General features: G+C 67.2%; 46 protein-coding genes. 28 read left to right on the forward strand and 18 right to left on the reverse strand.

Annotated features, from left to right (window positions below):
• Positions 1 to 205 (reverse strand): hypothetical protein (locus tag WB461_RS10865; RefSeq protein ID WP_423852749.1); only part of this gene is annotated, 205 nt, incomplete at its 3' end.
• A 95-nt stretch (positions 206 to 300) separates the two neighbouring features.
• On the opposite strand from WB461_RS10865, the gene fdxA reads away from it, so the two are divergent.
• A complete protein-coding gene (fdxA, locus tag WB461_RS10870; protein ID WP_423852793.1) occupies positions 301 to 624 on the forward strand; it encodes a ferredoxin in 324 nt (107 codons plus the stop codon).
• Positions 621 to 1730, forward strand: coding sequence for a succinyldiaminopimelate transaminase (gene dapC / locus WB461_RS10875; protein WP_423852750.1), 1110 nt, complete (start codon positions 621 to 623; stop codon positions 1728 to 1730). The genes fdxA and dapC overlap by 4 nt, the downstream gene beginning before the upstream one ends.
• 28 nt (positions 1731 to 1758) lie before the next feature.
• Here the strand turns inward: dapC and WB461_RS10880 are convergent, their stop codons facing one another.
• Genes WB461_RS10880 through WB461_RS10890 form a run of 3 tightly spaced genes read right to left on the reverse strand, consistent with a single transcriptional unit; the run spans position 1759 to position 4674 of the window.
• Entirely contained in the window at positions 1759 to 2583 is an 825-nt protein-coding gene (locus WB461_RS10880; RefSeq protein WP_423852751.1) for a hypothetical protein, read from the reverse strand.
• Between the two features lie 2 nt (positions 2584 to 2585).
• Entirely contained in the window at positions 2586 to 3530 is a 945-nt protein-coding gene (gene dapD / locus WB461_RS10885) for a 2,3,4,5-tetrahydropyridine-2,6-dicarboxylate N-succinyltransferase (RefSeq protein ID WP_423852752.1), read from the reverse strand.
• A gap of 25 nt (positions 3531 to 3555) precedes the next feature.
• Positions 3556 to 4674, reverse strand: coding sequence for an LCP family protein (locus tag WB461_RS10890; RefSeq protein WP_423852753.1), 1119 nt, complete (start codon positions 4672 to 4674; stop codon positions 3556 to 3558).
• Between the two features lie 156 nt (positions 4675 to 4830).
• Between WB461_RS10890 and WB461_RS10895 the strand changes: the two genes are divergently transcribed.
• Together WB461_RS10895 and WB461_RS10900 are read left to right on the forward strand one after the other, a co-directional pair.
• A complete protein-coding gene (locus WB461_RS10895) occupies positions 4831 to 6264 on the forward strand; it encodes an LCP family protein (protein ID WP_423852754.1) in 1434 nt (477 codons plus the stop codon).
• A gap of 107 nt (positions 6265 to 6371) precedes the next feature.
• Entirely contained in the window at positions 6372 to 7778 is a 1407-nt protein-coding gene (locus WB461_RS10900; protein ID WP_423852755.1) for an LCP family protein, read from the forward strand.
• A gap of 18 nt (positions 7779 to 7796) precedes the next feature.
• Here the strand turns inward: WB461_RS10900 and WB461_RS10905 are convergent, their stop codons facing one another.
• The 4 genes from WB461_RS10905 to WB461_RS10920 form a co-directional block, all read right to left on the reverse strand.
• Complete coding sequence (locus WB461_RS10905; protein ID WP_423852756.1) at positions 7797 to 8582, reverse strand: ABC transporter ATP-binding protein; 786 nt, start codon at positions 8580 to 8582, stop codon at positions 7797 to 7799.
• The gene (locus tag WB461_RS10910) at positions 8572 to 9435 is read right to left on the reverse strand and encodes an ABC transporter permease (RefSeq protein ID WP_423852757.1); all 864 of its coding nucleotides are present in this window, start codon (positions 9433 to 9435) and stop codon (positions 8572 to 8574) included. Before WB461_RS10910 ends, WB461_RS10905 begins: the two co-directional genes overlap by 11 nt.
• Before the next feature lie 83 nt (positions 9436 to 9518).
• Positions 9519 to 10184: a TIGR03089 family protein gene (locus WB461_RS10915; protein WP_423852758.1), complete on the reverse strand. Its 666-nt coding sequence runs from the start codon at positions 10182 to 10184 to the stop codon at positions 9519 to 9521.
• Entirely contained in the window at positions 10181 to 10954 is a 774-nt protein-coding gene (locus WB461_RS10920; protein WP_423852759.1) for a 2-phospho-L-lactate transferase CofD family protein, read from the reverse strand. Before WB461_RS10920 ends, WB461_RS10915 begins: the two co-directional genes overlap by 4 nt.
• A 117-nt stretch (positions 10955 to 11071) precedes the next feature.
• On the opposite strand from WB461_RS10920, the gene WB461_RS10925 reads away from it, so the two are divergent.
• The 3 genes from WB461_RS10925 to WB461_RS10935 are packed head-to-tail and all read left to right on the forward strand — an operon-like array spanning position 11072 to position 15494.
• Positions 11072 to 11326 (forward strand): WhiB family transcriptional regulator, encoded by a 255-nt coding sequence (locus tag WB461_RS10925; protein WP_118396070.1) that lies wholly within the window; start codon positions 11072 to 11074, stop codon positions 11324 to 11326.
• 35 nt (positions 11327 to 11361) lie between these two features.
• Positions 11362 to 14157: a glycosyltransferase family 2 protein gene (locus WB461_RS10930; RefSeq protein WP_423852760.1), complete on the forward strand. Its 2796-nt coding sequence runs from the start codon at positions 11362 to 11364 to the stop codon at positions 14155 to 14157.
• Positions 14154 to 15494: a DUF5719 family protein gene (locus WB461_RS10935; RefSeq protein ID WP_423852761.1), complete on the forward strand. Its 1341-nt coding sequence runs from the start codon at positions 14154 to 14156 to the stop codon at positions 15492 to 15494. The genes WB461_RS10930 and WB461_RS10935 overlap by 4 nt, the downstream gene beginning before the upstream one ends.
• Positions 15495 to 15499: 5 nt before the next feature.
• Here the strand turns inward: WB461_RS10935 and WB461_RS10940 are convergent, their stop codons facing one another.
• Positions 15500 to 15946, reverse strand: coding sequence for a metallopeptidase family protein (locus tag WB461_RS10940; RefSeq protein WP_423852762.1), 447 nt, complete (start codon positions 15944 to 15946; stop codon positions 15500 to 15502).
• Positions 15947 to 15994: 48 nt separating this feature from the next.
• Between WB461_RS10940 and WB461_RS10945 the strand changes: the two genes are divergently transcribed.
• The 4 genes from WB461_RS10945 to WB461_RS10960 all read left to right on the forward strand — a co-directional run bounded on the left by WB461_RS10945 (position 15995) and on the right by WB461_RS10960 (position 18929).
• Positions 15995 to 16324, forward strand: coding sequence for a DUF3499 domain-containing protein (locus tag WB461_RS10945; protein ID WP_423852763.1), 330 nt, complete (start codon positions 15995 to 15997; stop codon positions 16322 to 16324).
• Positions 16321 to 17682: a phosphomannomutase/phosphoglucomutase gene (locus WB461_RS10950; RefSeq protein WP_423852764.1), complete on the forward strand. Its 1362-nt coding sequence runs from the start codon at positions 16321 to 16323 to the stop codon at positions 17680 to 17682. Before WB461_RS10945 ends, WB461_RS10950 begins: the two co-directional genes overlap by 4 nt.
• A 79-nt stretch (positions 17683 to 17761) precedes the next feature.
• Entirely contained in the window at positions 17762 to 17932 is a 171-nt protein-coding gene (locus WB461_RS10955) for a Trm112 family protein (RefSeq protein WP_423852765.1), read from the forward strand.
• A 16-nt stretch (positions 17933 to 17948) separates the two neighbouring features.
• The gene (locus WB461_RS10960) at positions 17949 to 18929 is read left to right on the forward strand and encodes a cation diffusion facilitator family transporter (RefSeq protein WP_423852766.1); all 981 of its coding nucleotides are present in this window, start codon (positions 17949 to 17951) and stop codon (positions 18927 to 18929) included.
• A 60-nt stretch (positions 18930 to 18989) separates the two neighbouring features.
• Here WB461_RS10960 and WB461_RS10965 read toward each other — a convergent pair whose 3' ends face one another.
• A complete protein-coding gene (locus WB461_RS10965; protein WP_423852767.1) occupies positions 18990 to 19283 on the reverse strand; it encodes a hypothetical protein in 294 nt (97 codons plus the stop codon).
• Positions 19284 to 19390: 107 nt separating this feature from the next.
• Between WB461_RS10965 and ahcY the strand changes: the two genes are divergently transcribed.
• From ahcY to secA, 9 genes are all read left to right on the forward strand, one after another.
• Complete coding sequence (ahcY, locus tag WB461_RS10970) at positions 19391 to 20818, forward strand: adenosylhomocysteinase (RefSeq protein WP_423852768.1); 1428 nt, start codon at positions 19391 to 19393, stop codon at positions 20816 to 20818.
• 103 nt (positions 20819 to 20921) lie between these two features.
• Positions 20922 to 21620: an MtrAB system response regulator MtrA gene (gene mtrA / locus WB461_RS10975; protein ID WP_423852769.1), complete on the forward strand. Its 699-nt coding sequence runs from the start codon at positions 20922 to 20924 to the stop codon at positions 21618 to 21620.
• Between the two features lie 34 nt (positions 21621 to 21654).
• Positions 21655 to 23175 carry an MtrAB system histidine kinase MtrB gene (mtrB, locus tag WB461_RS10980; RefSeq protein ID WP_423852770.1) on the forward strand — a complete coding sequence of 507 codons (1521 nt, stop codon included), beginning with the start codon at positions 21655 to 21657 and terminating at the stop codon, positions 23173 to 23175.
• On the forward strand, positions 23172 to 24932 hold the full coding sequence (locus tag WB461_RS10985) for an LpqB family beta-propeller domain-containing protein (protein WP_423852771.1): 1761 nt from the start codon (positions 23172 to 23174) through the stop codon (positions 24930 to 24932). Before mtrB ends, WB461_RS10985 begins: the two co-directional genes overlap by 4 nt.
• 58 nt (positions 24933 to 24990) lie before the next feature.
• Positions 24991 to 25689 carry a ComF family protein gene (locus WB461_RS10990; protein WP_423852772.1) on the forward strand — a complete coding sequence of 233 codons (699 nt, stop codon included), beginning with the start codon at positions 24991 to 24993 and terminating at the stop codon, positions 25687 to 25689.
• 104 nt (positions 25690 to 25793) lie between these two features.
• Positions 25794 to 26420 (forward strand): ribosome hibernation-promoting factor, HPF/YfiA family, encoded by a 627-nt coding sequence (gene hpf, locus WB461_RS10995; RefSeq protein WP_423852773.1) that lies wholly within the window; start codon positions 25794 to 25796, stop codon positions 26418 to 26420.
• Positions 26421 to 26462: 42 nt separating this feature from the next.
• A complete protein-coding gene (locus WB461_RS11000) occupies positions 26463 to 27125 on the forward strand; it encodes a response regulator (protein ID WP_423852774.1) in 663 nt (220 codons plus the stop codon).
• Between the two features lie 18 nt (positions 27126 to 27143).
• Positions 27144 to 28373, forward strand: coding sequence for a winged helix-turn-helix domain-containing protein (locus WB461_RS11005; RefSeq protein WP_423852775.1), 1230 nt, complete (start codon positions 27144 to 27146; stop codon positions 28371 to 28373).
• Between the two features lie 51 nt (positions 28374 to 28424).
• Positions 28425 to 31151 carry a preprotein translocase subunit SecA gene (secA, locus tag WB461_RS11010; RefSeq protein WP_423852776.1) on the forward strand — a complete coding sequence of 909 codons (2727 nt, stop codon included), beginning with the start codon at positions 28425 to 28427 and terminating at the stop codon, positions 31149 to 31151.
• A 15-nt stretch (positions 31152 to 31166) separates the two neighbouring features.
• Here the strand turns inward: secA and WB461_RS11015 are convergent, their stop codons facing one another.
• Complete coding sequence (locus tag WB461_RS11015) at positions 31167 to 31652, reverse strand: Rv3235 family protein (RefSeq protein ID WP_423852777.1); 486 nt, start codon at positions 31650 to 31652, stop codon at positions 31167 to 31169.
• A complete protein-coding gene (locus WB461_RS11020) occupies positions 31649 to 32236 on the reverse strand; it encodes a hypothetical protein (RefSeq protein ID WP_423852778.1) in 588 nt (195 codons plus the stop codon). Before WB461_RS11020 ends, WB461_RS11015 begins: the two co-directional genes overlap by 4 nt.
• Before the next feature lie 146 nt (positions 32237 to 32382).
• On the opposite strand from WB461_RS11020, the gene WB461_RS11025 reads away from it, so the two are divergent.
• Complete coding sequence (locus WB461_RS11025; RefSeq protein ID WP_423852779.1) at positions 32383 to 32886, forward strand: hypothetical protein; 504 nt, start codon at positions 32383 to 32385, stop codon at positions 32884 to 32886.
• Here the strand turns inward: WB461_RS11025 and WB461_RS11030 are convergent.
• Positions 32870 to 33109, reverse strand: a complete 240-nt coding sequence (locus tag WB461_RS11030) for a helix-turn-helix domain-containing protein (RefSeq protein ID WP_423852780.1) — start codon at positions 33107 to 33109, stop codon at positions 32870 to 32872. The two genes, WB461_RS11025 and WB461_RS11030, sit on opposite strands and share 17 nt — an antisense overlap.
• 107 nt (positions 33110 to 33216) lie before the next feature.
• Here WB461_RS11030 and WB461_RS11035 point away from each other — a divergent pair, with 107 nt between their 5' ends.
• The 4 genes from WB461_RS11035 to WB461_RS11050 are packed head-to-tail and all read left to right on the forward strand — an operon-like array spanning position 33217 to position 36770.
• Positions 33217 to 33879: a hypothetical protein gene (locus WB461_RS11035; protein ID WP_423852781.1), complete on the forward strand. Its 663-nt coding sequence runs from the start codon at positions 33217 to 33219 to the stop codon at positions 33877 to 33879.
• Complete coding sequence (locus tag WB461_RS11040) at positions 33879 to 35015, forward strand: AAA family ATPase (protein WP_423852782.1); 1137 nt, start codon at positions 33879 to 33881, stop codon at positions 35013 to 35015. The genes WB461_RS11035 and WB461_RS11040 overlap by 1 nt, the downstream gene beginning before the upstream one ends.
• A 40-nt stretch (positions 35016 to 35055) precedes the next feature.
• Positions 35056 to 36462 carry a WS/DGAT/MGAT family O-acyltransferase gene (locus WB461_RS11045; protein WP_423852783.1) on the forward strand — a complete coding sequence of 469 codons (1407 nt, stop codon included), beginning with the start codon at positions 35056 to 35058 and terminating at the stop codon, positions 36460 to 36462.
• The gene (locus WB461_RS11050) at positions 36459 to 36770 is read left to right on the forward strand and encodes a hypothetical protein (RefSeq protein ID WP_423852784.1); all 312 of its coding nucleotides are present in this window, start codon (positions 36459 to 36461) and stop codon (positions 36768 to 36770) included. Before WB461_RS11045 ends, WB461_RS11050 begins: the two co-directional genes overlap by 4 nt.
• Positions 36771 to 36783: 13 nt before the next feature.
• Here the strand turns inward: WB461_RS11050 and WB461_RS11055 are convergent, their stop codons facing one another.
• The 5 genes from WB461_RS11055 to WB461_RS11075 form a co-directional block, all read right to left on the reverse strand.
• Positions 36784 to 37269 (reverse strand): DUF2505 domain-containing protein, encoded by a 486-nt coding sequence (locus WB461_RS11055; RefSeq protein WP_423852785.1) that lies wholly within the window; start codon positions 37267 to 37269, stop codon positions 36784 to 36786.
• 43 nt (positions 37270 to 37312) lie between these two features.
• The gene (locus WB461_RS11060) at positions 37313 to 38068 is read right to left on the reverse strand and encodes a PspA/IM30 family protein (protein WP_423852786.1); all 756 of its coding nucleotides are present in this window, start codon (positions 38066 to 38068) and stop codon (positions 37313 to 37315) included.
• Positions 38069 to 38267: 199 nt separating this feature from the next.
• Positions 38268 to 38810: a hypothetical protein gene (locus WB461_RS11065; protein WP_423852787.1), complete on the reverse strand. Its 543-nt coding sequence runs from the start codon at positions 38808 to 38810 to the stop codon at positions 38268 to 38270.
• A 133-nt stretch (positions 38811 to 38943) separates the two neighbouring features.
• Positions 38944 to 39462 carry a DinB family protein gene (locus tag WB461_RS11070; RefSeq protein ID WP_423852788.1) on the reverse strand — a complete coding sequence of 173 codons (519 nt, stop codon included), beginning with the start codon at positions 39460 to 39462 and terminating at the stop codon, positions 38944 to 38946.
• A gap of 50 nt (positions 39463 to 39512) precedes the next feature.
• Positions 39513 to 39809, reverse strand: coding sequence for a hypothetical protein (locus WB461_RS11075; RefSeq protein ID WP_423852789.1), 297 nt, complete (start codon positions 39807 to 39809; stop codon positions 39513 to 39515).
• Between the two features lie 103 nt (positions 39810 to 39912).
• On the opposite strand from WB461_RS11075, the gene WB461_RS11080 reads away from it, so the two are divergent.
• The 3 genes from WB461_RS11080 (at position 39913) to WB461_RS11090 (ending at position 43270) form a co-directional block, all read left to right on the forward strand.
• Positions 39913 to 40962, forward strand: coding sequence for a helix-turn-helix transcriptional regulator (locus tag WB461_RS11080; RefSeq protein WP_423852790.1), 1050 nt, complete (start codon positions 39913 to 39915; stop codon positions 40960 to 40962).
• Positions 40963 to 41186: 224 nt separating this feature from the next.
• On the forward strand, positions 41187 to 42425 hold the full coding sequence (locus WB461_RS11085) for a CpaF family protein (protein WP_423852791.1): 1239 nt from the start codon (positions 41187 to 41189) through the stop codon (positions 42423 to 42425).
• The gene (locus tag WB461_RS11090) at positions 42413 to 43270 is read left to right on the forward strand and encodes a type II secretion system F family protein (RefSeq protein ID WP_423852792.1); all 858 of its coding nucleotides are present in this window, start codon (positions 42413 to 42415) and stop codon (positions 43268 to 43270) included. The genes WB461_RS11085 and WB461_RS11090 overlap by 13 nt, the downstream gene beginning before the upstream one ends.
• The last annotated feature ends 107 nt before the right edge of the window (positions 43271 to 43377 follow it).

A 43377-nucleotide genomic window follows, 5' to 3' on the forward strand; every position in this document is an offset into this window, starting at 1 on the left:
CAGGCACGGGCTTCCAGGTGACGATGGTCGTGATGGCGACCTCCCGGAAACGACCGTCCCGAAGCTCGACGGTGACGGACTGATCGTCGACCGCGACCACTCGCCCGATGACGTCGCTGAGCTCGGGTCCGCCGGAGGGACCGACACCACCCGTCTCATGCCGGACGACGATGCGCCGACCCACCGCTGAGCCGTCTAGAGTCATGGGTGAAGACTTCCATGCCGTTGGGGTGGACCTTCTGTGCGGTGGCCGTGAGCCGTTCGGGATACTGGAACCAGCTCGTCGAAGGAGAAATGCTCGTGACGTACGTGATCGCCCAGCCGTGTGTGGACCTCAAGGACCGCGCTTGTGTGGACGAGTGTCCCGTGGACTGCATCTACGAGGGCAACCGGATGCTCTACATCCAACCTGACGAGTGCGTCGACTGTGGTGCGTGCGAGCCGGTGTGCCCGGTCGAGGCGATCTTCTACGAGGACGACACCCCGCCGGAGTGGAAGGACTACTACGCCGCCAACGTCGACTTCTTCGACGACATCGGCTCGCCCGGTGGTGCAGCCAAGCTCGGCGTCATTGACAAGGACCACCCACTGATCGCCGCACTGCCTCCGCAGATCCACGAATGACCCAGCGCGGCCTTGGCCGGGTCTCGGCAAGATTCCCGGACTTCCCGTGGGACACGCTTGCGGGAGCCAAGGCGCGGGCCGCCGAGCATCCCGGCGGAATCGTCGACCTGTCGATCGGCACGCCGGTCGACCCGACCCCCGACGTGGCTCGTCAGGCCTTGGTTGACGCGGCTGACGCGCCCGGCTATCCCACGGTTCTCGGACCCGCGCCATTGCGCCAGGCGGCCGCCGACTGGTTGGAGCGCCGATTCGGAGTGCTCAGCCTCGGCGCGGAACAGGTGCTGCCGACGATCGGCTCCAAGGAGCTGATCGCGAATCTGCCGACCCAGCTGGGGCTGGGTCCGAATGCTCTGGTCGTCGTGCCGGAGCTCGCATATCCCACGTATGAGGTGGGTGCCCGCTACGCCGGCTGCGAGGTCATCGCGACCGATTCGACGCTGTCGCTGGGCCCGCGTGTCCCAGCTCTCGTCTACGTCAACTCCCCGGGCAATCCCAGCGGTCGCATCCTCGGCCCCGATCACCTGCGCAAGGTCGTGGACTGGGCGCGGGAGCGCGGCACGCTGGTCGTGTCCGACGAGTGCTATCTGGAGTTCGCATGGGAGGGGTCGCCGGTGTCAGTGCTGCATCCCGACGTCTGCGGGGGCTCCTTCGAGGGCCTGCTGGCGGTCCACTCGCTGTCCAAGCGGTCCAATCTCGCGGGCTATCGGGATGCGTTCGTGGCCGGCGACCAGACGATCGTCGACGAGCTGCTCGCGGTGCGCAAGCACCTGGGGTTCATGGTCCCGACGCCCGTGCAGGCTGCGATGGCGGCGGCACTTGCGGACGACACGCATGTGGACCGGCAGCGCAAGACCTACGCTGCTCGGCGTGCCGACCTGCGTCGCGCTTTCGAGGCGGCGGGGTTCACGATCGAGCACTCCGAGGGCGCGCTGTATCTCTGGATGACTCGTGGCGAGCCGTGTCGCGACACGATCGACTGGCTCGCTGAGCGCGGCATCCTGGCGGCGCCGGGCGACTTCTACGGCCTGGCGGGTGGCCAGCACGTCCGGGTTGCTTTCACCGCGACCGACGAGCGCGTCGCCGCTGCGGTCGACCGCCTGTCCTGACGTCCAGCTCGGACCACCCTGGCGACGCTCAGTTGGTCGAGACCCGCACGGTGTCGGAGTCGACCCCCGAGCGTGGCGTCCAGCCCTGATCGGATCCGGCGGCATCCCACTGGCGGTTGCCGAAGGTCACCGTGCTGATGCCGAGGGTGGAGGCGTTCCCGACCAGGTAGTGCGCGATCGCCCAGCCCCGCGCCTTCACGTCGGCGGGTGTGCCGCTCAACGGGTATGAGGCCTCGTCACGGTTGGTCGTGACCGCGATCTCGCCGAAGGCCTTCGTGACGTCCCGGGTGACCGCCGTGAGGCTGCCGCCACCGGTCGGATTGATCTGGCAGGTGAACTTCGCCGGGCTGTAGCCGCGCAGCGTCGACGCCAGCGCCCGGGCGTAGTCCTCGTGCTGTGCGTACGCCCCGGGAAACGCCGATCGCTGCACCTTCTGCGCCGCCTTGGTGATCTCCATCGAGCCGTATCCCTTGACCTTGACGAGCGCGTCGTAGAACGCCCCGATCGAGTAGTGGGGATCGTTGACCTGGGCGCTGGTGCCCCACCCTTGTGACGGGCGCTGCTGGAACAGTCCGAGCGAGTCGCGGTCGCCGTAGTCGATGTTGTGGATCTTGGACTCCTGGAACGCTGTCGCGATCGCGATCGTGGTGGCTCGCGGTGGCAGCCCCCGCCGCTGTGCGATGGCGGCCATCAAGGCACTCCACTGCCCCTGCTCGAGATCGATCTGCGCCCGGACCGTGCCGACCTCGGCGACGCAGAACTCGCTGCGCATCGGCGTGCGGTCGCGAAGCGTCATCGCGACCAGCGCGACAGCGGCGACCAGTCCCAACGCGACGAACCAGCGGAACCGCACGGTTAGTTGGCGTGGAGCGCGGCGTTGAGCTCGATCCCCGTGCGCTTGCCACGCGGCCGTGCTTCGATCGTGCCGGTCTGGCTGTTGGTGAGGAACAGGATGCCGTCCCGCCCGGACAGCTCGGCAGCCTTCACGACAATGCCGTCGGGCATCGTGACCTTCGAACCGGCCGTGACGTAGGTGCCTGCGGCGACCACGCAGTCGTCGCCCAGCGAGATGCCGATGCCGGCGTTTGCGCCGATGAGGCTGTTGGCTCCGACGCTGACGACCTGTTTGCCGCCGCCGGACAGGGTGCCCATGATCGAGGCGCCGCCACCGATGTCGGAGCCGTCGCCGACGACGACGCCGGCCGAGATCCGGCCCTCGACCATCGCGGTGCCGAGCGTGCCGGCGTTGAAGTTGACGAATCCCTCGTGCATCACGGTCGTGCCTTCGGCCAGGTGTGCGCCCAGACGTACCCGGTCGGCGTCGCCGATCCGGACGCCGGACGGGACGACGTAGTCGGTCATGCGTGGGAACTTGTCGATGCTTGTGACCTGGACGTGCAGTCCGGCCGCCCGCGCCCGTGCGCGAGTGGACTCGAAACCGGCGACTGCGCACGGTCCGATCGAGGTCCACACCACGTTGGTCAGCAGACCGAACAGCCCATCGAGGTTCTGGCCGTGTGGCGCCACCAGGCGGTGGGACAGCAGGTGCAGCCGCAGGTAGACGTCGTAGGGGTCGACCGGTGGTTGCTGCAGGTCGGCGATCGTCGTGTGCACCACGACGGTGCGGACCTGACGGACGTCATCGTCTCCGGCGAGCGCGGCGAGCTCGGGCGTCTCCGGCTCCTCGGCGGATGCAGGGCCCAGTCGGGGCTCGGGATACCAGACATCGAGGACCGTGCCGTCCGTCGTCAGGGTCGCGATGCCGTGGGCGTGTGCGCCGGGGTGATCCGCAGAAGTCATGCGGTCAAACCTATCGGGGCACGCCTCACGTCTTGGGCAGGCCGTCCTTGGTGCACAGGTCGCCGATCTGGTCGGTGCGGTCCGTCTTGATGCGGTCGAACATCTTGGGTGCCCGGTCGGGATCCCAGTTGACCGCAAAGTCGCGTAGCGGGACGGTGCAGTTGAGCCCCTCGCCGCCCATCGACGCGGAGAGCGCGAGAGCGAAGCGGAACAGCGCGATCGGTCCGACATCATCGCCGATCCGCAGCGAGCCGGAGGCGCCGTTGGCGACGCTCAGGTAACGCAGCGGATTGACCACGGTCCACGGCGACTTGGCCTTCGCGGCGATGGAGCCGAGCACCTCGCGCTGGCTCTGCACCCGCTGGATGTCCTGCGTGGCGTACGCGTGGCGGTTGCGCGAGTACGCCAGCGCGGTCCGGCCGTCGGCGTTCTGGCACCCCTTCTGGACGTCGAGGCCGGAGTCCTTGTCCTTGAGTCGTTGCTTGGGACAGATCTCGACTCCGCCGAGAGAGTCCACAACCTTCACCAGGCCGCCGAAGCCGACCTCGATGTAGTCGTCGACGCGGATGCCGGTGTTCTTCTCGATCGTCCGGACCAGGAGCTTGGGACCGCCGTACGCGTAGGCGGCGTTGATCTTGGTGCGGCCGTAACCGGGGATCTCGACGAGCGAGTCGCGGGGGAGTGACATCAGGAGGCTGGGCCCGCCGCCGGTGTGCAGCAGCATGATCGTGTCGGTGCGACCCCGGCCACCGCCGTCCCCACCGGTCGAGAGGTCCTTCTGCTCGGCCTTGGTCAGGCCGCGGCGGCTGTCGGAGCCGACCAGGAGGTAGGTCGTGCCAGGCTGCTCGGCAGGTCGACCGGTCGCCGGCGAGGCGTCGACCTTCTCGATCTGGCTCCAGGCCCAGATCGGAACGGCTACGAGAAACACGATCCAAGCCAGCACGAGAAGGCCGATGACCCGCCCGATGCCGCGCTTCCTGCGAGGCCTCCGCGAAGCGGGGGGTACGGACCCGGTGCCACGTCGACCCGGCGGGGGGAGGTTGGGCGGGGGGAGATCGGAGCCGGGCTGCCGGGGTGTGGGCCGGGTCGGTCGGTCCTCGCCGTACAACCACCCGTATCCGCCGTCGGGGCGCTGGTCTGACATGTGGATGACCGTACCGGACCCCGGTACGCAGCCTCGGCAGCGACCAGTGGCGCGAGCCGGGAAAATCCGAAGACTCGCGGCGCGCCCTCAACCTCAGATCGAGGGTTTGTGTGGATACTGAGAATCGCCTCAGCCTCTTCCCCATGTGAGGAAACCATGTCTGACGTTCGTTCGAGCGTGCTGGGCGGGTCTTATGCCCGTCCGGCCGACACATCGGCTCGTATCCAGTTTCGCCGCGCGCTGACCCTCACGTTCATGACCCTCCTGATGCCCGGGTCCGCCCAGCTCGTGATGGGCAACAGGCAGGTCGGCCGCATCGCCATCCGGGTGTGGCTTGGTTTTCTCGCGGTGGCTGGACTGCTGCTGTTTCTCATGCTGACCTCACGCCAGGGCATGCTTTCGCTGGTCCTGGACACCCGGCTCCTGACGATCGGTCGATGGGTACTCATCGCCGGCGCGGTCGCGTGGGTCGCCCTGCTGATCGACGCCTGGCGTCTCGGCCGACCGCTCGAGCTGGACCGGCGGCACCGCCTCTGGATGACGGGACTGAATGCAGGCCTGTGCTTCGTGACGGCCGGGACCCTGTTCTTCGCGGCGCACCTCGTCGCGGTGCAGACCTCGTTCATCGACAGCGTCTTCGTCGCCGACACGGTGTCCAAGCCGCAGGAGGGTCGCTACAACGTCCTGCTCCTGGGTGGCGACTCCGGTCCCGACCGCAGCGGCCTGCGACCCGACTCCCTGACTGTCGCGAGCATCGACCGTGACACGGGTCGGACGGTGCTCGTCGGTCTGCCCCGCAACCTGCAGGACATCCCGTTCCCGTCGGGCTCGGTGATGGACAAGCAGTTCCCGAACGGCTTCAACTGCGAGGGCTGCGAGCTCAATGGGGTCAACACGTGGGCCAACGACCACGCGGACCTGTTCAGCGAGAAGAGCCCCGGAATCAAGGCAACGATGGGTGCAGTCAAAGAGATCACCGGCCTCAAGCTCAACTACTACGCGATGGTCAACATGCACGGCTTCTCCAAGCTCGTCGACGCCGTCGGCGGCGTCCGCATGGATGTCAAGGAGCGCACCGCGATCGGGGGCATCGGCTCGCCGATCCGTGGCTGGATCGAGGCCGGCGAGCAAGATCTGACGGGGGACCAGACGCTGTGGTACTCCCGCAGCCGCGTGCAGAACGACGACTTCTCCAGGATGGGTCGGCAGAAGTGCGTGATGAACGCGATGCTGCAACAGCTCAGCCCGCAGAAGGTTCTCCTCAACGTCGAGAAGATTGCCAGCTCGAGCAAGGCGTTGCTGACGACCGACATCCCGAAGCAGGACCTCGACGTCTTCGTCGAGCTCGCTCTCAAGGCCAAGACGCAGAAGGTGTCGACGGTCTCGCTGGTCCCACCGGTGATCTACACCGGCAACCCCGACTTCGCGAAGGTCCGGCGACTCGTGGACGGTGCGATCGCCAAGGCCGAAGGGCACAGCACGGCCAAGATCGGCCTCACCCGGGCGAAGCTGAAGATGCCCGCGTCTGGCGACGAGGCAAGCGATCCCCGCAAGGCCAATCAGAGCTCGGATCTCGGCGCGTCCTGCTGAGCGGTGGCGGCATCCTGAGCGGACCCTGAGATCGCTCGAGACGATGCGAGATTTATCGCGACCGTCGGTCATACTTGATGTTTCGTCGGCCATCGGGTGAGGAACGCATGTCGCATCGCGCGAGTCTGTTGGGCCGCGGCTACCAGGACAATCACCTGGACTCGCCGCGCGTTCGCTTCCGGCGCGCCCTGCTGCTGTGCCTCATGACGATCGCGGTGCCCGGGTCGGGCCACATCGCAGCCGGCAGACGAGGTATCGGCTGGTTCGCGGTGACCGTGTGGCTCGGTGTGCTCAGCGCCGGCGGCTACCTGCTGTGGAAGGTCCGCACTGACCGCGCTCAGGTGCTGGGCTGGTTCACCGATCCGGACATGCTGCTGCTGGCGCGCGCCGGTATGGTCGTCGTGGCTGTGCTGTGGGTCGCCCTGTTTGTCGACGCATGGCGTCTGGGCTCGCCCTTCCGGCTCAACTTCGGACGCGCAGCTGTCATCACGGTGATCAATCTGACGATCATCACCGGCGTCGCGGGATCCGCGGCGTACGCCTCGCAGCTCATCCAGGTCTCTCGCGAGACGGTCAAGACGGTCTTCAAGGCCACCGCGACCTCCGCGCCGCTGAAGGGTCGCTACAACATTCTGCTGGTCGGCTCGGATGCGCGCTCCGATCGCACCGGTGTACGGCCGGACTCCCTGACGGTCGCAAGCATCGACGCTGACACCGGCAAGGTGGTCCTGGTGTCGCTTCCGCGCAACCTGCAGAACGTGCCGTTCTCGGAGGGGTCGCCGATGCGGACCGTATATCCATACGGCTTCAACTGCGTCCCGGATTGTCTGCTCAACGCGGTTCACACCACGGCGGAGAACCGCACCGACCTGTATCCCGACAGCAAGGACCCCGGTCTGGACGCCACGATCGACGCGGTGCAGGGAGTCACGAATCTCACGATCAACTACTTCGTGATGGTCAACCTCGACGGGTTCAAAGGACTGGTCGACGCAGTGGGCGGTGTGACCATGGACGTCAAGACCCGCATCGCGATGTTCGGCCATGACGACGCCTACAAGAACCTCTACATCGAGCCGGGAGAGCAGAAGCTCGACGGCCAGAAGGCGCTCTGGTACGCCCGGAGCAGGGTCCAGTCCGATGACTACACGCGCATGGGCCGACAGAAGTGTCTGATGGCCGCGATGACCGCGCAGCTCAGCCCGCAGACCGTCCTGCTCAATGCGACGGAGATCGCCAAGTCGGGCAAGGAGCTGCTCAGCACAAACATTCCTGCCAAGGAGCTTGGTCAGTTCGCCGACCTCGCGCTGAAGTCGAGGGGGCAGAAGATCCGCACGGTCTCGGTGGTCCCGCCTCGGTTCAGTCCCGTGACGCCGGACTTCCCGGCGATCCAGGCGGCGATCCAGAAGGCCATCGACAAGTCCGAGGGTGTGGCCGCCCCGAATCCCTCAGCCACTCCGGACACCTCGGGTCGCGCGTCCAACAACGCGGACGATCTCAACGCGACCTGCTAGCGCCGGTCGAGCACCTCGCTACTTGTCCTGGGCGGTGTTGTAGGCCTCGATGACCTCGTTGGGCTCGCCGTCCATGACGAGTGTGCCCTGGTCGAGCCAGATGACCCGGCTGCAGGTGTCGCGGATCGACTGCATCGAGTGGCTCACCAGGAAGACCGTTCCTGCGTTGTCGCGAATCTCCCTGATGCGCTGCTCGCTGCGCTGACGGAACTTTCGGTCACCGACGGCGAGCGCCTCGTCGACGATCAGGATGTCGTGGGTCTGCACGCTGGCGAGGGCGAACTTGAGGCGCGCCGTCATGCCCGAGGAGTACGAGCGCATTGGCAGGTCGATGAATTTCTCCAGGCCCGAGAACTTCACGATCTCCTCATAGTTCGCGTCGATCTCGTCCATCGTGAAGCCCATCGCCAGGCCTCCCAGGATGATGTTGCGTTCGCCGGACAGGTCCTTGAGCAAGGCCGCGCCGACGCCCAGCAGGCTGGGGCGCGAGGTCGCGTAGATCGCACCGCGGCTCGCTGGCGTCAGGCCCACGATCGCGCGCATCAAAGTCGACTTGCCCGAGCCGTTCGTGCCGATGACGCCGATGCTGTCCTCTTCGTACGCCGTGAACGAGACGCCGCGCAGAGCGTGGACGGTGCGCATCTGCTTGGTGCGCCCGCGCAGGGCCTTGGAGCGCCGGTCCGCTGCAGTGGGGCGCTTGCCGGTGGCGAACACCTTGTACTCGACGTGCACGTCGTCGACGATCACCACGGGCTTGCGGTCCGTTGGTGGGGTTGGTTGCAGGTTCGGCAGCTCAGTCGACACGTCCGTACCTCTCCTCGGCGCGCCAGAAGAACCAGACCCCGAAGGTGAACAGCCCGATCGACCACGCGCTCGCGAAGAGCCAGTACCGCAGGTCGAAGCCGTAGTCCGAGCCTTGCAGGAGGGCGGAGCGGGCCAGGCTGAGGAACTCGTGGATCGGCTGGATGTCGGAGATCCGCATGATCGTGGGGTGGTCACCGAAGCGCTTCTCGACGCTGAAGAAGATCCCGGTCGTGTAGAAGAAGAAGCGGGTCATGAACGGCAGGAAGTTGTTGAGGTCACGCCAGTGCACCGACAGCCGCGCTGTCACCAGGGCCAGGCCGCAGTTGAACACGAAGTACAGCCCGAAGATCGGGATGATCAGCAGCCAGTTGAGATCGGCCGCACCGAGACCACCGCTGATCAGCAGGAAGACCAACATGATCACGACGGTCGGCAGGAACTGCAGGAAGCGCTGCGTGACGGCCGCGAGCGGAAGGACCATCCGCGGGAACGACAGGCTCTGCACCAGGGCGGCGTTGTTGGTGATGGCCTTGCCGCCGCCGCTCCACGACTGGGCGAAGAACTCGAACACGAACACGCCGATGATGAGGAACTCGACGAAGTGCTCGGGACGGCTGCTGCTGCCGAGCAGGAGGCCGAAGATCAGGCCGTACACCAGAGCGTTGAGCAGCGGTTTGAGCACGACCCACAGCATGCCGAGAGAGTTTTGCTGGTTCTCCGACTCGATCTTGAAGCGTGCCATCGAGTAGATGAAGATCCGACGCTTCCAGACCTCGGCGACATAGTCGCGCAGCGGGGGCCGGCCGCCAACCTTGTGAAGGCCCAGGCGCGCCGCGTCCTCAGCGGTTGTCATCCGTGTGGTGTCCCTACTGTTCAGGCTCTCCGGGGGCGCCCGACGAACAGCCGTCGAGGCATCGTCGAGTGTAGTGGATCGCTCTAGTGGATATGGGCGCCCTCCTGCGCGCGTACCGCAGAGATCTGCTCGGCCGAGGCGGACGAGACGATCACGAGGGATCCGCCACCGAGACATGCTCCGACGATCAAGCCTGCATCGCGCCCGGTGGTGCCCGGAGTGACGAGCCGTCGGTCACTGCTCGGTGGGGCCGAGGTGAGGAGCTCGGCGTGGGTGCTGACGGACCCGGCAAGGTCCAGCGCAACCGAGTCGGGGCCGGGCAGGTCGAGCGCCATGAAGTGATCGCCGTGACCGGGTACTTCGGCGCCCAGGTCCAGGAAGCCTTCTGGCGCCACCGGGAACCGGCCGCCCAGCGGGCGCAGGGACGCAGCGACCCGGACCGACTCGTCGGCGACCAGATCGGGACCGCTGACTCCGATGTCGGCTGCGTCGTCGACGATCGCGGCACCGACCTTCCACGCCGAGAGGATCCAGACCATCGTGAGCCAATGACTCGGCAGCCCGAGGCGGATTCGGGTACCGAGGGTGGCGTCGAGGTCATCGACCAGGAAGTTGCTCGTCTTGGCGACCCAGTTGGCCATCGTGACGGTGCTGAGCTCGACCCGTTCGCCGGTGGCCATGTCGTAGAACGTCACGAGCGGCTGGGAGGGATCCGGCGAGGCGCTGAGCAGGTGGTCGAGCGTCTTCATCGGATGATCTCGCGAGCCCTCATGACGACGGTCGCGGCGTCGGCGACCACCCCAGCGGCGTCGCCCGGGTCGTCCTCGCGCTGACCCGCGACCCGGACCAGGTCGTGCGGCGCGGTCTCGGCGTGATCCACGACCAGCACCGGAAGGTCGGCCCTGATCGCGTCGCGCAGTCCAGGGACACGCAGGACCGGGTCGATCGTCAGCGTGCGGCTGCTCGGGCCCAGCACGAGGACGTCGGAGGAGCCGATCACCGCTCGAACGGCGTCGGACACCGACCACGTCTCCGCGACCAGGACCAGCTCCTTGACCTCGTGGGCGGACGGATCGGCCAGCACCTCGGCCAGGTGGATCGCGCGCTGCCCCTCGGGGGAGTCCACGACGGCGTGCAGCTCGGCCCGATCGTCGGTGGCCGGCAGGACAGTGAAGCCGAGATCGCGGCGCGCCGCGATCGCAGACGTGCTCTCGGTCAGGGTGTAGCCCGCGCCGAGCAGGTCGGTGCGGACGAGCTGGGCCGCGACAACCGCATCGCTGGAACGTTGCCAGGCGGGCAGGTAGCCGATCGCTATCGGCTCGTCGGCCACCTCGTGGGTCGCGTGGGCGGTGCCGGCAACCAGCAGCGCGTCGACATCGGGGCACACCTTGAGGCCCGTCGCCCACCGGTCGAGCATGGTGGGGGTCACGAGGACGAGCTCGTCGCCAGGTTCGAGGTGGCCCACCAGGTCGTGCGCGAAGGGTGCGCCTTCGCCGCCGACTATCACCGTGATCCGCATGTGACCCATTGTGTCGTGCCGTCCCGGGTGTCCGTCAGGCGGGCGACACGCCGGAGATTTGGTGAATCTTGCCATTCGGCTTGACTTGTGACAGGTGACAGGACTGTAATTCCATGTATGTCATTCGATCTGGGTCAGCCGCAGGAGCTCGATGAAGAACTCATGTGGCAGGAGCGCGCACTCTGCGCTCAGACAGATCCCGAGGCCTTCTTCCCCGAGAAGGGTGGATCCACGCGCGAGGCAAAACGAGTATGCCTGACGTGTGACGTCCGTGGAGAGTGCCTCGAGTACGCCCTGGCACATGATGAGCGGTTCGGCATCTGGGGCGGTCTGTCCGAGCGGGAGCGTCGCAAGCTCAAGAAACGGGCCTGAGCCGCGTTTCATCTCGTCCACTAGGCTTGATCCTCGTGGACGAGACCAGTACGACGCGCCATTGGCTCGATGATCCACCGACCGTGGGTGCGGTGCTGGTCGCCCACAACGGCGCCAGGTGGCTACCCAAGGTCCTCGCATCGTTCAGCGACATGTTCCACGCCCCCACGTCATGGCAGGTCGTGGACGTCAGCTCGACCGACGGGAGTGCTGATCTGCTCCGTGACTCGTTCGGCGCCGAGCGCATCACCTATGCCCCGTCCGGCACCGGATTCGGGGACGCCGTGCGACTCGGGCTGGAGTCGATGCCGCGGACGGACTGGATCTGGCTGTTGCACGACGATGCCTCTGTGCTGCCCGGCACGCTCTCAGGCCTGCTCGACACCGCGACCTCGGCGACCGACATCGCCGCGGTCGGCCCCAAGATCCGCGAGTGGCCCTCGCTGCGACGTCTTCTTGAGGTCGGTCTGACGATCACGGCAACGGGATCACGCGAGACCGGTCTGGAGACCGGTGAGCCCGACGCCGGCCAGCACGACCGGCCCCGTGACGTTCTTGCGGTCAACACGTCCGGCATGCTGATCCGGCGCGACGTGTGGGACGAGCTCGGCGGACTCGACCCCAACCTCCCGCTGTTCTTCGACGACATCGACCTGGGTTGGCGGGTCGCGCGGGCCGGCTACCGCACGATGACCGCACCGACCGCGGTGATGTTCCACGCCGAGGCCAGCGAGCGCGGCACCCGGTCCCGCACGGCGGGTGACGTGCCTGGGTGGGAGCCGCGTCGTGCGGCGCTCTACACGATGCTCGCGAACACCCCGATGCCACGCTTCCTGTGGCAGTACCTACGCCTGCTCTTCGGCTCCCTGCTACGAGTCGCCGCCCTGATGATCGGCAAGGATCCTGAGGCGGCCGGCGACGAGCTGCGCGCGCTTCGTTCGGTCTACCTCCATCCGCGCCGCCTCGTCGGGGCCCGGCGCCGGCGGCGGCCCTCGGTGCGACGCGATCACCGGGAGATCCAAGGATTGTTCGCGCCGTTCTGGTTGCCGTACCAGCATGGCCTCGACATCGCCCGTCACACCGTGACAGCGCTGGTCAAGCCGGAGGCGATCGAGACCGTCGGCCGCCGGTCAACGACGCTCGACCAGGCGCCGGACGAGGCAGTCGATCTCGACGACGGACCGTCCCTGTTTCGGCGCCGGCCCTGGCTGGCCGTGGTCCTCGCCCTGATCGTGCTCTCGCTCATCGCCGGACGAGCGATTCTGAGCGGCAATCTGAACGGCGGAGCCCTTCCACCGTCACCGGAGTCGGCGGGCGGATGGTGGCAGCTTGCCCTGGCAAGTCGGCAGGATGTCGGGCTGCCGACCGACGTGCTGCCACCGGCCTTCGCGTTCCCGCTCGCGATCCTGTCGACGCCGGTCTGGTTCGCCCCCGGGCTGCTGGTGACGACGCTCCTGGTCTTCGCCGTCCCGCTGGCCGCACTGACCGCGCACCGCTTCGGACGCCAGATCAGCGCGCATCGGATCCCGCGCATCGTCTGGGCCATCTCCTACGCGCTGTGTGGCGTGGCGGTGGGAGCGGTGAACGAGGGTCGGATCGGGACTGTCGTGGCCATGGTCCTGCTGCCGATCATTGCCAACACCGCCTGGCAGCTCGCAGAGAAACCCGGCTGGCAGCTCGCTCTGCGCCTCGGAGTCTGGGTCGCGCTGGCCTCAGCGTTCGCGCCGATCGTCCTCGTGCTGAGCCTGGGCGGGCTGCTGGTGCTGTGGTACGCCGAGGGCCGGTGGGTCCGGCGTCAGCTGGCGCTCGCCGCCGCCGTGCCACTCGTCCTGCTCGGTCCGTGGCTTGCTCAACGGGCGCTTCGGCCATGGCGTGTCTGGTGGGAGGCTGGCTACCCGCTGCCCGGCTCGGCAACGATTCGGGACGTCGTGCTGGGTCGCGCCGGCGCGACCCAGGCGGCGCCGGAGTGGCTGACCGTGGGCCTGCTGGTCCTGGCGCTCCTCGCGTTGATCCCACGCCGCACGCGGAGCGGAGTGATCATCTCCTGGCTGGTCGCGCTGCTGGGGCTCGCAGCCGCGCTGGCCGGGACCCTCGTGACGTATTCCACCCAAGCCGGCCCCGCAGACATCACGCCGTGGGTAGGCGTGCCGGCCATCGTGTGGTCCGGCGGCCTGCTCACCGCCGTCCTGCTCGCGGTGCCTACGGCGATGTCATGGCCGCGCCCGGCACTCGCCACGGCGATCGTGGTGGCCCTCGTCCTGCCGATCGGCACCGGAGCGTGGTGGCTGGTCCGAGGCCTCGACGACCCGGTCGGCGACGGCCGTCCCACGGTTGTGCCTGTCTTCCTTGCCGAGCGTGCGGGTGACACGCTGCTCCTGACCGGAAGCATCGCCAATGGTGTCGACTACCGGGTCGTGGCGGCGGACGGACCGTTCCTGGGGCAGGAAGCCGTGATCACGACTGCCTCGGAGTCGGCGGTGCTCACCGCCGTGACCCGCCGAATCCTGGCGCAGGCCACATCGGCCGACATCGAAGCGCTCAGCGGGTTTGGGATCGACGCGATCTACGCACCCGACGTGGATCCCGAGCTGGCGCGTCGTATCGACGCCGCCCCGAAGCTCGAGGCTTCGGGCAGCGACCAGCCCGGCTCCCGCGTCTGGACCCTTGCCGCAGAACCCGACCTCACGTCAGCGGCACCCTCGGTGTGGCATCGGATCGTCGTGGTGCTGCAGGCATTGGTTTGGGTCGTAGCCATCGTGATGACTGCACCGATCCGCAGGCGGGCTGATCCTGACGTCTCGGTCGACGGCGAGACCGAGGAGATCACATGAGCAAGTGCCGCGCCCTGCTGATCCCGGTGGCGGCCATCGGGCTCGTGGTGCTGGCGATGATCGCTCCCTCTCGGTCAGGCTCGAATCTGCCGCCGTCCCGTGTCACCGTGACCGAGTCCGCGTACGCGTGCCCTGCCGGCTCGGCGGTCACGGTGGCCGCCGGGCAGATCCGTCCCGGTACGCGCACCAGGGCGACGGTGTCACCGGACCGCACCCGGGCCCGGGGGTTGGAGGATCCGACGATTTGGCGGACCTCGGTCGTCGACGGGCCGGGAGTTCTGGTTCAGCAGCGCGGACGCGGCTCTGGCGCCGTGGGGTTCTTCGCCGGCACGGCCCCCAAGGGGAACGGAGGCGGGCTGGTGGTCGGTTCCTGCCCCGGTGTCGTCGACGACGCATGGCTGATGGGCCTCGGTTCCGGAGGAAAGCACTTCTCGACCTTGATCCTGACGAACCTCGCCGATTCTCCGGCCGCGGTCGACCTGACGCTGTGGGGCCCCAAGGGCGAAATCGACGCCATCGGCTCGGAGGGCATCGTGGTCGAACCGTCCTCGGTCCGCAGGATCAGGCTCGACGAGCTGGCCGCAGGCGAGTCCGAGCTCGCGATGCATCTCGTCCGTCGGCGGGGCTCGTTGTCGGCAGTGGTGAACGACTTTGCGACGGGGGTCTTCCGAGGCACCGAGCCCGCTTCCGCGACGCTGTCGCCGCGTCGCGTTCAGGTCGTCGGGGGAGTCGCCAAGGGTGCCGCTGGTCGCACGCTCCTGCTGCTCAATCCCGGCACCGTCACGGCGCGGGTCGACGTGCGGGTCATCGGGCCCAAGAACACCTTCACACCATCGGGTCTGGACAAGATCAAGGTTCCAGCCGGCTCGACCCGCTCGATCGTGGTGCCGAAGTCGGCTGGTTCGGGTTCGCAAGCGCTGCGGTTGATCTCCGATCACCCGGTGTCGGCCGCTGTCCGCATGTCACCGGGCACCAAGGACTACGCCTACGCCGAGGCATCACTGCCGCTCGCGGGTCCGGCGATCGTGCCGATCGCGGTGGGACCGAAGATCGGCGTGCCGCGGTTGGTCCTGACTGCGCCCGGCAGCACCGCGAAGGCAGACGTGGAGGCGTTCGACGCCCGTATGCAGCCGCTCACGACGAGCTCGGTCACGATCAAGGGCGGCACCACGACCTATTTCGCGCTCGACGCCCAGGACGCCGCATATTTCGTCGTACGCCCCCGCGGCAAGGTCATCGCCGCGGCGACGTATGCCAAGGGTGACGGGATCAGCTCGCTTGCCCTCTCGTCGGCACCGGTGACGGTGCTCGGCCCACAGGTCCGTCCCATCTCCTGACCTCGTCAGTGGGGCCGGGGGTCCAGATGGTCCGGCGAGATGTGCCACAGCTCGGAGAGCCGGTCCAGGACAACGGTCCACACCAGATCTTCGAGCTCGTCCCGGCCAGCGCAGCGCTGGGTGATCGGGATGCGGAAGAGGACGACGCGGGATCCTCCGGCGCCCGCCGAGACGACGCTCAGCGGCACGTCGTCGGTCCACTCCGGAGGCAGCAACGGAGCTTCTTCGACGACGATCTCCACGTGGTCCGGCTCGACCGCGAAGTGCGGCTCAAGAGCCGCGATCACATCACCGACCAGGAGATCGAAGGTCGCACGGGTGGAGCGATGCACCGGCACGCTGCCCGGCGAGAGCGGACCAGGCAGAGCGATCGGACCGCGTGGCCCCCGGCCGCGCCGATCGCGCATCCGCCCGGGTCGCTGACCGCTCACGACACCACCGAGATGATCCATGCGGTGAGCCTAACGCGCCCGGCCGGGCGGTCCGGCTACCCTCACCACGTGGGTGTGGTGAGACGGTGCACGCGCTCGGCGTGCGCGCAGACGGCAGTGGCGACGCTGACCTATGTCTACTCTGACCAGACCGCCGTCCTGGGACCACTCGCGACCTACGCCGAGCCGCACACCTATGACCTGTGCGCCGAGCACACCCAACGCATGTCCGCACCGCAGGGCTGGAACGTGCTGCGGCTCGCTCCTGATCCGCACGCGGCGGAGCCGAGCCGGGATGATCTGCTCGCGCTCGCTGACGCCGTCCGAGAAGCAGGCCGCCCACCTGCACCGGTGCCCGATGGTCCCCCCGCACTTCGACTCGTGAGGCCTGAATCTTGATTGACCCCCGTCTGGCGGAGGTGGTCAAGGCGTACGACGTGCGTGGCCGCTCGCCCGAACAGCTCGACCCTGTCCTGACTCGTGCACTCGGTGAGGCGTTCGCCCTCGAGACCGGCGTCGACGCAGGCCGAGGCACCGTCGTGATCGGTCACGACATGCGCGACACGTCGCCGAGCCTGGTCGCGGCGTTCTCCGACGGGGTCCGCGCGCAGGGCGGCAACGTGATCGGAATCGGGCTGGCCTCGACCGACCTGCTGTACTTCGCTTCGGGCGACCTCGACCTGCCCGGCGCCATGATCACTGCAAGCCACAACCCGGCGGAGTACAACGGCATCAAGCTGTGCCGCGCCGGCGCGAGGCCGATCGGCTTCGACACCGGCCTGTCGGCCATCGCAGAGCAGGCGACGACGTTCCTGGCCCGCACCGAGCTTCCCGAGCCGACCGGATCCTATGCCGAGCTCGACGCGCTCAGCCGTTACGCCGCCTACCTGCACCAGATCGTGCCGGTGCCCGTGGGCCGCCGGCTCGCCGTCGTCGCAGACGCCGGCAACGGCATGGCCGGTCACACTGTGCCGTCGGTGTTTGCGACGCTGGACGTCGAGCTGACGCCGATGTACTTCGAGCTCGACGGCACGTTCCCGAATCACGACGCCAATCCACTCGACCACTCGACGCTGGTCGACCTGCAGGCCAAGGTGCGCGAGATCGGTGCCGACATCGGCCTGGCGTTCGACGGCGACGCCGACCGCTGCTTCGTGGTGGACGAGAGGGGTGAGGTCGTCTCACCCTCGGCGATCACGGCTCTGATTGCCTCCCGCGCGCTGCTGAAGTCACCGGGTGCCACGATCCTGCACAACGTCATCACCTCCCGGGCCGTCCCCGAGATCATCGCGGAGAACGGCGGGACTGCGGTGCGTACGCCGGTCGGCCACTCGCTGATCAAGGCCGAGATGGCTCGCACGGGCGCGGTGTTCGGTGGCGAGCACTCGGGGCACTTCTACTTCAAGGACTTCTTCCTCGCAGACTCCGGCATGATCGCGGCCCTGCACGTCATGGCAGCGCTGGCCGAGACCACCGGAACGGTTTCCGAGCTCATGTCTCAGTACGAGCGCTACGTCTCCTCCGGCGAGATCAACAGCACCGTGGCAGATGCCCCGGCCGTGCTGGCCGAGCTGACCCACGCCTACGCGGACCTGCCGCAGGACATGCTCGACGGGCTGACCGTCACGGGTGACACCTGGTGGTTCAATGTGCGCGCCTCCAACACCGAGCCGTTGTTGCGGCTCAACGTCGAAGGAGATGACGACAGGACGATGGCAGCGGTACGCGACGAGGTCCTCGCAGTCATCCGCGCGTGAGGGACGTGTCCGGGTGCAGGTCGGGCCCGCCGGGAGCATGGCAAGACGTGGCGGGCCATCGGCCACTACGATGAGCCACATGAATCTGGACCCCGCCCTGCTTGAGATCCTCGTGTGTCCACAGTGCCGAGCAACCCTGGCCGTCGACGACCAGGCCAGCGAGCTGGTCTGCAGCGCCTGCGCCCTGGCCTATCCCGTCCGTCGCGACATCCCGGTGATGCTCGTCGACGAGGCCCGCTCGATTCGTTGACGATGAGGCGAGACTGATGGCAACTGAAGGCAACACCAAGGCCGTCCTTGCGGCACTGCTGGCGAACACGGGTATCGCGGTGACGAAGTTCATCGCCTTCCTGCTGACCGGCTTCTCCTCGATGCTGGCCGAGTCGATCCACTCTCTCGCCGACGCCGGCAACCAGGTTCTCCTGTTGGTGGGCGCGAAGCGATCGAAGCGGGAGGCGACCGAGGAGCACCCGTTCGGTTTCGGTCGGGAGCGTTACATCTACGCCTTCGTCGTGTCGATCGTGCTGTTCAGCGTCGGGGGGCTGTTCGCCCTCTACGAGGCGTACCACAAGTTCCACGAGCTTCAGGGTGGCCACGGAGGCAGCCTCGACAGCAAGTGGCGGTACGTCCCGCTGATCGTGCTGGCCATCGCGATCGTGCTGGAGTCACTGTCGTTCCGCACCGCGATCATCGAGGGCAATAAGGTGCGCGATGACAAGTCCTGGTGGCAGTTCATCCAACGGGCGAAGTCGCCCGAGCTTCCGGTCATCCTGCTGGAGGACTTTGCGGCGCTGACGGGTCTGGTGGCGGCCTTCCTCGCGGTGAGCCTGTCGCTGGTCACCGGCAACGCGTACTTCGACGTCGCGGGCACGGCCTTCATCGGTGTCCTGTTGATCGTCGTCGCGATCGTTCTCGCGATCGAGGTCAAGAGCCTGCTGATCGGCGAGGCGGCATCCCGCGACTCGATCGCCAAGATGCGTGCGGCGATCGAGTCCACGTCCGGCGTCACCGGGATCATCCACATGAAGACGCTGCACATCGCTCCCGAGGAGCTGCTGGTCGCGGCCAAGATCGGTATCGCCGCCGAAGCGTCGGGAACCGACATCGCCGACATCATCGACGCGGCGGAGCGAGCGACCAGGACCGCCGAGCCGATGGCCGAGATGATCTACCTGGAGCCGGATGTCCTCCGGGCCGGCGGGGTGTCCGAGGAGCAGCCGGCAGCGCCCGACGCTGCCAGCCACTGAGTGCCACGTGCGAACGGTCCCGCACCCCGATGCAGGACCGTTCCCATTCCGGTTCGGGAGTCAAACGACGGGAGGGGTCGACACGGGATCCAGCCGGTCGACGACCTCCGGATGACCGGCATCAGCCAGATAGTCGGTCGGGTGAGTGTCATCGACACCCGCGTCGACCGAGAGTGCCCGGCACACATACGTGCCGAGGTCCGCGACGATCAGGTTGAGCACGAGTGCCGTGATGCCGAAGTAGATCAGGTTGCGCTGACCGAGATGCCGAACACCTCGAGCGGACCGCGTCTGGAGGCGTGTGTTCTGGCATGGGTGATTCCACCGAATCGGTTGCGGCGTGACACCTGTCACAGCCCATCGGGCACCGTACGCTCAGCGGGCTGCCTCCGAAGCCGGGCGCGGATGGATTCTCCGAGTCGGTTCGGTGCGATCTCATGGCCGCCGGTAGACTGACGAGCATGGATTACAACGTCGCAGACCTGTCCCTCGCGGAGTATGGTCGCAAAGAAATCGACCTCGCCGAGCACGAGATGCCGGGCCTGGTGGCCATGCGCGAGCGTTACGGCAAGAGCAAGCCGCTCGCCGGCGCCCGCATCGCCGGCTCGCTGCACATGACGATTCAGACCGCTGTGCTGATCGAGACCCTCGTGGATCTCGGCGCAGACGTCCGCTGGGCGACGTGCAACATCTTCTCGACCCAGGACCACGCTGCGGCTGCGGTCGTCGTCGGCCGGGACGGAACGGTCGAGGAGCCCAAGGGCACGCCCGTCTTCGCTTGGAAGGGCGAGTCGCTCGCCGAGTACTGGGATGAGGCCGAGAAGGTCTTCGACTTCGCCGAAGGCGGCCCCAACGTGCTCCTCGACGATGGTGGCGACATCACGATGCTGCTGCATCTCGGTGTCGAGTTCGAGAAGACCGGCGTCGTGCCGTCCCAGGACAGCACCGACAACGAGGAGTTCAAGGAGGTTCTGCGCGTGCTGGCCCGTTCGGTCGAGGCGCGGCCGCAGCACTGGACGAACATCTCAAAGGACATCAAGGGCGTGTCCGAGGAGACCACGACCGGCGTGCTTCGCTTGTACGACCGGTTCCGCGAGGGCACGCTGCTCTTCCCGGCGATCAACGTCAACGACTCGGTCACCAAGAGCAAGTTCGACAACAAGTATGGTTGCCGCCACTCGCTGATCGACGGTCTGAACCGTGCGACCGACGTCATGATCGGTGGCAAGGTCGCCGTCGTGTGCGGCTACGGCGACGTCGGCAAGGGCTCGGCGGAGTCGCTGCGCGGCCAGGGCGCTCGCGTCATCGTGACCGAGATCGATCCCATCTGCGCCCTGCAGGCCGCGATGGACGGCTATGAGGTCAAGCGACTGGAGTCGGTCGTCGAGACCGCTGACATCTTCATCACCACGACCGGCAACTTCGACATCATCACGGTCGAGGACTTCCAGAAGATGAAGCACCAGGCGATCGTCGGCAACATCGGCCACTTCGACAACGAGATCAACATGGCCGGACTTGCGAAGATCCCCGGCATCGTCAAGGACGAGATCAAGCCTCAGGTTCACCAGTGGATCTTCGAGGACGGCAAGAAGGTCATCGTGCTGTCCGAGGGTCGCCTGCTCAACCTGGGCAATGCCACGGGCCACCCCTCGTTCGTGATGTCCAACTCGTTCACGAACCAGGTCCTCGCGCAGATCGAGCTCTTCACCAAGGCCGACCAGTACGAGCTGGGCGTCCATGTCCTGCCGAAGCACCTCGACGAGGAGGTTGCTCGTCTGCACCTCGATGCCCTCGGCGTCGAGCTCACCGAGCTCACCAAGGAGCAGGCCGCCTACCTCGGAGTGGACGTCGCCGGGCCCTACAAGTCGGACCACTACCGCTACTGAGCAGGTAGCGTCACCGCATGAATCTCGTACCGAACAGCACCACCGCAGCCGGGCCTGACCCGCTGCGGTGGTTGCTGTTTGTCCCGACGGAAGGGTGCCGCCGGTGAGCTATCGACGCACCAAACGCGATCGGGTCCTTGTTGTCGACGACGACGCCTCGCTCGCCGAGATGCTCACCATCGTGCTCGAGGGTGAAGGGCTGACGGCTGCGGTGTGCCGTTCGGGCGACCGGGTGATGGCAGCGTTCACCCAGTTCAAGCCTGACGTCGTGCTGTTGGACCTGATGCTCCCGGGCCTGGACGGCATGAGCGTGTGCCGTCAGATCCGGGAGAAGTCAGCGGTGCCGATCATCATGCTGACCGCCAAGTCGGACACCCCTGACGTGGTGGCCGGCCTCGAGGCCGGGGCGGACGACTACCTCACCAAGCCGTTCAAGAACACCGAGCTCGTGGCCCGCATCCGCGCCCGGCTCCGGCGATCGGATCAGCTCGCCGACCCGCTGGAGTTCGGTGACATCGTGCTCGATCCGGCCGGGCACACCGTGTCGCGCAAGGGCGAGCCGCTCGAGCTCACCCCCCTGGAATTCGATCTGCTCGCCTGTCTGCTGGGCGACCCCTCGCAGGTGTTCACCCGTGAGTCCCTCCTGCAGAAGGTGTGGGGCTACCACCACCCCGGCGACACCAAGCTCGTCAACGTCCACATGACTCGGCTCCGGTCGAAGATCGAGGACGATGCCGAGAATCCGCAGATCATTCGCACCGTGCGCGGCGTCGGATATCAGGCGATCACCCCGACGCCATGACCCCGCGACCTCCCGGGAGCCGATGATGCGGAGCGTGGTCAGGATCTGGCGACGCTCGATCCAGGCCCGGGTCGTCACCAGCACCATCGTGCTCAGCGCACTGGTGATCTCCTTGACCGGGTGGGCGCTCCTGCGAGATGTGGCGGCCGGTCTGGCCGACGGTCGGCGGGTCGCGGCGATCTCGGAAGCTCGGTCCGGATTCGACTACGCCCAGACGCAGCTTGACGCCGCGGTCGAGACCGAGCCGGCGACACAGTCGCAGACGCTGACCCGCATGGTCGACTCGCTGACGACCTCCCGTGGGGCCAAGCGCACGTACGAGCTGGTGCTCGAAGGACCGCTGTCGAAGAAGCGTGGCCAGGTACCGGTGCGGTCGTCCGCCGCGATCGAACCCGGCTCGTTGCCGGCTGACCTGAACAAGGCGGTCCGAAGCGAGGCCGGCACATTCTGGCGCTACTCCGACCTGGCCTTGCTCGGTGCGGCGGATCCCGAGCCGTCGGTCGTCGTCGGCAGCCAGCTGCGCGCCCCGGCCACCGGGGACACGTACGCGATGTACTACCTGTTCTCGATGAACGATCAGCAGGCGACGCTCGACCTGGTTCGGCGTGCACTGACGCTGGGTGGACTGGCCATGGTCCTCATGGTCGGCGGTGTCGCCTGGCTGGTGTCTCGGCAGGTCCTCGACCCGGTACGCCTGGCCCGGCGCATCGCCGAGCGGTATGCGAGCGGCAACCTCGAACAGCGCATGCACGTCGACGGCGAGGATGACATTGCCCGTCTGAGCTCATCGTTCAACCAGATGGCGGCGAGCCTGCAGAGCCAGATCCGCCGCCTCGAGAACCTTTCGCGGCTGCAGCAACGATTCGTCTCGGACGTGTCGCACGAGCTGCGCACCCCACTCACGACGGTGCAGATGGCCAGCGCCGTGCTGTACGACTCGCGTACCCGCTTCGATCCGCAGACTGCGCGCTCGGCCGAGCTGCTGAAGGGAGAGCTGGACCGCTTCGAGTCGCTCCTGACCGATCTGCTCGACCTGAGCCGCTTCGACGCGGGTGCTGCCGATCTGGAGCTCGACCGGATCGATCTCGCGCAGGTCGCGAAGGAGGCCGCCGACGACCCGGTCGTGGCGCGCGGGGGCATCGAGATCCGGCTCGTCGGGGTGGACCATGCCGCTGTCGTGGAGGCGGACATCCGTCGCATCGATCGGATCGTTCGCAACCTGCTGACGAACGCGGCGAAGTACAGCGGATCGCCAGTGATCGAGATCGAAGTCGCTCAGAACGACCGGTGCGTGTCATTGTCGGTGCGCGACTTCGGCGTGGGGCTCGCGGGGGACGAGAATCTCCGTGTGTTCGATCGGTTTTGGCGCGCCGATCCGGCCCGCACGCAGGGCGGGACCGGTCTGGGCCTGGCCATCTCCCGGGAGGATGCCGCACTTCACGGCGGCACGCTGCACGCGTGGGGTCGCCCCGGGGAGGGCAGTGAGTTCGTGCTGACGATCCCCAAGCCCGAGGGCACGGCGAAGTTTCCCGCAATCGTCTCGGTGTTCGCATGATCGACGTAGTCCGCCCTGCGACGTCCCGGCTGGTGGCAGGGATCGCGGCACTCCTGGTCGTCTCAGCGTGTGCCGGCATCCCGACGGCGGGACCGGTGACCAAGGTGGCCGACGATCGCGGCTTCGGAGAAAGCACCGTGCGCTACACCCCGGCCCGACCTGCGGCGGGAGCGTCCCCGCAGCAGATCGTCCGCGGTTACCTCGACGCGATGCTCGCTTACCCTGTGTCGACTGGCACGGCGGCGGCCTTCCTGACGCCCGAGGGTGCGGCATCGTGGAGCTCGGCGTCACGGGTGCGGATCTACCGCAACCCCGAGGTCTCGCCGACCCTGGCCGCGCGAAACGAGTCGGGCGCCCGCAGGAGCAGCCAGTCGCCGGTCGACGTTCGACTCGGCATTGCGGAGGATGCTCGGCTGGACCGCCAGGGTCATTACACCCGCACGGCCGAGCCGGCCACGATCACCTATCGACTTGAACGCGTCGACGGCCAGTGGCGCATCGCCAATCCGCAGCCGGGCCTGCTGGTCAACCGGAAGTTCTTCGACGACTACTTCCGGCCGTTCGACATCTTCTACTTCGACCGCCCCGGCAGCCGGCTCGTGCCGGACCCGATCCACCTCCCGGTGGGGGACCAGCTGGCGACAGGATTGATGGCGAGCCTGGCGCGCGGGCCGGACGCCACGGGGGACGGGGCCGAGCGAACGTACGTTCCCGGGGCTGACGTGCTGCGGCCTTCGGTGCCGGTGTCGGATGATGGCATCGCCGATGTCGAGTTCGCCAGGAATCTCATGGCGCTGTCCGACTCCGAGCAGAATCATCTGTCAGCCCAGATCATCTGGACGCTGCGCCAGGTGCCTGACGTGACAGCGGTCCGCATCGTCGGCGACGCCAGCCCCCTGCCCGCCGGGGGCAGCACGGCTCAAGACATCGACTCGTGGGGCGGCTACGGTCCTAGCATCGCGCGGACCCACACCTATGGGGTCGTTGGCGGCAAGGTCGTGCAGATCGATGACGAGAAGGTCGAGCGATTGAGCGGTGCCTGGGGCAAGGATGCACGAGGGGCGGTGTCGATCGGAGTTTCGGAGCAAGGCGTCGCCGCGGTGCTGGCCGGACGAGCTGCAGTGCGGGTCACGGACCGGGACGGCCGAGCAGCCCGGACATTCGACGGCGTTCAGCTCATCGATCCGCGCTGGGACGATGACGGCAATCTGTGGCTCGTGGACCGGCCCGGCGCGCGCACTCGGGTCAGACTGGTCAACGGCTCCCGCTACCGGACCCTCGGCATCGGTGGGCTCGCCGGGCTCGTCGTGCGGAGCTTCGTGACCTCTCCGAACGGATCCCGCTACGCCGTGACGGCCTCGGGTCCGGAGGGATCCAGAATTTATGTGGGGCGGGTGTTGCGGGACGGGAAGGATCGGATCTTGGGTCTTGGCGACCCGGGCCGGGTCCACACGTCCGTGGAGCAGCCGCGATCGGTCAGCTGGTCGTCGGGCTCCCGCCTGACGTTTCTCGGCGCCAGCCAGGCCGGCAGTCAGGTCTACACCGCGGCGATCGACGGGTCATCGACGACCGGTGGCGTGGCCCGCGGGGGAGCGCTCCTGCCGGACATCGATGCCCGGGCGCTTGCGATCGGCAGTGGTGAGCTGCCCGACAGCTATGCGACCGACGTGCGCGACCGGCTCTGGCACCTCACACCTGGTGGGTCGTGGCGATTGCTTACGACGGATGGAGTCACAGCGCTGACCTCCGGTCGTTAGCTCCACAACCGGTCGTCCGAGCGTGGTGCTGCGCCGCGGCGCCACCGATGCTGGGGTCGTGCATGAGCTGATCATTCCCGCGGTGGATCTGTTGCTCGGGGCGCGGTGTGCGGGATGCGGACGCCCGGCGCTCACGCTGTGCCGACCCTGCGCCGAGGCGATCCGGCCGCACCCCGAGATCGTCTGGCCGGTCCCGACTCCGCCGGTCCTGCGAGGCCAGCGGCCTGTGCCGCCGGTAGCGGCAGGCTCGCACGCCCATGTCCTGCGGCGCGTGATCGTGGACTGGAAGGAGCGGGGCGCGACTCGTCTGACCACCCCGCTGGACCACTTGTTGGCCGCTTCGGTGCTGACGCACGTGAGCTCCTCCCGACCCGTGACGCTGGTCCCGGTGCCGACATCGCGCAGGAGCCGCCGCGAGCGTGGTTGTCACCTGGTCGGCGACTTGGCCGGATCAGCAGCACGTCTACTTCGCCAAACCGGACTGGACATTCGTGTCGCCGGCGCCCTGCGTCCGGTGCGAGACACTGCGGACCAGGTCGGACTCGATGCGGCGCAACGCGCGAGCAATCTCCGCGGGGCCTTTCGCGTGCGGTCGGACCGCCTGCTGTCGGCTCGCGACATCGTGGTTGTCGACGACATCCTGACGACCGGCGCGACAGTCGCTGAGGCCGTTCGTGCGCTCAGCGACGCGGGCCGCCGGCCGGTCGGCATCGCGGTGATAGCGGCGACTCCTCGCAATCCTGACGATCGGCCATGAACTTGCCTCCTGCTCTGGCGGAACATCGGAGCGCGGTCTAACGTCACTCGTATGTGAAGACAGCGCTGAACTCGAGCGCGACACCGACAACAAAGGGAGTCCTCATGGAAATTGTCGTCAATGGTCGCAACAGCGAGATCTCCGAACGGTTCCGTGAGCACGTCGAGGACAAGCTCCTCCGGCTCGAGAAGTACGACTCCAGGCAGAAGATCAGCCGGGTCGAGGTTGAGGTCACGCACGAGAAGAATCCGCGCCAGCATGACACGGCGGCGAAGGTCGAGATGACGTTGCGCTCGCGTGGACCGGCGGTCCGTGCCGAGGCATCCTCCACCGATCAGCACTCAGCCCTCGATGCGGCAATCGACAAGCTCGAGTCTCGGCTTCGGCGTTCGGTCGACCGGTCTCGCATCCACCACGGCCAGCGCGGACCGACCTCGTTGGCGGCCGCGACGGCTGACCTCCCGGTCGCTGACCTGGCGGCTGACGGCTCGGACGATGATGTGCCCGAGAGCCAGACCGGACCGATCGCAGTGGAGGGCGACAGCCCGCTGATCGTGCGGGAAAAGACCCATCAGGCGACGCCCATGACGCTCGACCAGGCGATGTACGAGATGGAGCTGGTGGGTCACGATTTCTATCTGTTCCTCGAGAAGGACTCGATGCGTCCAAGCGTCGTGTACCTCCGCCGGGGTTATGACTACGGCGTGATCCACCTCGACGTGAGCGAGTGAGTTGGTAGGCGTCTTGACGTTCCGCGTGGCATGATCGTGGGCGTGACTAATCGGGGTGACAGCATCCGGGTCCTTCTCGTCGACGACCAGGAGCTCTTCCGGCGCGGGGTGAAGATGGTGCTGAGCGCGGATGACGCGCTCGAGCTCGAGGAGGTCGACGACGGCGAGAAGGCGCTGGAGCTTGTCGCGGACCACCCGTTCGACATCGTCCTGCTCGACGTCCGGATGCCCGGTCGCAGCGGCGTCGAGGTGTGCGCCGCGATCAAGGAGATCTCGCCAACGACCGGAATTATCATGCTCACCGCGAGCGATGATGAATCCGATCTCTACGAGTCGATCCGCAGCGGGGCGTCGGGCTATCTGCTCAAGGATGGCTCGACATACGAGCAGGTGGCCGAGGCAGTCCGTCTCGTGGCGTCAGGCCAGTCGTTGATCAGTCCGAGCATGGCGACCAAGCTGCTGGACGAGTTCGTCCAGATGTCCAAGAGCCCGGCGCCGACCACGAATCTCACTCCACGTGAGCTGGGGGTGCTGCGCCACGTCGCACGTGGCCGCAGCAACCGCGAGATCGCCGAAGAGCTGTTCATCAGCGAGAACACCGTCAAGAACCACATCCGCAACATCTTGGAGAAGTTGCAGATGAAGTCGCGGATGGAAGCGGCCATGTACGCCGTCCGCAGCAAGCTCGTCGACGACCTCCAGTAAGCCGAGAGCTCGCGGCGCATGGCCCACGCACCGTCTGGGGAGCTGACCCGGGCCCAGGCCGCTCGAATCGCACTTGCCGCGCAGGGCTTCACCCGGCCGCGGCCTGGCGTCGAGGGCGACGTGACGGCGCGCCACGTCGGCCGGGTCATCGACCGACTCGGCTTCTTCCAGATCGACTCCGTCAATGTCCTGGCTCGCGCTCACTACATGCCCCTGTACTCCCGACTCGGCGCTTACGACGTCGAGCTCCTGCACCGAGCGGCGGGTCGGCGGCCGCGGCGGCTCTTCGAGTACTGGGCGCACGAGGCGGCACTGGTCGACGTCAACCTGTGGCAGGCCCTCCAGTTCCGCATGCACAGCGGAGCCCGGATGTGGGGCGGCATGGCGCAGATCTTCCAGGAGCAGCCCGAGCTCGTCGCGTGGGTGCTGGAGGAGGTGCGGGCACGTGGCCCGCTCACAGCGCGCGAGATCGAGCACGATGCACCTCGAGACAAGGACAGCTGGGGGTGGAACTGGTCCGAGGTGAAGATGGCGTTGGAGTACCTGTTCTACAAGGGAAAGGTCACCGCCGTGCGGCGCAATGCAGCGTTCGAGCGGGTGTACGACCTCCCGGAGCGGGTCATTCCGCCCGTGCAGCTGGATGCCTCACCGCTGGGGAGCGAGGAGGCTCACCGGGTGCTCGTGGGCCACGCCGCCCGGGCGCTCGGTGTCGGGACAGCGCAATGCCTGCGTGACTACTTCCGCATGGATGCGGCCTCGAGCAGGATCGCGATCGACGAGCTGGTGGCGGCAGGCGACCTGCTGCCGACCACGATCGCCGGCTGGAAGCGTCCGGCCTATCTGCACCGCGACGCGGTCTGCCCCCGGACGGTGAGAGCGCGTGCTCTGCTGAGCCCATTCGACCCGCTGGTGTTCGAACGCACCCGCACCCAGCATCTGTTCGACTTCCGGTATCGGATCGAGATCTACGTGCCGGCGCATCGACGCGTCCACGGTTACTACGTCCTGCCGTTCCTGCTGGGCGATCGACTCGTCGCCCGAGTCGACCTCAAAGCCGATCGGCAGGACGGCCAGCTCCTGGTGCACGGCGCATGGGCGGAGCCGAACGCACCGCAGAACACGGCTGACGAGCTGGCGCAGGAACTGCGCCTGATGGCTCGCTGGCTCGGGCTGACGACGGTCGTCGGACCAGGCCGGGGAGATCTGGCCGGGGAACTCACAGCGTCACTTGCCCGTCACCTAGACTGAACAGGCCCCCCAAACTTTTCGGCAGCCCCGTCATTCAGGAAGTGCATTTTCGTGCCCAAGGTCATCGACAAGATCCTTCGCATGGGCGAAGGCAAAGTCCTCAAGCAGCTCCAGGCGATCGCCAACCAGGTCAATGCCCTCGAGGACGAGTTCCACGCGATGAGTGACGAGGAGCTCCGTGGGATGACTGACGAGTTCCGGGCCCGGTTGGCCGACGGCGCCACCGTGGACGACCTGATGCCGGAAGCATTCGCCACGGTGCGCGAGGCGGCCCAGCGGGTTCTGGGCCAGCGGCACTTCGACGTGCAGATCATGGGCGGGGCTGCGTTGCACTTGGGCAACATCGCGGAGATGAAGACCGGGGAGGGCAAGACGTTGGTGTCGACCCTGCCGGCGTACCTCAATGCGCTCGAGGGCAAGGGCGTCCACATCGTCACGGTCAACGACTACCTCGCCCGCTATCACGCCGAGTGGATGGGCCGCGTGCACCACTTCCTGGGCCTGAGCGTCGGCATGATCCTGCCGAGCATGACGCCCAACGAGCGCCGCGAGGCCTACGCGGCCGACATCACGTACGGCACCAACAACGAGTTCGGCTTCGACTACCTGCGCGACAACATGGCTGACGACATCGCCGAGTGCGTGCAGCACGGACACAACTTCGCCGTCGTCGACGAGGTCGACTCGATTCTGATCGACGAGGCGCGCACCCCATTGATCATCTCGGGGCCGACGGAGGAAGAGGTCAAGTGGTACGGCGAGTTCGCTCGGATCGTCGGTGCGATGAAGATCGATGATCACTATGAGGTCGACGAGAAGAAGCGAACCATCGCCGTGACCGAGGAGGGCATCGACCGGGTTGAGGACCAGCTCGGCATCGACAACCTCTACGACGCGGTCAACACACCGCTGATCAGCTTCCTGAACAACGCGATCAAGGCCAAGGAGCTGTTCAAGAACGACAAGGACTACGTCGTCATGGAGGGCGAGGTCCTGATCGTCGACGAGCACACCGGACGCATCCTGGACGGTCGCCGCTACAACGAGGGTCTGCACCAGGCCATCGAGGCCAAGGAAGGCGTCCGCATTCGCGAGGAGTACCAGACGCTCGCGACGATCACTCTGCAGAACTATTTCCGGCTCTACGACAAGCTCAGCGGCATGACCGGTACGGCCCTGACCGAGGCCTCGGAGTTCGACAAGATCTACAAGCTCGGCGTCGTCGCGATCCCGACCAACCGGGTCGTGGCGCGAATCGACCAGCCCGATCTGGTCTACCGGACAGAACAGGCCAAATTCGACGCCGTGGTCGAGGACATCGTCGAGCGCCACACCGCGGGACAACCGATCCTGGTCGGCACGACGAGTGTCGAGAAGAGTGAGCGCCTGTCCAAGCAGCTCAAGAAGCGTGGCGTGCCGCACGAGGTGCTCAACGCCAAGCAGCACGACCGGGAGGCCTCGATCGTCGCGATGGCCGGTCACAAGGGTGCTGTCACCGTGGCGACGAACATGGCTGGGCGCGGCACCGACATCATGCTCGGCGGCAGTGTCGAGTTCCTCGCCGACGCGGCACTGCGCCGCAAGGGCCTCGACCCGCTGGAGGACTCCGAGGCCTACGAGGCTGCATGGGGAGACACGCTCAAGCAGATGGAGGCGCAGGTCGCGAGCGAGCACGACGAGGTCGCCGCCGTGGGCGGACTGATGGTGCTCGGCACCGAGCGTCACGAGTCCCGTCGCATCGACAATCAGCTGCGCGGTCGCTCCGGTCGGCAGGGTGACCCGGGCGAGACCCGCTTCTACCTGTCGCTGGAGGACGACTTGATGCGGTTGTTCAAGGCCGACTGGGTCAACTGGGTCCTGCAGACCATGAAGATCCCCGATGACGTCCCGATCGAGAACAAGCGCGTCACCGGTGCCATCGCTTCGGCTCAGTCGCAGGTCGAGGCCCAGAACTTCGAGACCCGCAAGAACATCCTGAAGTACGACGACGTCATGAGCGCCCAACGCTCGGTGATCTACGCCGAGCGCCGCCAGGTGCTCGAAGGTCAGGATATGCACGAGTGGGTGACCTCGACGATCGGCGACGTCGTGACGGCATACGTCAGCGGTGCGACCGAGGGCTTCCCCGAGGAGTGGGAGCTGGAGCAGCTCTGGACCGCGCTGGGAACTCTGTACCCCGTCGGTCTGACGGTCGACGGCGTCGAGGCCGAGGCCGGAGGCCGCGAGGGGTTGTCCCGCGAGCTGCTGCAGGCCTTGGTGGTGGAAGATTCCATGGCGGCCTACGCCAGGCGCGAGGAGGAGCTGGGCTCGGAGGTCATGCGTGAGCTCGAGCGACGCGTCGTGCTGAGCGTGCTGGACCGCAAGTGGCGCGAGCACCTGTACGAGATGGATTACCTGCGGGAGGGCATCGGTCTGCGGGCGTACTCGCAGCGTGATCCGCTGGTGGAGTACCAGCGCGAGGGCTTCGATTTGTTCAACGCCATGATGGAAGGCATCGCCGAGGAGTCTGTCGGCTTCTTGTTCAACCTTGATGTCCAGGTGGACCAGACGGCGGAGGCCGAGTCCGAACCACAGTTGACCGCGAAGGGCCTGGGAGGCGAGAAGAAGCAGCAATCGCTGTCGTACTCCGCACCCAGCGAGGACGGCGAGGTGGAGGTCCGCGGCGAGACCGTGGCCGAGGACACGGTCGAGTCGGAGGCCCGCCGCGCCGCCAACACCAAGAACCGAGCCCGTCAGAAGGCGAAGCAGCAGCGGAAGTCCCGCAAGAACAACCGCTGAGGCGCGGGGGAGTCATCAACCCCACGTGAGGGCAGTGCAGCGCCACACCTTCTCGCCGCGGTGTGTGCAGTGCAGCTCCAGACGAACGGCGACCGCGCGGGAACGGTCGCGGTGCACCATGCGTGCCGCGATCTCGGCGGCCTCGTCATGGATCATCGAGAGGTGCACCGAGACGACGCGGACGCCTTGGCCGCCCGCTCGGGCTCGTGCGGGCACTCGGGCGTGCGCCGATAGGCGGATTGTCAACTGTTCGTAGACCTCCGGTGACATCCAGGCCGCCATCTGCCGCACGGCCCGCTCGCCGGACAGCACCTCGACGAGCGCCTGCATGAAGTGCGCCGCACGCCTGCGCAATGGCCCGGCGTCGCCACGCTCGACCGGGACGGGCAGAACAGGCTGCAATCCGGGGAACGGCAACGGGATCTGGCCGCTGGCCGGCTCGATGGGCTCGGCGAATGTGGGGAGCCGGGTGGGGGCGAGCAGTGCAGTCGCGTTCTTCATGTGGGTTCCTTCCCTGCTGGCGGGACGAGTAGTTGAGCGGGGACGATCAGGTTCGGATCCGGGCCGATGACCTCGCGGTTGACCTCGTGCCAGCGACGGCATCCGAGTGCGATCCGGGCCGGACCGGCGTCGGCCGGCAGCCAGTGCGCGACGATCGACCACAGGGTGTCGCCGGCGTGAACGGTCACGGGCTCGGCGCCCCGACCCGCACCAGGCATGACCGCGGGACGGTCCGGCACTCGGAGGCCGGAGAGGTCGTGCGTCGGCTGCGGCGCGGGCGCTGACCCTTGCTCGGCAGAAGCGGGCGCGAGTGCCAAGGCGCTGACGGTGCCGGCGAGCAGAGCTTGACGGACCAGGCGAGGCGCCACCGCGCGAAGCACTGGGGGAGGAACTCGGGCGGCAGACAGGGCGACCAGTAGGAGGATCCATGCGGAGAGAACGAGGTGGACGAGACCGCCGATCGCGAGCAGCGCGGCGGGAAAGCTCGCGCCACCTACGTCAGCCGCGAGATCCCCGACGTCTGGTGCCCACGCGGCGAGACTCGCCACCGCCAAGCACGTGACGGCCCACTCGGAGCGAGACACCATGCGATCCCCCGATCGATACTACTTTGAGTCACGTTTGACAACGTTTGATGACATTCAAGACCGGTAGGCCCGGGGTGTCAACGGGCTGGGTGCGCGGCTGTGGGTTGGCGCCGTCAAGTCCCGGCTGAGCTATCGTGCGCGTCATGAGGTGGGATCGGCTGTTCGACGAACTAGAAGGTCAGGCGCACGACATCGAGCTCGAGGAGCGGGATGCCTTTGCGGACGAGCTCCGTGACGGGACCTGGGCAGAAACCCCCTGGCGGCGGATGCTCGGCGGACGTGTCGCCCTCGCGGTGCGAGGGGCCGAACGAGTCGAGGGCGAGGTGATTCTGGTCAATGACCACGTGGTCCACCTGCGCGGCGACGGGTTCGAGCACATCGTGAGCGCCTCGGCGGTCCTGACCGTCCTCTCGACCGAACGGCGCTCAGAGGCCCCGAGCGTGGTCCGGTCTGCCCTCGGCTGGAGGCACGTGCTCCGTGCGCTGCGCGGCGCGGGCGAGGAGGTGCGGGTGCACCTGGTCGACGGCGCGGCACGTGATGGCTTGGTGCGGGTGGTGGGTCACGACTTCGTCCAGCTTCGCGTACCGTCCGGTCGCGACCAGATCGTGCCGTTCAGCTCGATTGCGGTGGTCAGCGGTCGGACGTGACGTCCGCGTCGGCGTGGTGGTCCTCGTGCGCCTCGGCGCGCGCGTACTGCCGAGAGATGTAGTCCTCAAGCTGTTCGTTCTCGATGCGCCACTGACCGCGGCCGCCGATCTGGATGCCCCGCAGGTCGCCCGAGCGAACCAAGGCGTACACCTGTCGCACCGTCACGTTGAGCACCTCGGCGACATCAGCCAGCGTCAGGAACCGAGGGGTGGCAGGTGGCATGAGATCAGTTTCTCATGGGCCGGTGTCAGGAGACCCTCGGGTCGCCACGGCTGTGGACAACCTCGACCGGTCTGGACTAACCCGGCGTGAGTCGGTAGAACCGAGTCATGTCTAACTGGCGGGGGCCCGGGGAGTCGGGCAAGGCAAGGGCGCAGCGGCTGCGCATCCGACCGTGGCGGGACCCGCGGCTGCTGGTCGGGGTGCTGTTGGTACTGGGGGCGACGATCCTTGGTGCCAAGGTGGTCGCGGCCAGCGACGACAGTGTCCAGTACTGGTCGATGAGCGCGTCCGTGCGTCCTGGCGATCCGGTCGATCGGGATGCGTTGCGGGCGACCAGCGTGCGATTGTCCGACGCGACCGATGGCAACTACCTACGGGTGGACGAAGAGTTCGAGGCGCCGTTGGACCAGCTGGTCTGGGCCCACCGAGTCGAGGCGGGGTCGCTGGTCGACAAGTCCGCCGTCGTCCGTGCGTCCCGGGCTGCCCGCAGCCAGCTGCCACTGAGCGTCGCGGAGGGCGCAGCCCCGGCCGACCTCGCCCGGGGAGATCTTGTGGACGTCTGGGTCGGTCCGCGACCCGACGAAGAGCCGCGGCACGTCGCGAAGCGGGTGCTCGCGTCGGTACGCGTCGCGGAGTCAGGAGGAGACTCGGCCGCACGGGGCGGCTCGCTGGCGCGGACCGTTCTGGTCAACGTGGCCGCGACCCAGCTCGAGGGCTCGGTGGTCGGCACGGTCGCTGCCGGCCACGTGACACTCGTGCGGGTGTCGTGATGGATGTCGTGCTGGCCGTGGGCGGGTCGTCATGGGAAGCCGCCGCGATTCGAGAGATCAAATCCTCAGACTCGCTGCGTCTGGTGCGGCGCTGCGTCGATGTCGCGGATCTGCTCGCGGTGGCCGGCACTGACCTGGCAACAGCAGCGTTGGTCTCCGCAGACCTCGTCGGCCTGGACGCGGACACAGTTCATCGGCTCGAGCGAAACAACATCAGGGTCGTTGCGATCGAATCGGAAGCTGAGCACAGTCGTGCGCTGGGCATCCACCGATTTGCCCGGTTGGGCCGACTCGACGTGCTGGCCCGCGATGTCTCGTCCCGTGCTGCTCCGGCCGACAACCAGCCACGCACGCCGCTTCTCGCGGTGTGGGGCCCGGCCGGATCGCCGGGGCGCAGCACCGTTGCGCTGTCGATTGCGGCCTCTGCCGCAGCACAGGACGTCGACACGATCCTGGTCGACGCGGACACGTACGGCGGCTCGCTCGGGCAGTCCTTGTCCGTGCTCGACGACGTGAGCGGGCTCGTGGCTGCCTGCCGTGCCGCCAACACCGGTCGTGCTGCGGAGGTCACGGAGCAGCTCCTGGTGATTGGCGAGCGGCTGCGGCTGCTGACCGGCCTGCCGCGAGCCGACATGTGGCCGCAGGTGCGGACCGGAGCGCTCGAGCTGGTCCTTGAGCGACTCCGCGCAGAGTCCGGTCTGCTCGTGGCTGACTGCGGCTTCTGCCTCGAGCCGGGCGACCGCAACCAGACGACGTTGCAGGTGCTGGATGAGGCGGATGTCGTCGTGGTGGTCGGCCAGCCCGATCCGGTCGGTCTCGCGCGCCTGGTCCGCGGCCTGCATGATCTTGTCGAGACGTTTCCCGGCCAGGTCCCCACCGTCGTGCTCAACCAGGCGCGCGCATCGCTGGCGTGGGGTGAGCGTGACATCAATTCGACGCTGCACCGCCTGACCGGCATCGCCCCAGTCGTGCATCTGCCGCACGACCAGCCGGCACTCGACCTCGCTGCGGTGAGTGGGCGGAGCCCGCGTGAAGTCGCGCCGTCGTCGCCGTTCGTGGCACGGATCGAGGTCCTGACGCAGGGTTTGGTGTCGCAGGCGGCGCGCACGTCGGTCCTCGCCCCGTCGGTTCGATGACCCGGTGGTAACTTCGTTCCCAAACGTCCTGAGGAGAGTAATGCAACGGTTGAGCCCCCTGGACGCGATGTTCCTGCAGCAGGACACTCCGACCGTTCCCCGCCAGATCGCCTCACTGGCGATTCTCGAGCCCGGGGAGAATCCGCTGGAGTACGACCGGCTGATCCACGTCATCAACGAGCGCATCGACCTGGTGCCCCGCTACCGGCAGGTGCCGCGCACGGTGCCCGGATCGCTCGGCACACCGGTGTGGCTCGACGATGAGGACTTCGACATCTCGCTGCACGTCCGGCGTTCGGCCCTGCCGCGACCCGGCACGACCGGCGCCTTGCACGAGCTCGTCGGACGGTTGATCGCTCGCCGGCTCGATCTCGACCGCCCTCTGTGGGAGCTCTATCTGATCGAGGGGCTGTCCAAGGGGCGGGTGGCGCTGCTGTTCAAGGCCCACCAGGCCTTGGTGGACGGGTCTGAGACCGTCGATCTCGCGCAGGTCCTGCTCGAGGAGACCGCGCACGACCGGGACATCCCGCACGCGGAGTGGAATCCCCGCTCAGAGCCGAATGCCGCCGAGCTGGTGGCCGGGACGCTCAACCGGAACATCCGACACCCCGGCGAGGCGCTCAGGGTCGCCGAGCTCAACCTGGGCAGGCTCGCTCGGCGCCTGCCGGTCATCGGCTCGGAGGGGCAGGCCGCCCACGGCGTGCTGTCGACCGAGCTTTCACGTCACCGGCGGTTCGCCTCGCTGGCGGCCCGCCTGGACGACTTCCGGCGGGTGCGCGAGGAGCATGGCGGCACCGTCAACGACGTCATCCTGGCCGTGATCGCCGGCGGCATCCGCGGATGGATGCTCACCCGAGCCGAGCCGGTCTCCGCCAAGACGAGCTTTCGCGCGATGGTGCCGATGTCGGTGGTGGCCGACGACGGTCTGCCGACCTCGCTGGGCTCCAAGGTTCGCGGCCATCTGCTGTCGCTGCCGGTGGGAGAATCGAATCCGGTCGTTCGTCTCCACCAGGTCTCGTATGCGTTGAAGGACCACCGTGAGACCGGCTCGGCGGTGGCTGCCAACAAGCTCGCCAACCTGCCGGGCTTCGCCACGTCCACCTTCCACGCGGTCGGCGCCCGGGTCGCAGACGCCGAAGCCGGCCGCGGCCACCAGATCGTCATCACCAATGTCCCCGGCCCGCAGGATCCGGTCTACATGGCCGGTGAGGTCGTCAGTGAGGTCTACCCCTGCATTCCTCTGAGCGGCCGCCGGGCCGTGTCGATCGGTGTGACGTCCTACAACAGCAAGGTGTTCTTCGGCATCGTTGCCGACCGCGAGGCCGTCCCGGACGTCGACGTCCTGGCCCAGTGCATCGAGGATGCCCTGACCGAGCTGGTCGAGACGGTGGACGGGCGCGGGTCCCGCGCGCCCCGCGGGCGGCAGCGGCCCGCCAAGAAGCCATGAGGGTCTATCTGGCGCTCGGCGACTCCGAGCTCGTAGCCCTCGCGGGAGGGAACCCGGTGTCCCCGCCAGCATTCATCGCCGCGTCCGAGGACGAGGAGGACGAGCTCGCCGCGCTGGAGGAGGCCTCCGAGCACGGTCCGGTCGTGGCCGCCGCTGAGCTCGACGATCCGGATGCTCCCGTGACCCTGGCCGACATTGCTTCGTTCCACACCGCTGTCGACGACACGGGCGATCTTGCGTGGTTCGCGACGCAGGAGGTCGACGCCGTGCTCCACACCCTGCGGGGCCGGAGCACGACGTCGCCGTGATGAAGCCGTCCGCTTAGAGCTTGGTCTGGCCGTACTCGACCTCTTCGCGCAACGATGCACGGATCGCTTTGGCGACCTCGGGTTCGATCTTCTTGCCGATGAACGGGATCGACACCTTGACGTTGCCGTCGAGGGTGAACTCGGTGCCCTTGGACCCGGGGAACAGCTTCGCCTTGCCGGTCATCTCAGCTGGCTGCCCGATGATGCTGACCTTGACATCGGCGGTGCGGTTGCCGTCGCTGTCCGGGCCGGCCCAGACCTCGGTCTGCTTGATCTTGACGGTGCTGCCGGTGAGCTTCTTGACGAAGTCCGGCATGTCGGCGTCCTGCGTGCGGATGACGGTCACCGTGGCGCCCTCGCCCACCTGCTCGACTGAGACTTCGAACTCGTGTGCACCTTGCTTCTCGCAGGACTCGGTGCGGAATGCCTGGTCGGTGATCAGGGCGTAGACCGCCTCGACGTCGGCGCCTGAATAGCTGTGTTGTTCTGTGAGCTTCATCTGAACATCCTTGTGTAGATCGCTGGGTCTTGCAGAAGATCGGTCATTCTGCGGCAGGATCGATCTGGGCGGTCGCCGATCCGGTGCCGATTCCCTTCAGCTCCGAGAGGCGTGCCTCCACCTCGGCCGCGGTGCTGTCGCCCTCCAGCTCCTCGAACTGAGCGTCGAGGCTCGACGCGGCGAGCTCGGACTGACCCGCGACCTGGGCCTCGACCCGGCGCACCTTGTCCTCGAACCTGGAGACCTCGCTGGTGGGGTCCAGGATGTCGATGGAGCGGACCGCGTCCTGCACCTTGGCCTGGGCGTCGGCGGTCTTGGCGCGCGCCACGAGCTGGTCACGCTTGGACTGCAGCTCGCGAAGCTTGGCGTTCATGCCGATCAGTCCGACCTTGAGCTTCTCGACGACCTCGCCCTGCGAGGCGATTTGCGGGGCCTCGGTGGTGGCTTCGTTCTCGAAGCTGATCTGCTTGCCCAGCGCGATCTTGGCGAGGTTGTCGAACTTGTCCGCTTCAGCGGCTTGGCCCGAGGTACGCAGTGAGTCGGCCTTCTGCGACGCGCGCAGCGCCTTGTCGCCCCACTCCTTGGCAGCGGTGACGTCCTCGGCGTGGTCAGCCTCGGCGAGGCGCAAGTTACCGATCGTCTGGGCGACCGCCTGCTCGGCCTCGGCGATCGAGCTGGTGTAGTCGCGGACGAGCTGGTCCAGCATCTTCTCCGGGTCCTCGGCCTTGTCGAGCAGGGCGTTGAGGTTGGCGCGGGTCAGCTGGCCGATGCGCCCCAGGATGGACTGTTTCTGAGCCATGGTCGTCACTCTCTGTCAGGTGCTGGCGGGCCGATGTGCTGCCGCCCGTCGGCGCCGGTGGCGCCACATGTTGATCTTGCTGCATCTCCGAGCCCGAGACAACAGGGTCCGGTCCGCCCACCCGAAGGGCTGTCACAGCGAGACGGTCTCGAACAGCGACGCTGCAGCCGGTCGCGACGTCCACCGCGGATCGAGGCCACTACGGGACGAACGGGATCTCCTCGTCGCCCTGCGTGCAGGTCTTCTGCGCGATTGCAGCCGGGAACCGATACTTCTTCAGGGTCGCGCAGTCGGGCAGGGTCTGACCGGCCCAGACCTCCTTCCAGGTCCCGGCGACCTTGGCCCAGAGCACGGCATTGCCGCCGCACTGCGGGATGAACGTGCCGCCGGCCGCCCATCCGCTCGGGTCGACCCGAGCGACATGGATCTCGGGCTCCTCAGTGCAGACATCGTCCTTGCTGGCCCGCTGGCGGGCCAGCTCGCGCCGGATGAACGCGGTGAAGTCATCGGGTGCCCCGGTGAGCCGGGCCGTGTCGTCTGGCTGCGCCACGGTGACCTCGTCGTCGCCGTAGTCGACCACGTCCGGCACGGTGGTGGTCGTGCCCGTTGGTTCCGGAGCGGGCGCCGCAGCCGTCGTCGTCGACACCGTTGCGGGCGTGTCCTGCTTCGAGTCCGACGGCCCCGAGCCGCACCCGGCGGCCATCAGCAGGAGCGTGATGGCCGCAGCCAGGGTCCGTTTCATGCGCTCAGTAGATCACCGCGCCCGATGCGCGCGGTAGTCGACGACCTGTTGGAAGGTCGGGCGCTCCTCTACGTCGAAATATGTTGCACGTCACAACGATCGGGGCAGAGGCGAAGTTACTGGTCGGTCACAATCATCTGGCGACCGTCCCATCCACCGCTTGGCGCAGCAGGTCGGCGTGACCGTTGTGCCGGGCATATTCGGAGATCATGTGCAGGTGGACCCGGCGCAGCGAGAGACGATGTCCGTGCCCGTCGTCGACCATCAGATCGAAGTCGAGCTCGTGCACGGCAGCGGCGGCCAGCGCCTGCTCCTCGATCAGCTGGTCGACTGCGCGCTCGGCGTCCGCGGGGTCGATCACGCCGAAGTCGGTGTCCTCGCGCGCCTCCAGGTTGTGGAGGTTCTCGACGTCCTCGCCAGCAGCTCGCTTGCGGAACCAGACTCGCTCGACCTTGGCCATGTGTCGCACCAGCCCGAGGAGCGTCAAGTTGGTCGACGGGATCGGTCGTTCGGCGAGCTGCTCGGCAGTCAGTCCGGCGCAGATGTTGAGCATGGTCGAGCGCTGGTGGGCCAGCTCGGCCTCAAGCATCGGGCGGTCGGGGCCGGCCAGTGGTCCGCCGGAATGGGTAGGGGTGGGAGAGATCCAGGTCATGCAGGGATCGTTCCACGCGCAGCGCTCGGGAGCGCCGCGGGTGGAACTCGTCAATCGGCCGGATCGATGGGTGCGTCGTCGGCGATGCGCGCCTGAGGTCCGCCGACGAGAGCGGGCGAGTTGGCTGGTGTCGACCACACCTGCGTCTGGAGGAACGTCAGGAAGGTGCGTGCGGCATCGCGGGTTGCAAACTCGAGGTCGACAAGGACGTAGTGCGGATCGTCGATCGGCTGGAGGATTCGCTCGTGAAGTACGCCGCTCGCCCTGCGTCGCTCGGCAAATCGCCCGTAGGCTTCGCGCCAGGTGTCGAAGTCACTGATGGAGTGCTCGATGAGAAGTGTGGCCATGATTGCTCCCGGTGGTGGTGGTGGTATAGCTCGACGCTAGACAGCACCCAGGGCATTCACCATCCCCGAAATCTGGGGGGTGCGTCAGGCGTACGCTGATGTGGTGACACGTCCTGTCCGCGCAGCACGTCTCGCGGCGGCCGTCGAGCGCATCGTCGCGGCGGGCGCGGACGATCGAGCGATGCGCGCGCAGGTCCTCGGAGCCATCGAGCGGTTCGTGCCGTTCGATGCCTACGCGTTCTTGCTCACTGATCCGAGCAGCACCGTGGGGTGCTCTCCCGTGGCCGACGTGCCGGATCTAGCCTCGCTGCCTGCACTGATCCGGCTGAAGTATCTGACCTCGACCAACCGATGGACCGGGCTTCCTTCCCGCGGTTGCGCGACCCTGCAGCAGGTGACGAACGGCCGACCGGAGGCGAGTCTGCTCTGGCGGGAGCATCTGTCTGGGCTCGGCATTCACGACGTGTTCTCCGGCGTCTACGCAGATCGCTTCGGCTGCTGGGGCTTTCTCGACCTGTGGCGCACCACTCGGTTCGACGACGATGAGGTGGCGGCGCTCGCGGGGGCGGGTCATGCGATCACTCATCTGTTGCGGCGTGTCCAGGCCGCAGCCTTCGTCCGCGGCAACGCCTCGCAGCAACTACACCGTCCTGGTGCCTTGGTGCTGTCGCCCACGCTTGAGGTTCGCGCGCAGACGCCGCAGACCCAGGACTGGCTTGCCTCGCTCGTCCCTCCTGAGTCGGGACGGGGGCCGGTCCCTGCGAGCGCGTACAACGTGGCGGCACAGCTCTTGGCGATCGAGTCCGGGGTCGACGCGCACCCCGCCCAGGCTCGCGTGCACCTCGGTGACGGCGCATGGCTGACCCTGCGCGCGGACCGGCTCGCCGGGACCGAGCGCGCCGAGCGAGACATCGTGGTGACCATGGAGATGAGCTCGCCAGCCGAACGCCGCGATGTCTTCTCCCGGTCCCACGGACTGACCGCTCGTGAGAACGAGCTGTTGGATCGCCTGGCCGAGGGCGCGGACACGAGGACTGCGGCGCACCGGATGACGATCAGTGAGCACACGGTGCAGGACCATATGAAGTCGATCTTCTTGAAGACCTCGACCTCGAGTCGGCGGGAGCTTCTGGCGGCAACGGGGGGTGGATGACTTCCGCAGCTCACTGGCAGCGACTTCGTCAAGAAGATCGCCTGAGCGCAGCCGATGTTCATCTGATCCGACCCGACGTGCTGTGGCCCGCGCCCTGCAGGCGGTGGCCATCTTGTTCCAGACACGCTGACGGCATCCACATCCATTGCCGAGACGCCTTCACAAATCCTTCGAGGTTCGGCACTATCGAATGAAGTGCTTTCGGAGGGAAGGTCCATCGGGGGATGGAATCTCAGACATCAGTCCTGTCTGATCGTGTGCGTGAGCTGGTTCGTCAGCGCCGCATCGATCCGCGCACGGACGCAGACTCGGTGCGCCGGGCGGCGCTCGACGTCGTCTCGGCGCACGAGTCCAGCAGCCTGACCGGCGCAGTCAGATCACTCGACGAGCCGGAGCTCGTGATCGGTCAGATCGTTGCCGAGGTGTCTGGGTTCGGACCGCTGCAGGCCCTTCTCGATGACGACTCGGTCGAGGAAATCTGGATCAACGACCCGTCGCGGGTGTTCATCGCCCGTGACGGTCGGCACGAGCTCACATCTCTCATCCTCACCTCCGAGCAGGTCCGCGAGCTGGTCGAGCGGATGCTGAGCTCATCGGGTCGTCGACTGGACATCAGTCAGCCGTTCGTCGACGCGATGCTCCCCGGCGGACACCGGTTGCACGTCGTGCTGGACGGGATCTCGCGCGGATTTGCCGCCGTGAACATTCGCAAATTTGTAGCGCGCGCCCACTCGCTCGACGACCTGGTCACGCTCGGCACGCTGGACAGGCAAGGCACAGCCTTCCTGCACGCAAGCGTCGTCGCCGGACTCAACATCGTCGTCTCGGGCGGCACCCAGGCAGGCAAGACGACGTTGTTGAACTGCCTCGCAGCCTCGATCCCGGGCTCCCAACGGTTGGTGTCGGTGGAGGAGGTCTTTGAGTTGCAGTGCGGCCATCCGGACTGGGTCGCGATGCAGACTCGCCAGGCCGGTCTGGAAGGCACGGGTGAAGTTTCCTTACGTGATCTGGTCAAGGAGGCGCTGCGGATGCGACCGTCGAGGGTCATCATCGGCGAGGTCCGCGCTGCTGAATGCCTCGACATGCTGTTGGCGTTGAACGCCGGCCTCCCAGGCATGGCCAGCATCCACGCAAACTCGGCGCGCCAAGCCTTGGTCAAGCTGTGCACACTGCCGCTGCTGGCCGGTGACAACATCGGCTCGCGATTCGTGGTGCCTACCGTGGCGACGTCGGTCGATCTGGTCGTTCACACGGCGATGGCGGCGGACGGCTCCCGCGCAGTGCGGGAAGTCGTGGCTGTGACGGGCCGCGTCGAAAACGATGTGATCGAGTGCGAACCGATTTTTGTCCGCAGAGGGGGCCAGCTCGAGCGCGCTCACGGCAGGCCACTTCGACATGAGGCCTACGCAGAGGTTGGGATAGACCTCGACGATGTGCTGGGGGCTGGCCGATGGGCGCCTTGATCGGCCTGATGACCGGTGGCGGTCTGGTGTTGATCGGCTTGGCGTTCAGCCGGCCAGCCAGATGTTCGGTGCGCCCCACCAAACAGGCCGGACGACTCGCGGCTCTGTTGGCCCGCGCCGGGGCAGAGGGAGTATCACCCTCGCAGATGGTGGCGCTCTGTTCGACGGCATTCGTGGTGGCAGGGTTGCTGCTCGCGGCGGTCTCCGGCGTCGTCGTGATGGGGATTGTCCTTGGTCTGCTGGCTGGCGCCTCGCCGATCGCGGTGCTGCAAGGGCGGGCCGGACGCAGAGCGCGCGAGCACGCTGCCTTGTGGCCGGACGCGGTCGACAATCTCGCCTCGGCGGTACGTGCTGGTCTGTCGCTCCCGGAGGCACTGATGCAGCTGGGCGACCGTGGGCCCGAGGGACTGCAGGAGTCGTTCGCCCAGTTCGGCCGTGACTACCAAGCCTCGGGACGGTTCAACGCCTCGCTCGACCTGCTGAAGGCGAGACTCGCCGATCCGATCGGTGATCGCGTCGTCGAGGCCCTTCGTATCGCGCGGGAGGTCGGCGGAGGCGACCTGGGTCGAGTGCTGCGATCGCTGTCCGGATTTCTACGCGAAGACCTACGCACCCGAGGTGAACTCGAGTCACGCCAGTCCTGGACCGTCAACGGCGCACGACTTGCGGTCGCGGCACCGTGGATCGTGGTGCTGTTCATGTGCCTCCAGCCGGAAGTCGTCCATCGCTTCGCGCAACCCGCGGGAGTCGTCGTCCTCACCTCTGGCGCGGTGCTCTGTGTCGTCGCGTATCGGTTGATGATGCGGATCGGACGACTGCCCGCCGAGAAGCGGATTCTGGCATGACCGGGGCGATGATCGGCCTGCTGTCCTCGCTGGGCCTGCTGTTGGTGATCTCGGGATGGGCGCGGACGCGGCGGCCGACGCTGGAGCAGAGGGTGGTGCCGTATGTC

It is taken from the genome of Aeromicrobium sp. (assembly GCF_049587115.1).
Classification (GTDB): Bacteria; Actinomycetota; Actinomycetes; order Propionibacteriales; family Nocardioidaceae; genus Aeromicrobium.

Excerpts from the sequence above, each read along its gene's own strand:
- dapC (WP_423852750.1), top strand. The coding sequence starts at position 621 with ATGACCCAGCGCGGCCTTGGCCGGGTCTCGGCAAGATTCCCGGACTTC.
- dapD (WP_423852752.1), bottom strand. The coding sequence starts at position 3,530 with ATGACTTCTGCGGATCACCCCGGCGCACACGCCCACGGCATCGCGACC.
- WB461_RS10890 (WP_423852753.1), bottom strand. The coding sequence starts at position 4,674 with ATGTCAGACCAGCGCCCCGACGGCGGATACGGGTGGTTGTACGGCGAG.
- WB461_RS10895 (WP_423852754.1), top strand. The coding sequence starts at position 4,831 with ATGTCTGACGTTCGTTCGAGCGTGCTGGGCGGGTCTTATGCCCGTCCG.
- WB461_RS10900 (WP_423852755.1), top strand. The coding sequence starts at position 6,372 with ATGTCGCATCGCGCGAGTCTGTTGGGCCGCGGCTACCAGGACAATCAC.
- WB461_RS10910 (WP_423852757.1), bottom strand. The coding sequence starts at position 9,435 with ATGACAACCGCTGAGGACGCGGCGCGCCTGGGCCTTCACAAGGTTGGC.
- WB461_RS10915 (WP_423852758.1), bottom strand. The coding sequence starts at position 10,184 with ATGAAGACGCTCGACCACCTGCTCAGCGCCTCGCCGGATCCCTCCCAG.
- WB461_RS10920 (WP_423852759.1), bottom strand. The coding sequence starts at position 10,954 with ATGCGGATCACGGTGATAGTCGGCGGCGAAGGCGCACCCTTCGCGCAC.
- WB461_RS10925 (WP_118396070.1), top strand. The coding sequence starts at position 11,072 with ATGTCATTCGATCTGGGTCAGCCGCAGGAGCTCGATGAAGAACTCATG.
- WB461_RS10935 (WP_423852761.1), top strand. The coding sequence starts at position 14,154 with ATGAGCAAGTGCCGCGCCCTGCTGATCCCGGTGGCGGCCATCGGGCTC.
- WB461_RS10940 (WP_423852762.1), bottom strand. The coding sequence starts at position 15,946 with ATGGATCATCTCGGTGGTGTCGTGAGCGGTCAGCGACCCGGGCGGATG.
- WB461_RS10955 (WP_423852765.1), top strand. The coding sequence starts at position 17,762 with ATGAATCTGGACCCCGCCCTGCTTGAGATCCTCGTGTGTCCACAGTGC.
- WB461_RS10960 (WP_423852766.1), top strand. The coding sequence starts at position 17,949 with ATGGCAACTGAAGGCAACACCAAGGCCGTCCTTGCGGCACTGCTGGCG.
- ahcY (WP_423852768.1), top strand. The coding sequence starts at position 19,391 with ATGGATTACAACGTCGCAGACCTGTCCCTCGCGGAGTATGGTCGCAAA.
- WB461_RS10985 (WP_423852771.1), top strand. The coding sequence starts at position 23,172 with ATGATCGACGTAGTCCGCCCTGCGACGTCCCGGCTGGTGGCAGGGATC.
- hpf (WP_423852773.1), top strand. The coding sequence starts at position 25,794 with ATGGAAATTGTCGTCAATGGTCGCAACAGCGAGATCTCCGAACGGTTC.
- WB461_RS11005 (WP_423852775.1), top strand. The coding sequence starts at position 27,144 with ATGGCCCACGCACCGTCTGGGGAGCTGACCCGGGCCCAGGCCGCTCGA.
- WB461_RS11015 (WP_423852777.1), bottom strand. The coding sequence starts at position 31,652 with ATGAAGAACGCGACTGCACTGCTCGCCCCCACCCGGCTCCCCACATTC.
- WB461_RS11025 (WP_423852779.1), top strand. The coding sequence starts at position 32,383 with ATGAGGTGGGATCGGCTGTTCGACGAACTAGAAGGTCAGGCGCACGAC.
- WB461_RS11030 (WP_423852780.1), bottom strand. The coding sequence starts at position 33,109 with ATGCCACCTGCCACCCCTCGGTTCCTGACGCTGGCTGATGTCGCCGAG.
- WB461_RS11035 (WP_423852781.1), top strand. The coding sequence starts at position 33,217 with ATGTCTAACTGGCGGGGGCCCGGGGAGTCGGGCAAGGCAAGGGCGCAG.
- WB461_RS11040 (WP_423852782.1), top strand. The coding sequence starts at position 33,879 with ATGGATGTCGTGCTGGCCGTGGGCGGGTCGTCATGGGAAGCCGCCGCG.
- WB461_RS11045 (WP_423852783.1), top strand. The coding sequence starts at position 35,056 with ATGCAACGGTTGAGCCCCCTGGACGCGATGTTCCTGCAGCAGGACACT.
- WB461_RS11050 (WP_423852784.1), top strand. The coding sequence starts at position 36,459 with ATGAGGGTCTATCTGGCGCTCGGCGACTCCGAGCTCGTAGCCCTCGCG.
- WB461_RS11055 (WP_423852785.1), bottom strand. The coding sequence starts at position 37,269 with ATGAAGCTCACAGAACAACACAGCTATTCAGGCGCCGACGTCGAGGCG.
- WB461_RS11060 (WP_423852786.1), bottom strand. The coding sequence starts at position 38,068 with ATGGCTCAGAAACAGTCCATCCTGGGGCGCATCGGCCAGCTGACCCGC.
- WB461_RS11065 (WP_423852787.1), bottom strand. The coding sequence starts at position 38,810 with ATGAAACGGACCCTGGCTGCGGCCATCACGCTCCTGCTGATGGCCGCC.
- WB461_RS11070 (WP_423852788.1), bottom strand. The coding sequence starts at position 39,462 with ATGACCTGGATCTCTCCCACCCCTACCCATTCCGGCGGACCACTGGCC.
- WB461_RS11075 (WP_423852789.1), bottom strand. The coding sequence starts at position 39,809 with ATGGCCACACTTCTCATCGAGCACTCCATCAGTGACTTCGACACCTGG.
- WB461_RS11085 (WP_423852791.1), top strand. The coding sequence starts at position 41,187 with ATGGAATCTCAGACATCAGTCCTGTCTGATCGTGTGCGTGAGCTGGTT.
- WB461_RS11090 (WP_423852792.1), top strand. The coding sequence starts at position 42,413 with ATGGGCGCCTTGATCGGCCTGATGACCGGTGGCGGTCTGGTGTTGATC.